We start from the raw sequence: 57,671 nt of genomic DNA, 5'->3' as shown, positions 1-57,671 counted from the left end.
GAGCAGCTGCGGGACGATCGTGTTCTCCACGTCGGAGGACACGCCCGAGCCGCGGGTGCGGAACAGCGAGTCCATCTCGTCGAAGAAGACGATGACCGGGGTGCCGAGGGACGCCTTCTCACGGGCGCGCTGGAAGACCAGGCGGATGTGGCGCTCGGTCTCGCCGACGTACTTGTTGAGCAGCTCGGGACCCTTGATGTTGAGGAAGTAGGACTTCCCCGAGGCGCCGGTCTTCTCCGCGACCTTCTTGGCCAGCGAGTTGGCGACCGCCTTGGCGATCAGGGTCTTGCCGCAGCCGGGAGGGCCGTAGAGGAGCACGCCCTTGGGCGGCTTGAGCTCGTGGTCGCGGAACAGCTCGGGGTGCAGGTAGGGCAGCTCGACGGCGTCACGGATGGCGTCGATCTGGGTGGTGAGCCCTCCGATCGAGCCGTACTCGATGTCCGGCACCTCCTCGAGGACGAGCTCCTCGACCTCGGACTTGGGCACCACCTCGTAGACGTAGCCCGCCCGGGTGTCGAGCAGCAGCGAGTCACCGGCCCGGATGGTGACGTCCTCGGCGCGCAGCGGCTCGGCGAGGCGCACGACGCGCTCCTCGTCGGCGTTGGCGATCACGAGGGCGCGCTCGCCGTCGGCGAGGATCTCCTTGAGCATCACGACCTCGCCGACCTGCTCGAAGTCGAGCGCGGCGACCACGTTGAGGGCCTCGTTGAGCATGACCTCCTGGCCGCGCACGAGGCCGTCGAGCTCGACGGCGGGGCTCACGCTGACGCGGAGCTTGCGCCCGCCGGTGAACACGTCTACCGAGTCGTCGTCGTTGCGCCCGAGGAAGGTGCCGAAGCCGGCGGGCGGCTGGGCCAGACGGTCGACCTCCTCCTTGAGCGTGGTGATCTGGTCGCGCGCGTCGCGCAGGGTCTGGGCCAGGCGCTCGTTCTGGCTCGACACGGCGGCCAGCGACCGCTGCGCGTCGGCCAGCCGGTTCTCCAGGCCGCGCGCGTGCCCGGGCACGTCGTCGAGACGGCGGCGCAGGTCCGTGACCTCGGCCTCCAGATAGCGCACCTGAGTGGCAAGTTGCTCGCGGGTCGGCTCAATCATCTCGCACCTCCTGCCCAGTGACACTACCCACCCACCCGAGGGACGGAAGTGGATATCTCGTCGTGTTGGTCACCGTTTCGCAACGGCGGCGGACGAGCGCGCTCAGGCGGGGTCGTTCAACCGTCGGATCGCGACGAGCTCGGCGGCGGTGAGCTCGCCCGACTCCTCGAGCACCTGCTGGAGCACCGCGGACTTGCCCGCGACGTAGGTGTCGATGTCCATGCCGGGGTCGGCTGCGAGGGCGCGCTTGACCCCGGCGTACGCCTCGCGCAGGTCGTCGCGGGCGCGCAGGACGTCGCGGACGGCGAGGTGGTTGCGCACGTTGGCGCTGCCTGCGGTGCAGATGTAGACGTGGCGCCGGGGCTCGTCGGGGGCGTGGAACGCCTCCCTGCCGCTCACGCCCAGGTCGCCGCGGTGGACGTAGCCGACGGACTCGAGCGCCGCGACCGCGGCCGCGACGGCGTGCTCCTCGACGATCACGTCGATGTCGAGGACGGGCTTGGCCGCCAGGCCGGGGACCGATGTCGAGCCCACGTGCTCGACCCGTGCCGAGGGCACCGAGCGCAGCGCGTCACGCAGGACGGCGGCCACCTCGTCGAACTGCTCGGCCCACCGCGGTGTCCAGTCGACGACCTCGATGCGGCTCACGCCTGGTCGTCGGCGGGGGCCGGCTCCGGCTGGGACACGTCGGCCGGTCGCGGGCCGGTGTAGTCGGGTCCGTACGCACCGGGCGCGGGCCGGCGCGTCTTGCGCGGCGGCTTCTCCCCCGGCGCCATCCGGCGCGCGGTGACCAGGAAGGCGGTGTGCCCGATCATCTTGTGGCCCGGTCGCACGGCCAGGCCCTCCACGTGCCAGTCACGCACCATCGACTCCCACGGCTGGGGCTCGGTGAAGCCGCCGTGGACCCGCAGGGTCTCCACGACGCGGGACAGCTGGGTGGTCGTCGCGACGTAGGCGCACACGATCCCGCCCGGCACGAGGGCGTCGGCGACGGCGTCGACGCAGCTCCAGGGGTCGAGCATGTCGAGGATGATCCGGTCCACCTGGCCGTCGAGCGTGGGCAGGCCCTCCTTGAGGTCGCCGAGGCGCAGGTCCCAGGCCGGGTGCGTGCGCCCGTCGGGCGCGGAGAAGAACTGCTCGACGTTGCGCCGGGCGACGTCGGCGAACTCCTCGCGGAGCTCGAAGGAGGTGACCCGGCCCCACGGCCCGACGGCGCGCAGCAGCGAGCAGGTCAGGGCGCCCGAGCCGGCGCCGGCCTCGACGACACGGGCGCCGGGGTAGATGTCGGCCAGGGCCACGATCTGCGCCGCGTCCTTGGGGTAGACCACGGCGGCGCCGCGGGGCATCGACACGACGAACTCGCTGAGCAGCGGGCGGAAGACGAGGTACTGCCCGCCGGCGGAGGAGGTGATCGTGAACCCCTCGTCGCGCCCGAGCATGTCGTCGTGGTCGAGGTGGCCCTTGTTGGAGAAGAAGCGCTTGCCGGCGACGAGCTCGAAGTTGTGCTTGCGGCCCTTCTGGTCGACCAGGCGCACCCACTCGCCCTCGCGCAGGGGGCCGCGGTGGACGCCGGACCAGGCCTCGGCGGGGACGTCGGGAGAGGGGTCGGACATGGCCGGAACCCTAGTTGCTGCGGGGCCGAATCCCTCAGCGGCGGGCGTTGTCGCGGAAGGCACGGTCGACGTCCGCGGTGGAGAGCACGCCGTAGATGCGACCGTCCTCCTCGACGAGGAGGTACTCCTCGGCGGGGCGACGGCTGATGGCGAGGATGAGGTCCTCGCCGGCGACGGTGGCGGGGAGGGTCAGGCCCGACTCCATCGTGCGGGCCACGGTCGACACCGCGACCCAAGGCCGACGCTCGGCGGGCATCGCCGTCACGGCGGCCTCGCTGACGATGCCGAGGGGCGTGCCGTCCGGCGCGACGGTGACGATGCTGCCCGCCTGGGCCTCCTGCGCACGACGCACCGCCTCGGCCAGCGGGAGGTCCTCGGGGACGGTGAGCGTACGCCGGGCGAGGGGGCGTGCGACCAGCGCGGGCAGGCGCTGGCGGACCCGGGCGTGCGCCATCGCGGCGGTCGCGCCGGTCCACAGGAAGAGCCCCAGGATGAAGACGAGGACCAGGTCGACGATCGTCGGCGGCTCGCCGATGAGGGGCTCCTGCACGACCGGCCAGGCGAGGAGCGCCAGGGCGGTCAGCCGGCCGCCCCACCCGGCGACGATGGTCGCGCGGTGCTGGTCGCCGGAGGCGCCCCACACGGCCGACTTGAGCACCCGGCCGCCGTCGAGGGGCAGCCCGGGGACGAGGTTGAGCACGCCGATGACGAGGTTGGCGCCGGCCAGACCGAACACGGCCTCCCGGAGGAGGCCGTCGGGCACGACCCACCACACCGCCGCCGCCGCCACGCCCACGGCGATCGACGTCAGCGGCCCCACCACGGCGATCCAGAACTCGTCGCGTGGCCGGCGCGACTGGCCGTCGATCTCGGTCATCCCGCCCAGGAAGTGGAGGGTGATCGAGTGGACGCCGTAGCCGCGGCGCTGGGCGACCACGGCGTGCGAGGCCTCGTGCAGCAGCACCGAGAGGTAGAGCACGACGGCGAAGACGAAGCCGGCGACGTACTTCCAGAAGCCGAGCCCGGGCTCGGACGCCTCGATCCGCGGGGCGAACGTCACCGAGATCAGCAGCGCCACGATGAACCACGAGCCGGTGATGAGCACGTCGATCCCCGCGATGGAGCCGATCCGCAGGGTCCCGGGCGCGCGCGGACCGGGGCGGGAGCCCCCCGTGCCGGGGGCTGCGTCGGTCGGCTCGGCCACCCCTCGACCCTAACGAACCCCACCCACGCCGACCCCGCCCGGGAGCGGCGCCCCGGCACTGTCGTACGCCTCACCTAGGGTGACCGCGTCATGTCGCTCCACGATCCGTCCCCGTCCCCCTCCCCGTCCCCCTCCCCCTCCCCGTCCCCGGCCCCGCCCGCGTCGCCGGCCGAGCGGGTCTCCACGCCGGTCGACGGTGTCGACGTGCTGGGCGCGCTCTCGCCGAGCCGCGCGGGCGACTTCATGGCCTGCCCCCTGATGTACCGCTACCGCACGATCGACCGGCTCCCCGAGGAGCCGTCGCCCGCCGCCGTCCGCGGCACCGTGGTGCACAAGGTGCTGGAGGACCTCTTCGACCTCGACGCCCCCGACCGCACCCCTGACCGGGCCGCCGACATGCTGCTGCCGGCGTGGGAGACCGTCCTGGAGGCGGAGCCGGGGCTCGAGGAGATGTTCGGCGGCGAGGGGCCCGACCTCGCCGCGTGGCTCGTGTCCTGTCGCACCGTGCTCGACCGCTACTTCGACCTCGAGGACCCGCGCCGCCTCGAGCCGGCGGAGCGCGAGCTCTACGTCGAGGCCCTGCTCGACTCGCGGCTGCTGCTGCGCGGCTTCGTGGACCGGGTCGACATCGCGCCCGACGGCCGCATCAGGGTGGTCGACTACAAGACGAGCCGGTCCCCCGCCGAGGGCTTCGAGGCCAAGGCGCTGTTCCAGATGAAGTTCTACGCCCTGGTCATGTGGCGCGTGCGGGGCATCGTGCCGTCGGTGCTCCAGCTGGTCTACCTCGGCAACGGCGAGATCGTCCGCTACGAGCCGGACGAGCAGGACCTGCTCGCGACCGAGCGCAAGGTCGAGGCCCTCTGGCGCGCGATCAGCCTCGCCACCGAGACCGGTGACTGGCGACCGAGCCCGTCGCGCCTGTGCGACTGGTGCTCGTTCCACGAGTTCTGCCCGACCAAGGGCGGGACCGTCCCGCCGCTGCCCGAGCGGACCCCGCGACCCGTGGACGCCACGGTCGACGAGTCGCAGGACTGAGCCCGGTCAGACCTCGCCGATCGCCAGGTTGTGCGGGGCGTCGTCGACGTCGGGACCACCGAAGCCCTCGGTGACCACCACCGGGTCCACCGCGTGCGGCTGCAGCTCGCCCGCGGCGATCTGCTCGGCGTAGTGGCACGCCACCCGGTGCCCGGAGGACACCCCCTCGGCCTCGACCACCCGCAGCTGCGGGCGCTCGGTGTCGCAGCGCGTCTCCTGCCGCCACGGGCACCGCGTGTGGAAGCGGCAGCCGGTGGGCGGGTTCGCGGGCGAGGGCAGGTCCCCGGTCAGCAGGATCTGCTCGCGCGAGTCCTCGACCCGGGGGTCGGGCACGGGCACCGCGGACATGAGGGCGCGCGTGTAGGGGTGCAGCGGCAGGTCGTAGAGCTCGGCCGCGTCGGACTCCTCGACGAGGCCCCCGAGGTACATCACGCCGATCCGGTCGCTGATGTGGCGCACGACCGCGAGGTCATGGGCGACGACGAGGTAGGTCAGCCCGAGGTCGTCCTGCAGGTCCTGCAGCAGGTTGATCACCTGCGCCTGGATCGAGACGTCGAGGGCGCTGACCGGCTCGTCGGCGACGATGAGGTCGGGGCCGACGGACAGGGCCCGCGCGATGCCGATGCGCTGGCGCTGGCCACCCGAGAACTCGTGGGGGTACTTGGACAGGCCCGCCGGCGGGAGCCCGACGGCGGACATGAGCTCGCGCAGCCGCGCCTGCGTGGCCGCCTTGTCGTCGGCCAGGCCGTGGGCGCGCATGCCCTCCACGAGGATCGACTCGACCGTCTGGCGGGGGTCGAGGCTCGACATCGGGTCCTGGAACACCATCTGGAACCGCTTGCGCTCGCGCCGCAGGTCCTCCCCGGTCAGGGAGGCGATGTCGGTGCCGTCGAACACGACGGACCCCGCGGTCGGAGGCTCGAGGTTGAGGATGGCCTTGCCGAGGGTCGACTTCCCACAGCCGGACTCCCCCACCAGGCCGTACGTCTCGCCGCGGCGGATGCTGAGGTCGACCCCGTCGACGGCACGGACGTGGCCGACTGTGCGGTCGAACACGATCCCGCTCTTGATCGGGAAGTGCACCTCAAGGCCGCGCACCTCGACGAGGACGTCGCTGCCCGCCTCCGCCGGCGTCGTGGACGCGGCGGGCGTGGCCGGCGTGGCGCTCATCGGGCCTCCCCCATCGGGTTGAAGCAGCGGAAGCCGACGACCTGGTCGCCCTCCCACTGCGGGGTCTCGCGGGTGCAGGTGTCCACGACGTGGGAGCAGCGGGGCGCGAAGGCGCACGCCGAGGTCCACGGCAGGTTGTCGGCGACCGAGCCCGGCACCGGCGAGAGCTTCTCGCCGCGGGGCGCGTCGAGCCGCGGGATCGAGTCGAGGAGGCCGACGGTGTAGGGGTGGCGCGGGCGCGCGAACAGCCCGTGCCGTCCGCCGCGCTCCACGACCTTGCCGGCGTAGAGCACGTTGACCTCGTCGCAGAGCCCGGCGACGACACCCAGGTCGTGGGTGATCATCACCAGGGCGGTGCCGGTGTCGACCACGAGCTCCTTGAGCAGGGCCAGGATCTGCGCCTGGATCGTGACGTCGAGGGCCGTCGTGGGCTCGTCGGCGATCAGCAGTCGCGGGTTGCAGGCCAGTGCCATCGCGATGAGCGCCCGCTGCCGCATGCCGCCGCTGAGCTGGTGGGGGTAGTTGACCAGCCGGGCCTTCGGGTCGGGGATCCCGACGCGCTCGAGGAGCTCGGCGGCCTTCGGCATGGCCTCCTTGCGGCTGAGCCCCTGGTGGCGCTCCATCACCTCGGTCACCTGGCGCCCGATCGTGATCACCGGGTTGAGGGAGGACAGCGGGTCCTGGAAGATCATCGCGATCTCGGCCCCACGCCGGTCGCGCATCTGCGACGGCGACAGCCCCAGCAGGTCCTCGCCGTCGAAGACGGCGGAGCCCTCGACCCTGTTGCCGCGCGCCGGGAGCAGCCCCATGATCGCGAGCGACGTCACGGACTTGCCGCAGCCGGACTCGCCGACGAGGCCTACGGTCTGGCCGGGGCGCACGTCGAAGCTGACACCGTCGACGGCGGTGAACGCCTCCTCGCCGTGGCGCTGGAAGGTGACGCGCAGGTCGCGCACCGAGAGCAGCGGCTCGCCGGTGCCCGGCGAGCGGCGGGTGTGGGTGGTCTGGGTCATCGAGGTCACCTCCGTGACTTCGGGTCGAGGGCCTCGCGCAGCGACTCGCCCATCAGCGTGAAGCCGAGGGCGACCACGATGATGCAGCCCGCCGGGTAGAACGCCAGGTGGGGCGCCTCGGTGATGAAGGGCTGGGCGCGCCCGAGCATCTGCCCCCACTCGGGCTGCCTCTGGTCGGGATTGCCCAGGCCGAGGAACGACAGGGCGGCGGCGTCGATGATCGCCACCGCCAGCGACAGGGTCGCCTGCACGATCACCGGGCCGAGCGAGTTGGGCAGCATGTGGCGGAAGACGATCGCGCCCGGCCTGACGCCGAGGGAGCGTGCCGCCAGCACGTGGTCGCTGCCCCGCTGCGCGAGCATCGACCCGCGCAGCAGCCGCGCGAAGATCGGCACCTGGATGATCGCGATGGCGATGACCAGCGTCCACTGGCTGGGGTTGCGCGCGAGCGAGGCGACCGTGAAGGCCAGCAGCAGCGACGGGATCGACAGCATGACGTCGACGATCCGCATCACCAGGGAGTCGACCCAGCCGCCGATCGCGCCGGCGACGGTGCCCAGGGTGAGTCCGCCGAGCAGGCCGAAGAGCGTCGCCACCACGCCGACGACCAGCGTCTGGCGGCTGCCCACGAGCAGGCGCGAGAACAGGTCCCGCCCACGGTCGTCGGCGCCGAGCAGGTGGCCGGCCTCGGGCCCGGGCACGGGGTTGGACTGCGGGCGGACCTTGTCGAGCAGCGGGGTGGCGGTGACGTCCCACGGGGCGACCCAGGGGGCGATGGCCGCCAGCACGACGAACAGGAGCGTGATGCCGGCGCCGATGAGGAAGACCGGGTTGCGGCGCAGGCGATGCCACGCGCTGCGGATCAGCGAGACGCCCGGCTCCTCGGTGACGGTGCCCGCGGTCGCGAGCTGGTCGATGCGGTCCTTGCGGAGGCTGCCGTACGACCGGCGCTGCGGCGAGGTGGGGTCGGTCATCGGGTCACCTCGTCCTGATCCGGGGGTCGATGATCGCGTAGGCGACGTCGACCAGCAGGTTGACGAGGACGTAGATCACGGCTGCCGCCATGATCAGCACCTGGAGCACGGGGTAGTCCTTCTCCCGGAAGGCGGTGGCCAGGGCGTCGCCGACGCCGCGGAACGAGAAGACGGTCTCGGTGAGCACGGCACCCGCGAGCAGGCCGCCGACCTGCAGGCCGATGGTGGTCACGACGGGCAGCATCGCGTTGCGCAGGACGTGGCGGGCGCGGATCACGCGGGCGGTGAGGCCCTTGGCCTCGGCCGTGCGGACGTAGTCCTCGTCGAGCACGTCGAGCACCGCGGCGCGGGTGATGCGGAAGATCACCGCGAACGGGATGGTCGCGAGCGCGAGCGACGGGAGGATGAGGTGCTTGAGGGCGTCCCAGGCGGCGTCCCACTCGCGCGTGAGGACGCCGTCGAGGACGAACATGCCGGTCACCCGCGTGGCGTCGAGGCCGGTGCTCTGGCGTCCCGAGACGGGCAGCAGGTTCCACTCGACGGCGAAGAAGTACTTGAGGAGGAACGCGGTGAAGAAGACCGGCACGGCCACGCCGACGAGCGAGAAGATCACCGCACCGGTGTCGGTGAGGGAGCCTCGGCGGCGCGCGGCGAGGTAGCCGAGCGGGATGCCGAGGACGATCGCGAGCAGCATCGCGAGGAACGACAGCTCGACGGTGGCCGGCAGCCGGTCGAGGAACACCTGGAAGGCGTCCTCACCCGGCAGGACCTTGGTGGAGACGCCGAAGTTGCCCTGGACGGCTCGCTCGAGGAACTTGAGGTACTGCACGGGGAGCGGCTGGTCGAGGCCGAGGGCGGCCTCGAGGGCGGCGCGGCGCTCCTCGGTCTGGCGCTCGCCGAGCATCGCCGACACCGGTCCGCCGGGCAGCGAGCGCAGCCAGGCGAAGACGAGCATCGACAGGACGAGGACGACCAGGCACATCTGGAGCAGTCGTCGTACGACGAAGCGGATCAAGGGTTCTCCTCACACGCTCGCGCGGGTCCGGGGGCCGTCGTCGGACGGCCCCCGGACGCCACGCACGTCGGTCGGTCAGCGGGTGGGGCTCACTGCCCACCCTCGACCGTGACCGAGTCGAACTCCTCCGCGGTCAGCGGGCTGGGAACCACGCCGTCGACCCCGGGACCGACCACCAGCGCGGGCGGCGAGTGGCTGATCGGCAGGCCGGGGAGGTACTCCTCCATGATCTGGCCGTTGATCTCCTCGAACGCGGCTGCCCGCTCGCCCTCGTCGACGATCGCGTCGGCGGCCTTGAGGTCGTCGGCGAGCTGCTTGCCCCAGGGCATGCCCTTGGTGCCGAAGTCGTTCTCCTTGAGGTTGCCGAAGAACGTGCCGATGAAGTTGAACGGGGAGTCGTAGTCGCCGGTCCAGCCCAGGATGTAGGCGTCGTAGCGACCGGCGGTGACGTTGTCGAGGTAGCCGCCGTTCCACGACGCCGTCTTGACGTTGACCTTCACGCCGACCGCCTCGAGGTCGGTGCGCAGCGCCTCGTAGATCTTCTCCGGGTCCGGCATGTAGGGCCGGCTCACCTCGGTCGGGTAGGCGAAGGTGAGCTCCATGCCCTCGGCGCCGGCCTCGGCGAGCAGGCGCTTGGCCTCCTCCGGGTCGTACTCGTAGGGCTGGAGGTCGGTGTTGTAGCCGCTCACCGTGTCGGGCATGAACTGGGTGGCGACGGTCGCGCCCTCGGGCAGCTGGGTCTGGACCAGCTGGTCGCGGTTCAGCGCGTGGTAGAGCGCCTGGCGGACCTTCGGGTCCTTGAGCTGCGGGTTGGCGCCGTCGAGGTTGAACCCGAGGTAGAGGATGTTGAACGCGTCGCGGATCTCGACGCTGTTGCCGTCGTCCTCGAGGCCCTGCCAGTCGACCGGGTTGGGCAGGTCGTAGCCGTTGATGCTGCCGGCCTCGAGCTCCTGGCGACGCGTGCTCTCGTCGGGGATCACCCGGAAGACGAGCTCGCTGACGCCGGCCTGCTCGCCGTAGTAGTCGTCGTTGCGCTCGAGGGTGATGGTGCCGTTGGCCTCGTCGTACTCGCCGAAGGTGAACGGGCCGGTGCCGACCGGGTTGTCGGCGTAGTCGGGGAAGCTGAAGCCCTCGCCCTCGGCGGCGATGCCGTTGGCGTCTCCCTCCTCCATCGCGGTGGGCGACTGCATCGACAGCGATGCGAGCGACAGCATCGTCGGGAAGCCCGACGTCGGGCCGCTGATGGTGACCACGGCCTCGTAGTCGCCGGTGGCCTCGCAGCCCTGGTAGAGCGAGTTGGCCGCGTCGTTCTTGAACGCGCCCATGACGTAGCCCCAGTACTCACCGGCGGTCTGGCCGGCCTCGTTCTGGTCGAACATCCGCTCGAAGTTGGCGCACACGGCCTCGGCGTTGAAGTCGGTGCCGTCGTGGAACTTCACGTCGTCGCGCAGCTCGAAGGTCCACTCGGTGCCGTCCTCGTTGGGCTCCCACGAGGTGGCCAGCTCGGGCACGACCTCGGCGGTGCCCGGCTCGATCCCGACGAGGCCCTCGAACATCTGGCGGGTGACGCGGAACGTCTCGCCGTCGGTGGCGTAGAAGGGGTCGAACATCTCGGGCGCGCCGGCGGCACCGAAGACGAACGTCCCGCTGTCCTCGCCACCCCCGCTGCTGCCGTCGTCGTCGCGTTGGCTCTCGGCACATCCTGCGAGAGTGGCTGCTGCCAGGACTGCTGTCGTCCATGCAGCTACGGAGCGTGTACGAGACATCCGTGGTGGTCCTTCCGTCCGGTATGCGGTTGGCACAGCACCCTAGACCGGACGCTGTGGGCCAGACCACACCACGGTGATCACGGTCGTGTCACGTGTCGCGCAGGAGTCCGCCCAGGTCGGCGGCGCCGAGGCCGGCGAGCGTGTCGGCGAAGACCCGGCGCTCGCCCTCGAGGATCGGCACGTGGTGCGGCACGCACAGGACGGTGCACCCCGCTGCCACCGCGGACTTGGCGCCCGTGTTGGAGTCCTCGATCGCCAGGCACCGGTCCGGCGGGAGGCCCAGCTCGGCGGCGGCCGTCAGGTAGGGCTCGGGGTGCGGCTTGCCCAGCTCGACCCGGTCGCCGGTCACGACGCTCGCGAAGGTCCCGGACGGGAGCTGGGCGAGGATCGGCGCCACGAAGCGCTGCCACGACATCGTCACGAGCGCGCACGGGACGTCGTGGTCGTGCAGGTCGGAGAGGAGCTCGCGGGCACCTGGACGCCACGGGACGTCGTCCTCGACCCGGGCCACCACGCCGTCGAGCAGCTCGTCGACGATCTGCTGGGGGGTGCGGTCGATGCCCATGTGGACGCGGATGTAGTCACCCGAGTCGAGGAGCGCGTTGCCGACCAGGTTCATCGCGTGCTCCTGCGACCACGTCCCGCCGTACTTCTCCGCCATCGCGTACTCGGTGTCGATCCAGTAGGGCTCGGTGTCGACGAGGGTGCCGTCCATGTCCCATAGGACGGCCGCGGGCCACCGGATGGGGTCCTCGAGGGGCTGACCTGCAGGTTTACTCCGAAATGCGGTGCTCAGAATGCCCTCCCAGACGCGTCATGCAACGTTCCATGCAACGAACGATCCTAAATCGAAGGCGTCCCACATCGGGCATCGTCGAGGCGGAGCACCGACATCCCGGCGCCGACAAGCGGATTGGGTGGCCCCCCGCGCGCACCTGAAAGGCATGAGCAACCACACCATCGCCACCCCGATCACCACCTGGGCGGCCGCCCGCACCACGGACCGGGAGGTTCTCAACCGTGCCGAGGTCGCCACCCTCCTCAGCCTCGACCCACGCACCGTCGACCACGCCATCGCCGACGGCACCATCCCGGCCGTCCACGTCGGGCGACGGGTGCTGATCCCCCGCCGTCCGTTCCTACACGCCTTCGGAGCCGACGCCCCGACGACCACGATCCTCCCGCCCGACGGGGTATCGGCATGACCGCGACCCGGCACCGATCCAGGCGCCGCTCGGTCCGCGGTCGCGGCACCGGGTCGATCACGGCTTACGACACGAAGGCCGGCACGAGGTGGCGCTTCCAGGTGACCGTCCCGGTGGATGTGGCCCGCCCGGAGATCGGTGAACGCAAGCACTCCCGGGCGGGGTTCACGAGCTACGAGGCGGCCGATGCCGCGCTGACCCTGCTGCGTGCCGATGTGATGCGCAACGTGCTGCAACCCCGCGGTCGCGACACCTTCGCCGCCTACGGGCAGCGCTGGCTCGACGGACATGCCGTCGGGAACGGGACCCGGATGTACATCCAGCGCGTCCTCGACGCCATGGACCCCTACATCGGCTCCGTCCCGATGGCCGACATCCGTGCCACCGATCTCGCGGCCACCTACCGCGGCCTGGAGCACGGCACGAGACAGACGCCCTCGCCGAAGCGACATCGGAAGGGGCTCGCCAGCTCGACCGTCGCCCGCTACGCCAACTGGGTCAACACCATCTTCCTGGCGGCACTGGACGAGGGGATCGTCGCCCGCAACCCGGCGAACTCGAAGCACGCCGGCCGGCCGCGAGGCGAGACGGCGAAGCGGGTCAAGCCGTTCGTCATCTGGAACGTGGAGCAGCTCACCTCGTTCTGCGACTGGGCCCTCGCCGACGACCAGCCCTGGGCGCACGGCTGGATCCTCCTGAGCCGCACGGGCCTGCGCTCCGGCGAGCTCCTGGCCCTGCGATGGGGTGACGTCGACGTCACCAGGAGCGAGATACGCATCGAACGCGCCCTCCACTACGACGAGACGCTTCCGGCCGGCGAGCGCTACGTCATCGGATCGGTCAAGGGCGGACGGCCCCGCACCGTGTCATTCGACAGGACCTGCGCTTCGATCCTCGACGACTGGCGAAAGGTCCTGCCCGTACTGCTCGCCGGCGGTGGGCACAACGTGACTCCGCTGTTCGGCCTTCGAGCCCATGACTCGCTGTTTCCCTCGCTGCCCGGACGCGCGGCCACCCAGTCCGGACTGCACGCGGCGTTTCAGCGGGCGCAGAAGCGCTACCGGGACGCCCACCCCGATCGCGACCTCCCCCGCCTCACCGTCCACGAACTGCGCCACACCCACGCCTCCCTGCTCTTCGAGGCGGGCCAGTCCGTCAAGGTCGTCCAGGAACGCCTGGGCCATGCCAGCGCCCAGGTCACGCTCAACACCTATGCGCACCTGCTCCACGACGCGCAGAGCCGTGCGGCAGCTGCGCTCGACGACCTGCTCGCAACTGGGAGGTCGCATCGAACTCGCGAGGTGGGTCCGAGCTGATCTACGACCTGCAGTGGGAGAACAGCTCGAACTGACTCGAATAGGTGACGGCGACGCTTCTGCAGCCCGTTCCGGTCCTCGATGTATGGCGCACTCAGAGATGTCGGCGTGGCTCCCGTCCACCTGGGTGCGCTCCGCGGCGCACCGGTCGCGAGACATCGGCGGTTCATTGACGCTGACAGGCCGGACGTCAGCGAGGAACAATCAGGTGATGAACGCGCGTGCCCAGTGGCCGCCCAACGGCGGCAGCCCTGATCGCCGGCTTCCTCGCCCGACGGGTGAGGCACCGAATGGGGACTCGCTTGCTGTGCGCCTTCGAGAGGCGCGCGTTGCCACGTTCCTCGGCGGGGACCTCATTGAGCCGCAGACCGAGCTCGATGCGTTGATCTCTCGGACGGCTCGTTTGTTCGCTGAGTCGATCACCGCCCAGACGCGCCAGGACTATGCGCGTCGCTGGCGCAAGTTCGAAGCTTGGTGTGTCGAGAAGCGCATCGAGCCGCTGAATTGTCCGCCCGAGGTCGTGATGATGTTCCTTGCCGACCACGTTGGGCAGCACGGGGCAGCACTGGGGACGCTGCGGTCGTACATGGCGGCCATCAACCGCATTCATGTGGAGGCCGGGCTGGCGCCGCCGGGCGACGATCCGGCCATGACGATGTACCTACGATCCCTTCGTAAGGCTGCCGTCCCCGCAGACTCGAACGGTCAGGTGTCGGCGCTCACGATCGGCCCCTTGCGTGAGGTCTGTCGTTACCTCGACTCGATCGGGCCGGACCCCGTCGAGATCCGGGACAGGGCGTTGTTCGCCATGCACCGAGCCGGCGCCGGGGACGGGGAGATCGCCCGTTTGCGCTGGGACGACGTGCGGCTCACCAGCCGGCGCGCAACGCTAGTACTCCGCAGTGTCCGCGCCGACCGGTCCGACCGGACCGTACAGATCAGGGCGCACAACGACCCGGATCTCTGCGGCGTACGGGCCATACGGGCGTGGCGGTACCTGAGCGACACCTCGGTTCCCTGGGTCGTTACCCAGACAAGTCACGCCGGAGGCTGCGAGAACCGCGAGTGGACTCCTCGCGACGTGTTCCGTATCCGCAAGGCGCGCCTGACGTCTCTCGGACACCCTGGGGTCGGGGCGACCCCCGAGCAGGCGATGCGACTGCTCGGCTCATCCCGCCCAGGAGTCTTGCGGGACAAGGCGATCATCCTGCTCGGATTCGCGGGCGCGTTCCGACGCCCAGATCTCGTCGGGTTCCGCTGGTCCGACGTGACCCTCGCTGACAGCGGGATGATCCTGCGACTACGCCACAGCAAGACCGACCGGCTCGGTCAAGGCATCGACGTCGGCATCCCGACCGGCGCCTCGCACACCACCGATCCAGTGGCGGCACTCCTGAGCTGGCGCGACCGGGTCGAGCGGCAACTCGGCGCGGACCGCCTCGAGAACAGGCCCTGCTTCACCACGATCGGACGAGCGGGCCGCATCGGCACCGAACCGCTCACCCCCAGCGCCGTCTCCGTCATGGTTCGCACACGGATGGCCGAGGCCGGCATCGAAGGACACTGGTCTGGTCGTTCGCTGCGCCGTGGATTTATCAGCACCGCAGCCGACCTGGGACTCCGGCTTGAGGACATCGCGAAGGGCTCACGCCACGCCACCCTGGACAGCCTGATCCGCTACATTGCCAACGACGACCCCTTCCGAAACAATCCGACCGCACAGTTGGGGCTCTGAGGATGGATCGGGACGAGGCTCTGAAAGGCTCGGTGGCACCGCGGCGCGCGGAACGGGCGAAACTCGAGGCATCGGCGTACGCAGCGTTCCGGTCGCGCTTCGACCTCGAGGACACCGCCGAGACACTGACGCTTTACCTGACGACACTTCTCGACGACCAGACCCCCACCTGGGCCATTCGGGGACGACTTCAGCTACTGGACCTTGACCGTCGACTCCGCGGGCTGGCCCCGTGGCATCAGCACCAAGACGTGCGGACCTTTCTCCGTGGCCTGTTCTCCCATCGCCCGGTCGGGGACCGGCACAGCCACTACGAACCGCTCTATCTCGAGCTCGTGCACGCCCTAGTCGACGCCTGTCGAGTACCGAGCGCGGATCAACGGCGCGCGCTCGCCGCCAGGATGCTCCGTGAACGGCTCGGGCTAGGGGCAGCGACCATGGCGCGACTTCGCTGGTCCGATGTCGACATCGGCAAGGACCAGGTTCAGCTCAGGCTGGTCACGAAGGTGGGGCGCGGCGAACCCGTCGTCGTATCCCGGTCGCTTGGCGCAGCCGTCGGTGACGCACGGTGCCCGGTCGCCGCCATTCGTGCTCTTCGGCCTCTCGGCGGCGGCGAGTTCGTGTTCGGGACGAGCGGACGACCCCTCGACATCAACCGCCTCGGCCGCCTGCTTCGCCCGGGCGGCGCGGGCGGGTCGACTCCGGCACAGGGCCGTGACCGGGCTTTGCTTCTCATCGGCTATGCCGCGGGACTGCGGACCGGCGAGGCGCTTTCCCTCCGTCAACGGGACGTGGTCTCGCATGATAGAGGCTTGGTGCTATCCATCCAGGGTCGGCGCCGGCTGACCTACCTAGTCTCTGCAACGGACCGCGCCCATGACCCAGCCACGGCTTGGAGCACCTGGCTGGACGAATTGGAGATGCACGGGCTTCGCGATCCGAATGGGCTCGCTTTCCGAGCCACGAACTTCTCCGTCATTTTCGAGAAGGGCATGGCGGAGGTCGGGCTCAACCGTCTGGTCCACCAGAGGGCCGAGGAAGCTGGACTCACCGGCCGTTTCGCCTGGACGTCGCTCCGAACTGGGATGATCAGGACCGCCGTGCGAGATGGCGTGCGCTCGCACATCATCGCTTCGCAAGCCGACCTCATCTCACTCGGATCCGTCCAGCGCCACGAACGGCGAGAGACCCTACTGAGCGACCGCAACGTCGCCGGGAGACTCGGTCTCTGATCCCCCGGCACGCTCACACGATGACCCAACTGGCCGAGAGTCACGCGCCGGATGAGTTCGTGATGGCGGACTGGCACCGGGCGAGTTGCTGACCACACTAAACCTGTCTTCCGACAGCGCGCTTCGTGCACAGGCCGAAGTCGGTGGTGGGCTGCAGCCCATGCCTCCTAGCGGCCTGGGATTGTAACGACCGAGCGCGCCGGAGGATCGACGCTCGGCCGATGGCAGTGGCTCACCTAACGATCTGCTGCGCGGGGTTGCGTGGGGAAGAAAGGATGAGCCCTCTGTATGCGCCGACTACTTCTTGGTGCGCCTCGGCTGGGGGAACGTGCTCCCACACCCTCATGACATGGAGGCCAGCAGCGCTCAAACGCTCATCAGTGTCGCGGTCACGAGACCGGTTTCCCTCGATCTTGTTAGCCCAGAAGTCACGCCTAGTCTTCGGCATCACGAAGTGGGCGGGACATCCGTGCCAAAAACATCCGTCAACGAAGACGTAGAGCCCCACGCGCGTGAATACAATGTCCGCGCGTCGGCGGCGATCGAACGGGAGAGGCAGATCCACTCGGAACCTCAACCCGGAACGGTGCAGCAGCGACCTGAGCACGAGCTCGGGCCCGGTGTCGCGCCCCCGGTTCGCCTGCATGGTTCTCCGGGTCGCGGCCGCCACGGGAGCAAGGTCTGTCGGCGCTGCAACGTAGCCTGCCGGAGACACGCCCCCAAGCTGACGCCCTGCTTGATCTTCGCTTGGCATGATTCGAACACTAGGAGGACTGATCCGGTGACGGGAACCAAGGCCTATGAGGTGGCGCCTTCCGCCGCGCGTTTGACCGGATCCCTGCGCGACATTGGATACGACTTTCCCACCGCCGTAGCGGACCTGGTGGACAACTCGATCACTGCCGGGGCCTCGCGGATCAACGTCTTCACACAGTTCGAGCCGAACGGCTCCTACGTCCTGATCAGTGACGACGGCTGCGGCATGTCGCAGACCGGCCTGATCGAGGCACTGCGGTTCGGCACCCGTCGGGACTACGAGACCAACGAGCTCGGCCGGTTCGGTTTGGGCCTGAAGACCGGATCGCTGTCACAGTGCCGTCGCCTCACGGTGGCGACACGAACGTCTCCGAAGCACTGTTCGATCCGCGTCATGACGCTGGATCTCAACCGAATCACCCGCACCGACCGCTGGGACATCACGGCCAACGAGACCTCCCCTGCGATCGAGCATGCGAAGAGGATCCTGAGTGAGTCGCCCGGAACCGTGGTCGTGTGGGAGGACCTGGACCGGGTCCTCCCCGAGCGATACGCGGAGAGCGGCTGGGGCAGGCGGCGGTTGCGTTCACTGGCAGGAAAGACGGCTGAGCACCTTGCGATGGTGTTCCACCGTTTCATCGCCGGCGACGTTCCGGAACGCGGCGAGGTCATCATCTGTGTGGACGACGAGAAGCTCCGTCCGTGGGATCCCTTCGCCCCGGAGGAGGCAGAACGACTCGTGCTGCAGGACCATGTCTTCGAGATCGAGACCGACGGGGGTTCATCGGAGGTCCGCTTCCGCGGGACCGTCCTACCCGCGCGTGATCGATTCTCGTCCCTGGATGAGTTCGAGCGGCTTTCAGGACCGTTGAAGTGGAATCGCCAGCAAGGCTTGTACATCTATCGGGCCAATCGTCTCGTTCAGCACGGCGGATGGTCCGGCCTGCGCGGGATTGACGAGCATATGAAGCTCGCGCGAGCAGCGATCGACTTCGACACAGACCTTGATGAATCGTTCCAGATCAATGTCGCGAAGATGAGCGTTGAGCTGCCCCCAGTCGTGCGGCAGATGTTGGAGCGTCCCGTGGCCGAGCTGTGCGTGTTGGCAGACGACGCCTACCGCCGGTCGGCGAACTCAGGGGAGCGTCCGGACGCGTCGCCGAAGGCGTCGAAAGCGTCCGAGACGGCTCTTCGCGACGTCGGGATCGCACTGAAGGCGGCACTCATCGAGGACAGGTCACTGGTCGAGTTCCGTTCCGCCTTGGACCTGCTGCGCTCGAAGCACCCGGAGCTGGCCAAGCAGCTCGATCTCTAGCGTCCGAAGCGGCTTCCGTACTCGCACCACTGGGCGAGCGGACATTCGGGACATCGCGGAGCTTTAGGGGTGCAAACCCGCGCGCCCAGTTCGATGAGCGCGACCTGAGCCTGACGGCTCTCCTCGTCGAAGCCGATCAGACGGCCGACGGCGATACGCCCGTCCGAGTTCCGGTTCTTCAACCAGCGCTCCGTGCCTTGAAAGAATCGGCCTGCGACACGAAGCGCGGCCGTGTTGGCGATGACCGGTTCCTCTCCCTCGGGGTCGGCGATCATCGCTAGCTCTGCGGCGGCACGCCTGAGAAGACCACGAGCGACCAGGTTCTCCAAGTGGTCGTCGTCGAGTGAGCCGCCCTCCGCGGCAACTGCTCCGGCCAGTTCCGTCAATGCCGAGCCGGCATCGGTCTTACCGAGCCATGACGTGACTTCGGCGACCCGGTCCTGGTCCTGGACGAAGCGCTCCGGCGTCGTCCAGTTCTCGACCAACGGCCAGATGGCCTTTGAGACGATCGGTGACTGATCCCCGAGAAGCGAGTCACCAAGGACGACGAGCCAGCGTGAGCGAGATCGCAACCAGGGACTGACCCCGTCTGCGCACCTTCCCCATTCGACGAGAGCTGATCGCGTCGTGTCCGTACGGAGTGCCAACGGAGCCGTTCGCTGCGTCAGGACCTGGGAGACTGCCGTCCCGATGGCACGAGCGAGCCGAGGCGGAACCGCGTTCCCAATCTGTTTGAAGGCAGCGGTCGGCGGCCCGGCGAACCTGAAGTGATCCGGGAACGTCTGGATCCGCGCGGCTTCTCTGATCGTGAGGGTCCGGTTCTGCTCAGGGTGGATGTACCAGTACCCGTCCTTGGCGATGTGTGCCGTGATTGTCCGAGACAGATCGTCGGCGTCCAGCCGCTTGTACTTGTCGTCGAAGATGTCGTCGCGATACCGCTTCAACTCGTCCGGCAACTCTGAGTACTTGGTCTTGGTGTCCAGGTGCTCGAACGCCGCTTCGTCGTCGTCGCGTACGCGCCTGGTGACGTGGTCGTACACGCGATTGGCGTGCGACTCAGGGACGCCAGCACGCATCTCACGTTGGAACGCCGTGCGCGGGCCGTTGTAGAGCCGCCAGACCTGACGTGTCTCGTCGAAGAGCCACCCTTCCTTTGGGCCGACAGGGGGCAGGTCGCGGATGGCGTTCCCGAGCGTGACCTTCTTGTTCGACTCCGCAGGCCATACGAACTCCAAGCCGCCCTTGAGCGCGACGAGGATCAGCCGTTGCCTGAACTGCGGAACGCCGTACCGATAGGTGTCGACGACACGTTCTTGGACGGAGTAGCCCCAGTCCTCCAAGCGCCGGACGATAGAGCGAAGGATGAACATCTCGCGGTCCAGCGCCATGTCGGGGACGTTCTCCATGATCACGGCGCGTGGCTGCGCAAGACGAACTATCTCCAGGTAGGACTGCCACAGGTCCCGACGCTTGTCGTGAGGTTCTCGCATTCCGTGCTGAACCAAGTAGCGCATGCGCGATCTGCCAGCCTTCGAGAAGGGCTGGCACGGGGGGCCGCCCGCGAGGACATCAATGTTGATGGCGCGGAGGATGTTCCCGACCTCGTCGACGCGATCTGGGTCGCCCAGATCCCAGCCGACCGACATGCCGGCGAAGTGATGCGCGTGGGTTCGGAGGGCGTCCTGATCGAAGTCAGCCCCGAAGACGACCTTCATCCCTGCCTGCTCGAGGCCGAGGCTCATGCCTCCGGCGCCGGAGAAGAGGTCCGCCGCGATCAACTGCCCCGGACGATCGCGGCGGATGCGACGAGAAAAAGCGACTACCTCGTCCGCGGTCTCACAGTGTTCCGGATGGCGAGCCAGTCGAAGTGCCTGACCGCGATCGATCCGCTGCTTCTCCGGCTGTCCCACTGCACTCACCACAGGGATTCTACGTAGCTGGCCGGCGTCTGTTGGCACTTGGCACGCGCGTCGCGCGCCATCAGAGGTCCACCTTGAACCCATGCTCTTGCAGACGTCGGGTGATCCTCGAGAGATGGCGCGATTCGAAGAGCCCGCGGTATGGCCTAGACGACATTTGGGCCTCGATAGAGAGATCCAAGCGCCCGAGTCGATGGAGGGCCACGAAGGCCGCGGTCGGCTCCGCTAGGTCAGCGATCAACTCACTAGCCCTGCGCGAGCCCACCGTGGCGACCAACTTCCGTAGCGCGGCCTCGTCGTAGCCGATCGAGCGCATCTGCATCATGGCGTTAGCCACGGCACGCTCGTACTCGCGCTCGAGTGTCGCTTGGTCGGGATCGCTTGCAAGAGCGGTTGACGTCGAGTCGGCCTCCCGCTCGAGGTCGGTAGCCCCTCGCCCGCCGCGATTGGGTGCAACCGAGTCGCGATTGGGAGTGTCCACGCGGGGCGGATGCCTATCCGCGGAAACCGCCGCTCCCCCACCGGCCGCCATGTTCGATGTCTGGTCCGCGTCATGGTCGTGGACCCCACCGGCTTGGAGAGGCAAGCGGGCGACCAACGAAGCCACTTCACCGTCCCCGCGCGCCTCCAGCGCCGGCACCAGATCCGCGGGCGCGATGCCGACAGCTGCGGCCAACCGAGTCCGATGTGCCACGAGCGACTTCGGGAGCGTCGTGAGCCGAGCCAATTCCTCCACGACATCGTCCTGAGTTGGGGGTCTGATGACTCGGACCTCCAGTCCGCAGTCCGCGAGGTTGAACCGGAGGGCCAGCTGATCCCCGACCGAAGCTCCGGAGTCTTCCAGCAACTCGCGGATGGACCCTATGTGTGGGCCCGAGTGCGTCGTCTCGCTCCAGGCCACGGGGATCAGACCCGCGGCGGTCGTCAGCTCCGTCCGGTCGCCCGGACGAAGACCCAGATCCGATGCGATCTCTTGCGGGATGCTCCGCCCGCTTCCCCGAAGCATGTCGTTGTCGACGGCAGTGCACCACACGGTCGTGCGGACATCGGATTGGCGATACAGACCGCGCACCTTCCACGGCTTGTGTCGCGGCACGTACGGTTCCCGTCGAGATCGAAGCGCGATGGTGTCACCTGTCACCTTGAAGGCCGGCGCCGCCGCGTACATACGCACCGAGGCTGAAGCGATCTCGTAGCGTTCAGCCAGTTCGTCCGCCAACTCGTCCAAGTCCATGGGGCCACTCGCCAGACGATCCAACATGAGCTCGGCCACTCCGCTGTATCTGACGCCTCCCCAGCGCCGCAGCCCGACCTTGTTCTTCGTGACTCTCATCAGCCGTGGGTCTTCGAAAATCCTATTTCGCGCGGACCTCGACCCACCCTCGCCATATGCGGCGCTGACCAACTGGTCGATGTTTTGAGGCTCATCGCGGATCTCGAGAACCGCAACGGCCTTGTCCACGACGGAACCGCTCCATCGGACCAGCTGCCCGTCAACCCGGGATACGCCGGTGACCGAACTGAGTGCGAACTCCACATGCTGCTCTAGGACGCCAAGAGCGTGCAGGCGCTCAACCACTTCGTACTCGTCCACGACGAAGTCGGTGTCAGCCATAGTGGGCAACTCGGCAACGTTCGGCAGCTTTAGGCCCTCACGGACCAGTGCTGGATCGGACCGTTCGTAGCCGGCCAGTCGGGCGACGAGGTGCCGTTCCGCCGGACTCCACCGCGGGAGCGCACGGGCAAGGACGTCGCTCGGCGCGTACGCCCCCGCCTGCGCTACGACTCGTTCCGCCGCCCACCTCACGACGCGCCATGTCGGCGAGGAGTCGAAGTTGGACCGCAAGCGTTCGAGGCTCTTCGACTCGATCTGCCGCATGCGCTCGCGCGTCACCCCAAACTCCGTCGCAAGTTCTTGCAGCGTCAGTGGTTCGCTGCTCGCAACGCGGTCAATCAGTACCCGGGAGCGACGGGGGTCATCGGCAAGGAACTCCGCCAACGGCGACCTCTCCACCAGCGCCGGGAGGTCCATCGCGAGCAGCTCCTGCCAGGCGCCTGCGACGTCCGCCGGCATGGCCTCTGCCGAGACCATGAGCGCCTCTCCCCACGTCGTGGCGCCAGCGACCGAACTCGCCCAGGCGACGACCATCTCTAGAATGGCGTGACGTCTGGAGTCGGCCGACGGCGTGTCAGGAGCGGGTGTTGCGGCGACGTCGTCCCACGCAACGATTGTGGGTGCCGCGCCTGCTAGGCGTCCTAGGTAGTCATACAGACGCCGTACCTTCGACGGCCCCAGTCCGCGCAGATGAAGTAGGTCCTGGCGAGTGAGCGCGAGAAGATCCCCGATGAGAGCGGCGCCCGTCCTAGCGAGCCAGCTGTGGGCAAGGCCATCGCCCGGCTCGACCCATGCCGCTTTGAGTAGAGGATCGCTCAACGACCTACCAGCGAGGAGCGTGAGGCCAGGGAACTCCGAGCCGAGGGTGTTGGGGGAAGCCGGGGCGTCGCCGACCTTTGCACGTCCGCCAAGGTCTTGCCATTTCGGCTTGGGACGCTCCTCGACAACGTCCCAGCCAGCCGGCGAGAGGGGTTGGGGCTCCCAATCGAAATCGACTACCGGGAGGTGTGAACTCGGAGCGGGATCATCCCACCGCAGTGCTGTGCGGATCCGATCGAGGAGCTCCGCGACCTCGTCGACGCTCTGCTCGCCGATGTTCGGTACGTCGCAGAGCTCGGATCTCGACAGGGACGCAACGCTACCCACGGTTGTGAAGCCGTCCGCCTTCAGCAACTCAAAGAGCGTCCATTCCCGGATCGACTGTCGGAACGGGGAGAGCTCCGGCGAGTCGAGGGAGAGCTCCGCCAGCCGGTCAACCCTCGACTCGGGCTGCATGTCGTCGGTTTCGCCGTTCAACGCGCACCCGCGAAGCCCAACCGTTTGGCCTCTTCGAGGATCAGCGCGCCTTGGTTTGCCTGCTTTCTCGAAGGTGTCGAACCGGCCTTCACGATCCGCCCGAGACTGAACGCGAGACTGCGCTGCCAGGACTGGAGGTTCCCAGTCTGCTTCGCCCACTGGCTAAGGACGAACCAGTCGTCACCGGAGATGGAGGTGACCGCCGCGAGTGCCGCGCGTTCGTCATCGTTCAACAATTCGCCGATGCTCGTGTCCGTCGTGGTCTTGGTACGTCGACGACCACTCGTGAGTGACTTCGCAAGATCATCCGGCACGGCCCACGGCATCGACAGAACTGCCTTCCAGCAGTCCTCCTTCTTGGCCCATTCGCTGATGTTCCTTGTGCCGGCACTCTCGAACAGCACATCGTGGATCCGAGGCGCGAGCTCGAGGATCGCTTGAGCGAGCGGCGCCGGCAGTTCTTGGGACCGCCAGAGTGCCCTGAGGTCTACGCGCTGTTCCGTCGCGTGTGCCAGCTTTGCGAGCGTGTAGGTCACGGTCTGTGCTCGGTAGCCGCCGAGATTGAGACTGCCTACGAGCTTCTCCGCCGATCGGAACAGCAGTGCCTTGGCGACCAGCAGCTCGAAGTAGCCCTGGTCCGGCTTGAAGGACGATCCGCGCCGCTCGATGCGAAGCATGAACTCGCGGAAGTTCTTCTCCGCACCATAGGAGACGATCCACGGCAGTTGGTCCCAGGTGTTTTCGAACTTCGCCAGATCGGTCTTGGTGAACTTCTGGTTGAGCGGGTGGACGGCCTTGAACTCACGCTGCTTCGCTGGCGTGCGTTCCCGCGCATGCGCGTCTGCGTACTGTCCACGGGCCCGTTCATAGAACCATCGGGTCATCCGAGCGGTGCCGCCCTTGCCGGGAGCCCAGACCGATCGGGACAGCTTCTCGACCTCTACATGGAACGGGTCATTTGCGCTGAAGTCAGCCATGTTGACCTTGTTCTGACTGTTGGCGAACTGGCTGATCCGCGGCACGAGATTCATCAGGTGCGTCGGCTCGACGACTGACAACTTGGCTTGGACGTAGATGTCCGCCAAGGCCTGCTTTCCCTTCACCTTGGCGTAGTGCAGGGATGCGCTGGTCTGACCTCCATTGACGATCTGCAGGTCATGGATCTCGCTGATTCCCACCCCACCCCCCGGTAGCGCCACCACACCGACCTCGGCGGCGGTCATCGAGACTCCGTTGTTGTAGGCGAGGAAGCTTCGGGGCTCGTCCCGGACCGTCTCTTGGATGCCGCGATTCACCTTGCCCCTCGATTGCAGGAACGAGCGCACGTTGAGTTCGAGTAGGCGCGGGCCGTGCTCCTCGTAGATCCTCGAGATGAACTCGCCCGGCAGCATCGTCAGATACGACTCGTACCGGCCCGGGTCGCCCTGAGGGCCAAGGCACGGTATGGCCTCACCCCACATCGCGACCACATCGATGTGAATGGGCTCCTGGGTTCGTCCACTCGTCACGAGCTGATGAAGTCTCGTAGCGTCCCACACGGACAAGTGGACCGGTCGCGCATCGATGGAACCCGGACGCGTGACGGTCGTCCGAAGATCCGAGTTCGTCAGGATGACCAATCGGACCTCGGCGACCTTCGGCCACGTCTCTGCTACACGCTGAGCCATGTCCCATGCGGGCGACGTCTCCTCCAGCTGCCGCCAGAGTCCGCCGACTGCTTGCTCCAGGAATCCCGTCATTCGCCGTACACCGGCGTCCAATGCCGCCTTGGTGTAGGACTCGACATCTAGGCCGCCGCGGTAGTCAGTCAGAAACAGCCAGAGCGTCGATTCGTCCTCGCTGAAGGTGAACCCTGACGCTCTAGCGGCCCGAGCCTCGTACATCGCTACGTCTGCGCCGTCGATCTCACCGGCTTCAGTGAGTACGTCGAACATGTACTCCGTAAATACCTCTGGGATGCTGCGTTCAGCACCTTCTTGGGACGCGGTGAGCGCCAACTCTTGGTGGAGATCGACGATGAACGTCGAGAGGTCACTATTGCTCATTGCTTCGTCCTCAGGTGCGCTACGACGGCGTCCCGCTCGATCAAGTAGGGATCCAGTGCACTTCGCTCTAGCAGATAGCTCACATTGCTGATGCCGGTCGGGATCTCGCTGGCGACTAAGCGCGGGAACGCGTCAGAGACGAGGAAGAACTCCACCGAGCGAACCTCGTAGCGCTCGTTGCGGAATTCCGCATATGAGTCGTGCCAGCCGCAGTTGAGCAGCTTGCCTTCGAAGAGGTGCGAAGCGGGGACGGAGCTGCTCAATTGTTGGCGAACGTCGTCGACCAGCTCAAGGAGCGTAACGCCAGTGCCGTCTTGGCGCTCGTCGAGGGATACATATGCCACGTACAGGTCGGTGACACCGATGTGGTCCAGCTGGCGCTCAGAACTGATCTTCATCCGTCCGGCCCCACCGCCGCGATACGTCTTGACCTCGACGGCCAAGTCGGCGAACTGGAAGTCTTGGAGCGCCGGATCCGGACCCGTCCATCCGTAAGTGGCGGCGGATGTGCCAAGTGCACCGATGAAGCAGCCTCCTAGAACGGTCAGTTCGCCGAACAGACCCGCTGCCATCTCCTCTGAGAACGGTTCGCTCCGTCGCGCGTAGAACTCCTGCCAAGCGAGGACGCGCTCGACCACCCGAGTCGCCGCATCGGCGCCGGGGAATGAAGCCAGCGTGCTGACCACATCGGATGCGAGCTCGGTGAAGAGCGGATCGCCCAGTTTCGTCATCGATCGAAGACGCACCTTGGTGCGGTTTGGATCTGTTGAGTCGACCGTGATCTCCAATCCTTTGGACTGGCGCCACTTCTTTGGCATGTTGGACGCCAAGCCGAGAACTGATAACTCGAGGACGCGATTCCTGTCTGGGCGAGTCTCCCCGATGAACACATCGTGCGGCAGTCCAGGCAGCACTCGGCGCAACACTGCGCCCGCGGGCAGTGGGTCCTCGGCGATCTTCGCCCACAGGGCCGGATTCAGCGCGTCACTCATCGTCGTCGCCGTCCCACCCGAAGACGTTCTTGAGGAAGATCGGGTTGACCTTGTATTCCAAGGGCTTCGCCCCTACCGAATGCGGGAAGGACACCGCGAACCCAACGAACGGTTCATTCGAGAGGTCCTCTCCCTCGTGAGTCTTCAACCACGGAGTGGCCGAAAGTGGGTACACGAGAAGCAGACCGTTGTTCACCGAACGACGGAACCGTTCTGATCGCCCACTGGGCGCGGTCGGCGGCTTTGCCCCCGCCTTCTTGTTCGGCCGCTTCTCCCAAGCCTCAACAGTGTCCGCAAGCGCTTGGTCCCAGCCCGGCGTGGCCGCAGTGAAGTCGACAAGCTCATGTGCAGGGCTCACTACTCGTCGCACCGTGTAGCGTCCCGACTCCTTGCCGGCCTGGTTGCTCCGCTCGATGAGGCTGAGCTGCTGCCCCGCCACGGTCCAATGTTCTGTGCCGTTCTGCCGACCGGCGACGACGACGGTCCAAGAGCCAAGCTCGCCCTCCGCTCGGCGTGCTTGGATGTACTTGATCAGGGGCTCCGGAAGGCTCTTCAGTGCGGCCTTGTCCGCCTTGTATCCGGACAAGAACCTGATGACCGTGTCCGCGCCAACGTTTCTCCACACACGCCCGTCGCCGACCGGGGAATGATCGCCTCCGAGGGAGCTGATGAGCTCGGTCAGCGCCCCGATGTTCGCCTCGCGCTGGTCAGGCAGGAATGTCACCGTTTCGGAGATCCCGCCGCTGAAGGAGATGGAGTACGTAGCGGCGTGCTTGAGCTTCTGAGGCGATGTGACCAGGAGCCCATCCGGAAGCTGACGGACACGGAGGCCGAACTGTTCGGGTGTAGACCCCACGGCCGACATAGCTTCGAACTCCGCTTGGAGCTCCGCGCTGGCGGCCGTGATCTTCTCGTACCAGCTGACAAGGGGTGAGGTGGTGTATAAGCGGCAGAGGTCCAGATAGCCCGGGCGGTAGCCGAACCATCGGCCCATCTGCATGAGGGTGTCGTACATGCGGCTCGCTCGGAGGTAGTACGAAACGCAGAGACCCTCCAAGGTGAGGCCACGCGAAAGCTTGTCGCCACCAATCGCGATGACGCTGATCCCATCAGGGTGGTCGACGTACTCCAAGGCGTCAGCAGACGTCCCGTTGACGACATGGAGCCGGGTCCGCCGAGCCGCCTCAACCATCTCCGCCTTCACGTCCTCCAAGTGCGGGATGTCACCCACCTGTGAGGCGAGGTCTTCACGGCTTGCGATGTCCAGACTCGTCGGGAGGAGATCCTCGCTCCAGAGCCGGTCGATCTGCGAGGCGAGCACGGTAGATCCACCCTCGCCGAACTCGAGCCTGTCCCTCACACTGTCGAGGTAGTCGCCGACTTGGTCCGCGACCCGACGTTGCATGTCGGTGAAGCGCGTTACGTGGATCAGCATCGAATGGTGCTTCTGCACTTGTCCGCGGAGCCTGCGGACAGCACCAGCCATTAGGAAGAAGACGATTGCGTCTTTGAGGCTGTCAGGCAGCTCATCGCCAAGTGGATCGAGTGCCTTGTGCTTGTCTGGAAGCCACTCGTCGTAGTCCCACGGCTTCCTGACGATGTCGAGGGCTTCGACACCTTCGATGGCGTTGGCATTGTCGGCATCAAGCCCGAAGACACGTTCAGGTCCGATGTACGTGCTCGGAGCCGGAAGGTTCACGATGAAGCTGCGAGGAAACAGATCCTCACCGACCGTGGAGTGGTCAGCATCCGGGTCGATGAAGATGTTCGCGAACGGAGTTGCCGTATACGCGACGTACGAGGTTTGTTCGAATGTGTCGAGAAATTTCCGGATTAGGCGATTGATCACGGACGGGTCGATCTCCGTGTCATCCTTTGCGAACTTCGTGTTCACCGATGCATGGTCTGCTTCGTCGTCGATCACTAGGACCGGCACGTTTCGAACTCTGAACTTTCCCGTCTCCGGATCGGTGGAGCCCTTCAGATGCGTCGACCACTTGTAGAGGTTTTCGAGGATCGACTTGTTCTTCTTGACCACCAGGATGATCGGATCTGAGCCTCCGGGCACCACCCCCATCCCTTGGGCGACGGCCAGCTTGAAGTCCCCCGACTCGGACGACGACGTGAACGAGCTGACGTGCAGCCATTCGCCCGCGAGCTTCCCCACACCGATGCGGTTGGCGCCGTCCGCCTGCTGGGCCTTGCGGATCGCCCGAGTGTCGAACCCAAGGATCCCTTCGTCGATCCGGGCTTGCGTCTGGCTGCGAAGACTGTTGTGGACGCCGGCTAGGACGACGATCAGCTTGTAACCGTTGTCGATCGCCTTCGCGATCAGGCCCGTGTAGTTCCCGGTCTTACCGGACTGAACTTGACCAGCCACAAGACCCCGGCGGTCCCAAGTGCCCTCGCGCTTCGGGTCCTCCAACCGGCCGAGGATGTCGTCGGTCACCTCGTCCAAACGGTCGACCGACTTCGGCGGCAGTTTGAGCTCGTTCCGCATCAGTCGCTCATAACGACTCCAGAACTTCCACTCAGCCTTGTCATCGAGGCGCTCTTGCAGCCAAGGGATGTGGTCTGAGTCATCCGACATCGAGTTCCAGTTGCCGATGTGGACATTGACATCGGACTCGATCTCCTTGGCGATCTGCTCACGATCGACGATGTCGTCGGGCTCCATGCCTTCGGCCATGTCAGCCATGGCGTCCACCCAAGCCCTGACCTGCTCTGGGGTCACCGGCTTGTTCTGGCTCACGAACTGGTCGATCTTCGTGATGACGAAGCCACGGACCGCTGTCGTGTTACTCATCGCTGACTCTCTCGGAAGGCTTGGACAATCTGGGGAAACTGCGAGAACGGTTCGATGACTCCGATCCGATCCAAGGCCTCATCGGCCGAATAGCCATCCTTCACAAGGTCCGTGAAGACGAAGTCGATGAGCGGCTTCAGATCCTTCGGCGCGTCTCCGAAGGGGGTCGGCTGCTGATCCAGCGAGTCGGCGATGCTGACGCCGATGAGCGTGGTGGGGACGGTCTCCTCGATGAACCGGAGCGCCTTCTCAACCTCCCGTTTTCGCCCACCGGTGGAATCCAGGAGCGCGACGATCACGGGGTGCGACCTGTTGACCTTGTAGCGGATCTCGCCCGCTCTATCGGTGTACTGCTGCCACGCTACGACGAATGGTTGGCTCGTCTTGGACGCCGTGATCTTGCCGCGGAACCGGTAGACCTCCTCCGCCCGCGAGCGCGCAGCCTTCGCAATACGCCGGAGCTCAGCGACAAGCGGCCCCGGAGTCCGTGCGGATGACTTCTTCACGTCAACCTGCCACGCGTGATCGAGGCTGGCAGGGAAGTCGACCGCGATGCGCGCGAGTTTGGTGTGCTCGTCTTTCGCGAACCCGAGCCCGAGCCAGTCACCTTGGACCAAGAGGCGGTTGGAGCGATAGAGGTAGAACCCCTGCTGCTGGTTCCATCCTGATGCCCCATGGCCATGGTCGGCCTGGGTCGGCGTCAGTTTGCTGCGGTGCGGGAGCACGTACGCCGTCACCTTGATCAGCTCCCCCTGGAATGGCAGCTCCTCCGAGAACAGCTGCTGAGTGGCCGGGTGATCGGTCAGGAACGGGTCCCACGGGATGACCGGCTGACCGTTGACGGTCATCGTGACCCTTCCTCGCCCGACCAAGAACCGGTGGAACGTCGCTTCGAGATGTTGCTTCACCCGGCGGGTCAGTTGGAGGAACCGGTCGTGCGCCTTCGAATCGCTCGCGTCGACGTCGCCGACCAACCGGTCGCACTTCGACCAAACCACCAAGGTTCCGGCATCGTCGTCCGGGGTGAGATCCAGGTCGGACGGTCCCGACCGCAGCAGGCGCCACTCCCCGGTCACCGCGACGGTGTCCAGGTCCCACCGCCGTACAGCGTGTCCGTTGGACTTCGTCCGGGTGAGCACCGTCAATTCACGCGCCTGGGAGAACGACGCGGTCTTCAGCCCCAGTCCGAAGCGACCGAGGTCGTCCGTCGAACGATCTTCGAGGGGGCTCCGACTGCCCGGCCGCATCGCGTCGTACAGCGTCGCTTCGGACATGCCGTGACCGTCGTCAGCGACGGTGACGACGGAGTCCCTACCGTCCCAGACGAGATCGATCCGGATCGTCCTAGCACCCGCCGAGATGCTGTTGTCGACGAGATCGGCGATCGCTGCCTCCGGCGTGTAGCCGAACGCTCGCAGAGACTCGATGAGTGCGTCAGCCCGCGGCTCCGCGATGTCCCAGTCCGACAAGCTTCCCTCTCTCGGTGAGGCACTTCCTCTTTACCCGGAGGTTAGTGCTTGCTCCCGACAAAAACGGCTGAAACGCCCATCTCGTGCAATCGCTGGGCCGTGGAACGAGCTCCGACGACGGCGATCCCGGCGTTCTCCAGCTGACTCGGATTGAAGCTCCTAAGCTCGCGCCGTGATGGCTACCGACGCTGCGCGCACACGGCGCGCTTGGCTCCTGATGGCGCTTGCTCCCGCTGACCGATCCTATGGCGGCAACGACGGCTACGAGGACGACATCAGCACGTTCTACTCATGGAACAGTCGGGTCCCGAACTCCCGAGCCATCGCGGTGGGCGATCGTGTCGTCCTGTGGGACAAGCTCGGCTTGTTGGGCTTCTCCACGGTCGAGAAGATCACCACGGGGACGGGGACAGTCGACCGCCGACTTTGCCCTACCTGTGGATCCGCCGACATCAAGTACAGGAAGACCAAGTCTCCGGACTGGCGGTGCTTCGACTGCTACACCGAGTTCGACGACGCTGACACCGAGGTCGTCGAGGTGACGACGTTTCGGGCGGACTACGGGAGTGAGTGGGTTGATGCCCCGGGTGTCATGACCGCAGCGGAGGTACGGCGGTTGGCCCTGTCGCCGAGGTCCCAACATGCGATGCGCGAGGCCGACTGGCAGGTCGTGCAGGACGCTCTCGTATCGAAGGGTCGTCAAGCCTGACCGAGTCGTGGGCCAACACGACAAGTGCAGACTCCCCCCGAGCCCTCCGACGTGGAGTTGGATTTCGTGCGCAGGGGGCGGGCAGACCGGGCAGTTGTCGGCTTCGTGAACGGGGTGCGCGTCGCATGGAGTGTCGCTCGCGACCTGATTTCGACCTCTGCGCCGAGATGCTGCCCGGTCAGGGCACGTATCGTCGCAGCGTGGTCGCCACGCGGCGCCGGGCAGATCCCAGCACCTGTGCGTCGCCGGATCTGACGACAAGGCGTGAGTGCAGCATCAGGCGGCCTGACCTATTCAATGGCGGCAGGTCTGAGCGTTGCCGAAGTGGCCGCGCGACATGGACAGTGCACCGTGCGACGATGGAAACGACGAGCAGGCTGACCTTGATCGTGTCCTAGGCAAGGATCAGGACCACCAAGTTCTACCCGCCGGACGCCCGGCCTGCGCCACCGCATGCATGCCGATCAGAAGGACGCAAGCGACCGCGACGGCGGAAAGGGTGGTCCGCAACCGCAGCGGCAGAGATCGCGCCCGTCGGACACGAACGTTAGAGGATGCGTAGGTCTGGAGGTAGGGGTGCATCGCAGCGGCGGCGGCGGCGGCGAACGGCAGCGCGAGCAAGACCAGCATGGCCTCCGGATGGGTCGGGCCTCCCTCGATACGCCGAGCGTCGGGCGACCGCGGATGACATCGCTCCCCCTGTGGAGGACCAACCCATCGGCTCACCTATGAAGCCGGAATGGCCCAAGGTCACTTACCGGAGTCGTTGGGGGGCGCTGGGTAGCGCTGGCCGAGAGCGCCGCACGCAAGACGGCGAGCGCACGCTGGCGATCCGCGCGCTGAGCATCGTTCTTCGCTGCACCGCCGAGCGGCAGGTCAGAGGTCAGTTTGTAGCGGTCGCGGTACGCCGCGACCGTCGTCGCCGCACCCAGCCAGGCTTCGTCGCCTCCGGTCGCCGTGGCGGGGCGCGGTCCGAGGCCTCGGGCCCACGCCTCGGAGTGGGCGACCGCTTCCTCGGCGAGGGCGCGAGCCCGCGACTCGATGAGCTCCTTGCGTTCGTCGATCGCCTGCCGATCCTCTGCAGTCATTCGGCCCAGCGGCTCGGGGACGAGCCCGCCGATCAGCCGCGGGCGGAGTTTGCAGTGCCGCGGCGAGGACGAAGCGACCCGGTCGAGTCGATACGACAGGACGGCAGCGATGTCGTCCGCGTCATCGAGCCCGTGCTGACCGACGATCCGGGGCACGAGGGTCTCCAGATCGTGGTGGTACGCCTCGGCCCGTCGGAGCGTCGCAGTGAGCGGACCGAACGCCGTGGAGCCGACGACCGCGGCGTGCTGCCCGGCAGTCATGCCGGAGCGCCGCAGGAGGTCGGAGAACCTGGCGCGCTGCGCGTCCGCGGCGATGGACTCGAGTTCGGCGGCAAGGCGGTCGATCCCGCCGTGAAGCTCGTACTCGGCCTCGATCGTTTGGGTGGCAGACAGATCGGCGCCGCTGTGCTGGAGGACGCCGTAAAGAACCGTTCTGGTCGTCACGTCATCCGCCTCCGGCGTGGAGTGGCTGTCGTCTGGCTGGTCGAGGGCGACGTACGCGATGTTCGAATCGCGGCCACGTGTCATCGAGACGTACAAGTTCTCTCGGGTCGTCGACGCGGTCACGACGACGTGCGCGGTGTCGACGGTGACGCCCTGAGCTCTATGCGCGGTGACGGCGTAGCCGAGGTCGAGGTGCTCGGCAACGTACTGCGGCGGCAGGACAGTTCGCCTGCCGTCGCCTCCGTGGCGCTTGACGACAACAGAACCGTCCCGCCGGATGTCGGTGACCAGCCAGCGATCGCCGTTCTTAACCCACCCACCGCGCATGGTCCGGATGGTGCGGTCGTTCTGGCGGGTGATGACGACGTCTCCGACCGAGGCTCGGCAGCCGTCGATCAGGTGGGCCTCGCGGTGATCGACGGCGCCATCCAGAAGCAGCCGCTCGGCCCGGGCGCGTTCATTGAGCGCCCGGACATCCCGAGCCGACTCGGTCACGAGGATGCTTGCGCGCCCGGCGGCACAGTCCGCGCGCCAGGCAACGTACGCCGCGTCGACCATCTCCTCCGTGAGGCCCTCGCGGATCCGCTCGTGGCGGGCGTAGACCGAGATGACCTGCACGTCGCCGCGACTCAGCGCGAGTGAGGACTCCTTCTCCCACTCGTTGGTGAACCGGTGGATCTCACTCAGCTCCGGGGCGTCCGGACGACGGTCGACGAGAAGTGCGAAGGCTCCGCCGGCATCGACGGACTGAAGCTGGTGCGGGTCACCGACCAACAGCACCTTGGCGCCCGCGGCTGCGGCGATCCCCGTGAGCCGGTCCAGCGTCACCGTGTCGGCGAGAGTCGCCTCGTCGACAATCACCAGTTGACCTCGGCGGAGTTCGGTCCGGCCGTGGTCGTACTCGTGGAGCCACTTCGACGTGTTCTCGCACGCCACGCCGAGGTCGTCGGCCAGCGCCTGGGCTGCGGCGGCGGACGGCGCCAGACCGACGACACTCCCCCGCCCGTGCTCGCTGATCCAGGCCGCGCGGAGTGCTCTCATCGTGGTGGTCTTGCCAGCCCCTGCGGGCCCGACGAGCAGGTCGACCTGGCGGCCAGAGCGACAGACGCTCTCCACAGCACGCCGCTGCTGAACCGTCAGCGAGACCGCGCCACGACCAGCAACCCCGGCCGACACGGTTGGCCCAGTCATCTTCTCGGCGCGAGCCAACAGTCTCGCTTCGGCGTTGAGCACTGCGATCGAGGAGTACTTCTCTCCGTGCCGCGGGCGGAACCGGCTCGTGCCGTCCTCGCGCTGGAACCGAGCCGGGCTGAGGGCGAGTTCCGGCGGCGTGAGGACGACGGAGCGTGCCTGCGCCGCATCCACGATGAGGCCGACGACGGCCTCGCGGTCCTCGGTCGTCGCGAACCTCAGGTCCATCGTCTGCTTGGCCGCCTCGGCCATTAGGTTCCAATGCGTCCACACCGCCCGCTTCACAGAGACCGCCGCGACCACCCCGGCGCTGATCGTCTCGATCGCAGCCGGTGGCACATCGTCTACAGTCGGGAGGGCTCCCTCCCGGCCGATCAGCGACTGCGACCATGCCGTGGGTTCCGTCCCCAACCGCTCGGCGGCACGCTGCCGCCACTCAGCTGTCAGGTCGACCAGTGCCCGGACTTCCTTCGGCGGGCGGGTGGCGAGCGTCGCTTGGGCACGGAGTTCGACGATGGTCTTCGCTGACGGCATCCGCCCGCGCCGAGCGACGTACTCGGCGATGAGCTCGTCCTTCTTGAGCTCGATCTCGCGGGTGCGGCTAGAGAACTCGGTGATCAGGTCGTCGGTTACGCCCGCGATCTCCCATCGAAGATTCCGGTCGGGTCCGCGCTGCCTCAGCTCCCAGTCGATGCCGAGGTCGCGCGACAGCCGGTCCGCCAGGAGTGCGTCGTAGTGCGCGGATAGGCCTGTACGCGAGGCGAAGATCGGGCGTCCGTCGAGGCTGCGCCAGCGGCCGTCCATGACGGTGAGGACCTTATTGGCGACGACGACGTGCGTGTGGAGCTGCGGGTCCCCGGCGCGCGAGTCGAAGTGGTCGTAGGCGACGGCCGCGACACCCGCCACGTCGACCTGGGCGACGGCGCCGTCAGCGTCGGAGATGCCCGCCCGAGTGGAGGCAATCTCTCGTTCGAAAAGCGCAATGACGTCTGCGACCGCCGCGTGATGGGCCGCGACGATCCGCTTCTGGGTGACGGCGTCGGCGACACCCCAAAGCACGGAGACCGACTTCGGGACGCTGAAGGTGAGGTCGAACCCTGCCACCGCTCGCCGTATCCCGGCCGCGGTCTCCTCAGCCTCCATCCGCGTCCTCTCGGCGGCGCACTCCTCTTGGGTCATCTCCGGATCGAGAGCGGCGACCCGCTCGTCGATGCGGTCCGACAGATTCTTGTACGACGGATACGCGCGGCCGAGTTGCTCTCCCGTGATCGGGTCTCGGCCCATGCCGATAAGCAGTGCGAGCTGCTCCTCGCTCACCTGCATGCCCGACCGAAGCCGGCCGGTGCCGAAGGCGCCGACACCAGAGCCCAGCCAGCGGCCGGACGGCGTACCGACCTCGAAGTAGTACCGGGTCAGGGGCGTCGACAGGACGCGGTTGCCGTCGCCCGCAGCGACGCTGCGCAGCAGGTACTGGTACCCGCTGCCCGCGGACATCCGCCGCATCGACATCGTCACGGCCAGCCAAGCCTCATAAGCCACAGGTGTGCAGGTTCATCCAGAACCCCTCGATCTGCACACCGTGTGAAGTCGGTGAAGGTGGACGAAAGCCTGGACAAGAACAGGGAGGCGCGAGCGGATGACAGGTCGGGCGCACCTGCAGGGCGAAGAATTGAATGAACGTCTGGTCGGCTCTGAGGGGCATTGCGTTGCCGACGGTGCCGTGTCGTAATAGGAGAGGTTCGTAAACGAAGTGCCAGTAGACGGCTCGAGGAGCGCGAACGTCACGGGAGTCCACGGTGCCGTGGGCCCCACGGCACCGTGATCACCCAAGAGCCCACGGTGCAGTGGGCCCCACTGCACCGGAGCGCGTCAGTCACCGCCGTCCGCGCGGCCTTGCAGCGGGCGCCACCCAACCGGGCCTCACCCGCCACAGCGTCGCTCCGAATGCCTGCCTGCCTATCCCCGCCCCGGATCAGCAGGGGTGAGCTGAGGCTGATGATGAGCCAGACCGCCCAATCGGGCTTGGCTCAGAGGCGATGCGAACCGCAGCCACAGCCGGGTATGCGACCGCCACGACCGCCCGGAGGTGTGCCTGAGCGTCGCTTCACGCGAGATGGCCCAGTGGCCCTGCCGCGCGACCCATTCGCAAGGTGCTGGGGTAGCAGGCACACTCCTCGTTATGCCTCCTAAAACCGTACGAACCCGCTTCGAGAAGATGCGAGCCCTTCGTATCGTCAGTTCGGAACTCCGCCAGATGGCTCACGCAACGCGCCTGCAACGCGACAGTGAAACTTCCAGCGGGGACCCAATGGCCGAAAACGCATACATTGATTCTGCCGCCTTGCACGCTCGGGCACTTATCGACTTCTTCATCAAGCCCAAGGGTTTCCCCAGCGACATCCGACGCACTGACTTCGCGCCTGACTGGACTCCCGCTCCGGACAAGGCCGTGGCGCGGATCAAAAAAGACGGATGGATGCTCAATAAGTACCTCGCCCACATGACGTGGGAGCGAGCCACACCGAGCGCCCCTTCCTGGAATTATCCCGACCTGACCGAGGACGTCTTTGACATCGCCGAAGCTTGGTGTGCTCACCTAGCAGCGAGTGACGGGGACCTTTCGGAGTACTTCGCAGGACAAATCAAGCCCGCTCGCGCCGCGCTTGCCTAATTTCCATGGCGCATCGCTTCGTTTCGCAAAGGTATCCAACCGAGTGTCTCGATGGCTCAGGCTGTGGCCGGTGGCGCGTTCCGCCGCGAGCGCCGCAGCCACGCGCGAGAGGTCGAACTCGCGGTTCGGACCTATTCATGGCGCCGCACACCGGTGAACCCCGAACTCGCTGACACGAGCCTAGTCCCGCCGTCTACCCAAGGCGCCTGCTTCAATGAGTGTGAGTTGCCGGCGATCGGACAGGTCCTGTTGCCCGTCCCCGTCTCGGTCAGCGTTACTTGGAGGCTCGAGACCTCCGATCGGGTCGTCAATGATGCGGAACACGTCCGGACCGTCCGACAGATTGCTGGCGAATGGAGCAAGTGTGGCCATCTCTGTGTCGCGCCACTCACGGCGATCGGTCCCTTTAACTCGCCGGAGCATCTCTACGATCTCCGCCCGGTCGTAATCGCGAGTCGTGACTGAGTCCATCGGGAGTCGAATCAATTGACTCCACCCATCGCGACCGCACATCTGAAGGTCGCTCCAGAACTGCCGCCACGGAATGCATGTGGGTTCGGGGGCTCCCGAGCCCCACAAGCGAGTCGGTGCGGTCGCGCTTGCCGTCAGGTCGAACCGAACTAGGCGACACGACGCGTTCTTTCGGGATGGGGATCCATGAGCCGCCAGTTCGGGTGCGAGGACGCTGGCAACTTGGTCGGTGGTGAGCACCACGAGCCAGTCCGCGAACCACCAACCTTGACCACTTCGAGAGAAGGCGAGCTCGCTGGGAGGAATATTCGCTGCGATTGCGACCGCCTCAAGGTCGCCGGTCCAATCTGGCCACGGGAAGACATAGAACGGCTTCTGCCCCGGCGGCAACTGGTCGTAGTCCCACAGCTGACCCAGGTTGACCTTCACGTCTTGAAGGTTGGCGCCTGCCACAATGGACGTCTTCAGTTCGAGTTGCACGGCCTTCCCTGGACAGTTTGGAAGCCATCGAATGTCGATGTCGACACCAGTCGCCGGCCACCACATAGCCGCCCTCGACCGGTACCTGTACGCAAGATAGAGGCTTGACCAATGCTCGAGTGTTTTCTCCGGAACGGATACCTTCGCCACGGTCACGACACTAGGTCAGCTTGACCTGCACTGCGCGTATTCGCCGTGCGGTCTTCCCGCCGCTTCGGCCGTGACGATGCGATGAACTGTCCGGCTCGCAAATGGGTCTGTCGCGGTGCACTGAGTCGCGGCTGACCCCATGGGATTCGGCTCCGACGACGGGCATCGCCAACACATGGGACGTCGTGGCAGGCTCGCTCAATGACCTGGCGCGACGATCTGGCATTCGATCCGTTTGAGGAGCCGTTCCCGCAAGCTTGGGAGGAACTCCTCCAAGAGATGGTTAGGGCTGGCGGAGCCGTAAACTTGCGAGAGGCGGCCGCGGCTCGACTGGACGCGTACGTTCGCCTTGCGGAGTTGCAGCATCGATTGCTGATCGCCGATCGCCATCAGCGGTTGATGAGCGACGCCGAGGCGGCGTCTAAGGCCAATACCCGGGCGCTGCTCGATCAAGCCGCCGCGCAGGATCGCCAAGCGACAGCGGCGAACTCTCACGCCGCGTCCCTCAAGTGGGCAACTTGGGCATTGGTCGCCGCGACTGTCGTTCTCATCATCGTCACTGCGCTCGGTGGGTGACGCTGCTCGCGCCGAGCAGCGGCTTGCTGGCGTGCGTCTCTCCGCCGCGATGCACCGCACGTGTTGAGTCCTGCGGAACTGCACCATCAGGTGTCCCGGGATTGAACTCCCACTCAGTTACTGGGAGACCCCGTGCATGTCCTGCCTTTCGCACCAGTCCCGTATGCGGCCGTTCCTTAGTGCGACAAACTGCGCGACGTTGTCCAAGTAGCGACGATAGGCATCGAGGTTCTGCGGAAGCGGTGGTCGATCGAAGGACCACTCTCGGTCGACGTGCCCATCCAGCCATCGCACTGAATCGGGCGACGCGAGGTCCTGCAGGTGGAAGAATTCCACGAAGGCAGCAAAGCCGCTTTGCCCCCCACCGAAGAGCTGGAAGTAGCCGGCGTCCAGACAGAGCACGTCGCCCAAAGGGTTGTCGACCTGACCGAAGTAGTGCTGTCGGATGCACTCGAGCGTGAGGTCGAACCTGTCCGCGATTGCCCGATCCCTGCCCCGTCTTTGGTTGAGGGACTGAGGATGCGTCGGAAAGATGATGAATCCGCCGATCGTGTAGAACCCGCGGTCGTATCGCGTGCGCTCGGCTTCTGTAAGGCTTTTCCACATCTGCGCAGCGCCGAGGCGCCGATAGTTCGAGTGTGTTGTGGCGATGGTGTCGCTGGACACGCGAACGTCGCCGTGGACCAAGCACGACGTGCCTGGCTCAAGGTCCCAGGTAAGGAGCTCGCCGGTGGGTAGCGGCTTGCTCCAGAGTTGCCGGTGCCATCTCGAAAGGATGTGGCTGTCGCGATCGGCGTCCGTGAGAAAATCGGGGTCATCGTAGAAGCAGAAGTCCACGTCGATTCGGTCCACGGCCTCAAGGTAGACGCCACCGCGGACGTTGGAGTAGAAGATGGGTCAGACCTGCATCTTTCGCCGCGTTCCGTGTGGGGTGGTGGTCAGCTGGGCCCGGTTCGGGCGAGCTGACGGTTGCAGGCACGTCGGGGTCGCGACCGCCCTATCTAGCGGTCCGGACGAGTGCGGCGAGCTCTGAGGCGTCGAGGCGTTGGGCAAAACTCGCGCGACCTCCAGTCATGTCGACGCCCTCCTCAATCAGCAACTGAGCTGGGTCACGGAGGTCATCCGGATCGGACCACGTGAATCCGGCCGAAACGACGCCCTTCTCCGACAGCACGCGATGGGCGTGCGGGCACTCCACACATCTAGTGATGTGTTGGCCGAGGGGTTGCGCCGCCGTGCCGACGAGTTGGGCCAGCACGCCGTATGTTGTCCACCGGCCCTCCGGTATCGCTGCCATATAAGCGTGAAGCCGGGACCAGTCGAATGCCGCTGCTGAGCTCGGCGGGGCTGCATCAGCCGTGGCACCGATCTCTTGGAACATGCGGGCCATGGCTGCCGATATCCGATCGACGGCACCAGGGTGAGAGAACAGAGGCTCGGCAGCGACGGACGGCCGCTTTCGCCATCCGACCACTCGACCGGCGGCAAAGGCTTCTGCGAGCCCCGGGAGGTCGCCAAGCTCAGAGGCAAGCGATTCCATGTAGTCCGCGGAGAGAACACGTCCTTGCTTGTGGATCCAGTCCAGATTGAGGGTCCACACCACGCCGAGGTGCGTGAACACGCTCCACGGTTGGGCACGAACGGCTCCAGCAGACATGGTGGCCGTGACCGACGGTGAACGCGCTGTGCCGTAGTAGAACCCCGCGCCCGGCCCCAGGGCCTCGTGCGCAGCCAGCAACGCGCCGATCGCGTCGGCAACCTGAGGCGTTGTTTCCGCTCGCACCGCCGGCATGAGGTCGGAAGACGACCACGTCGCACCAGACTGCTGGATTGCTTTCGTCCGGACTTGCTTGCCCCAATCGTTGGGCTGTACGGCAAGGGAAAGCAGGGGCGCATAGGGCGAGTCCCCGATGCGCACAGCCTTCACCTCGACAGCGAAGAATCGAGTTGTCTCGTCGGTCCGCTCGTTGAGCCACTCCAAAGCACGGCGGTGCTCCGGTCGGAAGGACGGTGCGACCCACACGATATGAGCCGCGTCCGTGCCACCCGCGTACGTCATGATCTGGCCAAGATGGGTGTGATCGCTCTGCTCGAGTTGGTTCTCCACGATCACGAGATCGCCCGAGATGCGGTCGCGCCCGATGAGGTCGAGACTGAAATCGCCCACCGCGTGCTCGGCAGTGTCGAGCTCGAGGTCCAGTCCGATCACCTCTGACAAGACATCGGCGTTGTCCAACAGCCACGGAGTGAAATCGAGAGCCTCATGACGCCACACTTCCCGAGCTGGCACGGACCTGAGGCGCCCGATGACAATCTCCTCGTCCATGCATGAAGGCTACTTGGCAGCTTGCTCGAGCGTGTGCGATCGGGCGGGACAGTAAGGGGCGAGCGGCGCTTCGAACACCGTCATACCGCGAGGCAGGTACGCCAGGGCCGGAGGCCGCGGGTCCGCCCTAGGCCTCTCCATCAACGAACCGTCGAATTGCGTCGGCGGCAGCCAGAGCTCCGCCTGTGTCGGCGCCGTAACTGAATACGACCTCGTTCTTGGGTAGTCGAAGCTCGCCGCCAGGCAAGTCGCGAACAGCGTCGACGAGCCGGTTCGACGCGACGACCAATTGACCGCTGTTCTGGAATAGACTCGCCTGCTGCCGCTTGCCGGGGTACGTCCAGCGGATGTAGGTGCTCTTGGGAGGCGTAGAGGGCGTCCACCCCGTTGCGAGCAACTCATCGTGAACGGAACGCGCAGATTCGGATCCTGAGTAGCGCACGAAGCGACTCAACATCGCCGCGACTGCGTCGTCGGGAGTTCTTCTGATCCCGTCGCGCGCAAGATTCGCCTCAAGACTGTCTATGACCTTCTCTTGCGTGGGGAGATCAGCCTCGCTCACGATTTGTTCGAGAGTGTGAAGCGCTGCCCTTCCTACGCTGACCTCGTTGTTTCCTACCTTGAAACGGGTTGGGACGACGCCAAAGGTGGCGCAGATCAGGAATGCTCCGGCCACGATGAAGAGCGCGGCGGTGCCGAGCTCGTTCGTGGTCTCGAAGACGGCAAAGGCTCCGCCGACGGCGGCGGCTAGTCCTATCGCGCCCGCGACCACACGTTGTCCGAGCGGAGCCACATCGCCCACCGGTTGGCGTCCAGCATTCTCAGGTGCATTCACCCTTAAGAGGATGCCTTATGGGCATGGGTCTGACACCTCTGACCTGCGGTGTTCGGCTCGTTGTAGATCGAGACGGATGCGCTTTTCGGACGTCTACTGAGGCGGTCTCCGGAGACCATGTGCGCAAAGCGCAGGCAGCCAGCGCGCGCAAGCCCGTAGGTGGCCGAAGTGGTGGTTCACTACCCGTATGAATTCTGCGTGGTTGGCGATAGTGGGCACCCTGGCGGGCGCGAGCCTGACGTTCCTGTTCCAACGGATCAACGCATCGAGGGCGGAGGAGGCCGCTCGTGCCGAGCGTCTGCGCGAACGCCGAATCGCGGCCTATGCAAGCTTCGCAGAGAAACTTATGGAGTGGCGTAGAACGCAAGTCATTCGCTCCTCTATCCCGCTTCAGTCGGTGCAACCATCGATCCCAGAAGTCGACGCCGTCAAGGACGAGAACCGCCGTGCGCGAGCCGCCGCCTGGACCGCCTTCTATCAGGTGAAGTTGGTCGTCGACGACTCGGATTTGGATGATCTTGCGCGGGCCGCCCTCGAGGCAACCCGGAACATGAAGAGAGCCAAGACCAAACGCGACATCAACGCCGCCGGAGACGAAGTGCGTGCCCGTCTGGAAGGGTTTCTAATCCCGGCAGCGGCTCAGATCATCGCGTGAGCGGCCGCCTTGGCTCTGTCGCTCCGAACCCACATCCCGGCGCGGAGTTTCGAGGACGCTTGCCCCACCCGCGTCACTTCGCCGCGGACGTGTGTGAAGGTCCGCAGCGTTGGGTAGATTGGCTTGCGATGTAGGGGCCTTGGCGCAACTGGTAGCGCACTGCGGTTGCAACGCAGGGTTGCGGTTTCGAATCCCGCAGGCCCCACGTGGTGTCGCCACGACTGCCCCGATACATCAGCCTCTCGGACGCTGCGCAGGTGTTAGCGGTGTCCGAGAAGACCATCCGTCGCTTCATCGCGAGCGGGGAACTACCGGGCTACACGCTCGGCAAGCGTGGCCCCGGGAGCGGTCGCCCGATCAGGGTGCGTCTGGAGGATGTCGAGGCACTCCTGCGACGCATCCCGACCGCAGGCGACGACCGTCCGTCGTGACGGATGCCCGTGCTATGACGGAGTTTTGCGAGGGGCGGCGCAGCGTCCGACGCGTCATGCAACGTTCCGTGCAACGAAGTGCCCGGAATCTCGTTGCATTCACATGCTCTTCGATGCCGTCACGATCGGTCGAACCGAGCGCTGACCTGCGATAACGTGTACCTCAACGCTTCTCGATGCACCCGGATCCGGGGTTCATAGCGTCCATGTCCCAGAGCACGGCGGCCGGGAGGGGCAAGGGAGTGCCGGCGACCTCGTCGCCACGGCCACGGTGTGATGCCACGCTGACCGAGTCTAGGAGCATCCCGGGGCGTCGACGTCGGCGCCCACGCAGCGGGCGGTGCTGGCCAAGCGGCCTCCACCACCGGTAGACAGAGGGCGGCTCGGGAGCGTCCCGAGGCTCCGACATCTCGGGAGTGTCCCTTGGTCGCCCTCCACACCGCCATCGCTATCGTCCTGGTCGTCGCCCTCATCATCAAGGTGCGCATCGATCCGGTGATCTCGCTGATCCTCGGCTCGCTCTACCTCGGGCTGGCCAGCGGCGTGGGCTTCGCCGGCACCGTGGAGGCGATCACGACCGGGTTCGGCGGCATCATGGCCGAGGTCGGCCTGCTCATCGGGTTCGGCGTCCTCATCGGGGCCCTGCTGCACTCCACGGGCGCCTTCCGCCGTCTCGTCGGGCTGCTCGTGCAGCGGGTCGGGGCGGGTCGGCTGCCGTACGCGCTCACGTCGATGCTCGCCGTCGTGATGCCGTCGATCTACGTCGACGTGCAGGTCGTCCTGGCCGCCCCGGTCGCGCGGTCCGCGTCGCCGTTCATCGGCCGGATCGGGCTGCCGGTGCTCGCGTCGGCGCTGGGCTGCGGCATCTTCGCGGGCTACGTCTTCGTCATCCCGGGCCTGGCCGCGATCTCGATCGCGGGGCTCCTCGACATCAGGCTGGGCGACTGGCTCGTCTGGGGCGTGGTCATCGGGCTGGTGACCGCTCTGGTCTCGACGCTGCTGATGCGCCTGCTCTTCAGCGCCGGTGGCTTCTGGAACCCCGAGACCGACGAGGAGGTCGACGAGGCCATGGTCGAGCAGGAGGCCGCCGACCGCGCCTACCTGACCGGCGAGGTCGACTCGTCGGAGGAGGCGCTCGCGCGGACCGAGGCGTCCGCGAGCGCGTCCGAGGCCGAGGAGGGCGTACGCCGCCTCCCGCTGCTGGTGCTGATGCTGCCGATCCTCGTGCCGCTACTGCTCATCGCGTTCGGCGCGTTCGCCGAGCTGGGCGGCTGGTCGACCGCGTTCATCGCGTTCCTCGGCGACGCCAACGTCGCGCTGTTCATCGGCCTGCTGGGCGCGTACGCCCTCTCGCGCGCGTCAGCCGGTCAGGACCGCACCAGTGAGGCGATGGAGGATGGCTTCCACACCACCGGCGAGATCCTGCTGATCACCGGGGTCGGCGGCTCGCTGGGCGCGGTCATCGAGGCGACCGGGCTGGACCAGGTGCTCGGCGACCTCTTCCAGGCCGACGAGGGTGCGCCGGTCGTGCTGAGCATCCTGCTGGCGTGGTTCATCGCCGCGGTGCTGCACCTCGCGATCGGGTCGGTGTCGGTCGCCGCGATCACCGCTGCCGGCATCATCGCGCCGATCCTCGACTCCCTGACGATCTCCCCCATCGCCATCGGCCTCGCGATCGCCTCGGGCGCCATGTTCGCGCTGCAGGTCAACAGCAACTTCTTCTGGATGTTCAAGTCGCTGCTCGGCCTGTCGACCAAGGGCACGCTCAAGACCCTCACGCTCGTCACGTCCGTGGCGTCGGTCGTCTCGCTGCCGCTGGTGATGGCCGCCGCCGTGGTGCTCTAGGCGTGCCCCGGGCGGACACCGCGCCGCTCAGTCCTCGGGGTCGTAGCCCAGGTTGGGCGAGAGCCACCGCTCGGCCTCGGCGAGGCTCCAGCCCTTGCGGTCGGCGTAGTCGGCGACCTGGTCGCGCGCGAGCCGGCCAACCACGAAGTACTGCGACTGGGGGTGCGAGTAGTAGAACCCGCTGACCGATGCCCCCGGCCACATCGCCATCGACTCGGTGAGCTGGATGCCGGTGTGCGCCTCGACGTCGAGGAGCTCCCACAGGGTGCGCTTCTCGGTGTGCTCGGGGCACGCGGGGTAGCCGGGCGCGGGCCGGATGCCGTCGTACTGCTCCTTGATGAGCCCGACGTTGTCGAGGTCCTCGTCGGGCGCGTAGCCCCACAGCTCGGTGCGCACCCGCTCGTGCAGCCACTCGGCGAAGGCCTCCGCGAGGCGGTCGGCGAGGGACTCCAGCAGGATGGCGTTGTAGTCGTCGAGGTCCTCGCGGAACGCGGCCACGCGCTCTTGGACGCCGTCCCCGGCCGTGACCGCGAAGGCGCCGACGTGGTCGCGCAGCCCGGTCTCCTTGGGCGCGACGTAGTCGGCGAGCGAGCGGTTGGGCACGCCCTCGCGGTGCTCGCCCTGCTGGCGCAGGTGGTGGAGCCGCGCGCGCACCTCGCTGCGCTCGCTGTCGCGGTAGAGCTCGACGTCGTCACCGACGGCGTTCGCCGGGAAGAAGCCGACGACACCGTGGGCCCGGATCCACTTCTCCTCGATGGCCTGGTCGAGCATGGCCTGGGCGTCGTCGTAGAGCTTGCGCGCGGCCGGGCCGGAGCTCGGGTTGTTGAGAATGTCGGGGAACGAGCCCTTCATCTCCCACGCGTTGAAGAACGGCTGCCAGTCGATGTAGCGACGCAGGACCGTGAGGTCCTGGTCGCGCAGCACGCGGACGGGCTCACCGCCGCCCTCCAGCATCCGCGGCGCCGGCGACTCGTAGCCGGTCCAGTCGACCGGGGTCGCGTTGGCCCGTGCCCTCTCCAGCGTCGTCATCGGACGGTCGTGCTTGGCGGCGTGGCGCTTGCGCAGCGCGTCGAAGTCGGTCTTCACGTCGGCGAGGAGCTTCTCGCGACCCGTCGGGTGGAGCAGCGCTGCGGCGGTCGGCACCGACCGGGAGGCGTCCTTCACCCACACGACGGGGCCGTCGTACTTCTGGTCGATCTTGACCGCGGTGTGGGCGCGCGAGGTGGTGGCGCCACCGATCAGCAGCGGCAGGTCGAGGCCCAGGCGCTGCATCTCCGAGGCGAAGTTGACCATCTCGTCCAGCGACGGCGTGATCAGCCCGGAGAGCCCGATGATGTCGGCGCCGACCTCGGTCGCGGTGTCGAGGATCTTCTGGGCGGGGACCATCACGCCGAGGTCGATGACCTCGTAGTTGTTGCACTGGAGGACCACGCCGACGATGTTCTTCCCGATGTCGTGGACGTCGCCCTTCACGGTCGCCATCACGATCGTGCCGTTGGTGTCCTTCTGGGCCGCCAGCGCCGGGTCCTTGGCCTTCTCCTCCTCGATGAAGGGGATGAGGTAGGCGACGGCCTTCTTCATGACCCGCGCGCTCTTGACCACCTGGGGCAGGAACATCTTGCCGGCGCCGAACAGGTCGCCGACGACGTTCATCCCGTCCATCAGCGGGCCCTCGATGACCTCGATGGGCCGACCGCCGCTCGCGGCGATCTCGGCGCGCAGTGCCTCGGTGTCGTCCTCGACGTGCTGGTCGATGCCCTTCACCAGCGCGTGCGTGATCCGCTCGCGCAGTGGCAGGGCGCGCCACTCGTCCTGGGCCTGCTCCGCCTCGTCGGCGGCGACGTTGAAGCGCTCGGCGATCTCGAGCAGCCGCTCGGCTGCATCGGGACGGCGGTTGAGCACGACGTCCTCGATGCGCTCGCGCAGCTCCGGGTCGACCTCGTCGTAGACCACGAGGGCGCCGGCGTTGACGATGCCCATGTCGAGGCCGGCGCGGATCGCGTGGAAGAGGAATACGGCGTGGATCGCCTCGCGCACCGGGTTGTTGCCGCGGAACGAGAAGGAGACGTTGGAGATCCCGCCGCTGACCTTCGCGCCGGGCAGGTTCTGCTTGATCCAGCGGGTCGCCTCGATGAAGTCCTCGCCGTAGGAGGCGTGCTCCTCGATGCCCGTCGCCACGGCGAACACGTTGGGGTCGAAGATGATGTCCTCGGGCGGGAAGCCGACCTCGTCGACCAGGATGCGGTACGCCCGCTCGCAGATCGCCTTGCGCCGCTCGAGGCTGTCGGCCTGGCCGTCCTCGTCGAACGCCATCACGACCACCGCGGCGCCGTACTTGCGGCACAGGCGGGCGTGCCGGCGGAACGCCTCCTCGCCCTCCTTCATCGAGATGGAGTTGACGATCGCCTTGCCCTGGACGCACTTGAGGCCGGCCTCGATGACCTCCCACTTCGAGGAGTCGACCATCACCGGCACCCGGCTGATGTCGGGCTCGGAGGCGATGAGCTTGAGGAAGCGGTCCATCGCGGCGACGCCGTCGATCATGCCCTCGTCCATGTTGACGTCGATGACCTGGGCACCGGCCTCGACCTGCTGGGCGGCGACGCCGAGCGCGGTGTCGTAGTCCCCGTCCTTGATCAGCGTGCGGAAGCGGGCCGAGCCGGTGATGTTGGTGCGCTCGCCGACGTTGACGAAGAGGCTCTCCTCGGTGATGGTCAGCGGCTCGAGGCCCGAGAGCCGCATCACCGGCTGGTGCTCGACGGGCTCCCGGCGGGCCTTGCCGCCGACCGCGCGGGCGATCGCCTCGATGTGGTCCGGCGTGGTGCCGCAGCAGCCGCCGACGAGGTTGAGGAAGCCGGCCTCGGCGAACTCCTCGAGCACCGCCGCCGTCTGCTCGGGCGTCTCGTCGTACTCGCCGAACGCGTTGGGCAGGCCGGCGTTGGGGTAGACGCTGACGAACGAGTCGGCGAGCCGCGAGAGCTCCGCGACGTAGGGGCGCATGTCGCGCGCGCCCAGCGCGCAGTTGAGCCCGACCGCCAGCGGACGCGCGTGGCGTACGGAGTCCCAGAAGGCCTCGGTCACCTGCCCGGACAGAGTGCGGCCCGAGGCGTCGGTGATCGTGCCGGAGATGATCACCGGCCAGCGACGGTCCTGCTCCTCGAAGAGCGTCTCGACGGCGAAGATCGCGGCCTTGGCGTTGAGCGTGTCGAAGATGGTCTCGATCACCAGCAGGTCCGCCCCGCCGTCCACCAGCCCGCGGGCCGCAACCAGGTACGCCTCGGCCAGCTCGTCGAAGGACACGTTGCGGGCACCGGGGTCGTTGACGTCGGGCGAGATCGAGGCCGTACGCGTGGTCGGCCCGAGCGCGCCGGCGACCCAGCGCGGCCAGTCGTCGGTGGCGACGGCGTCGGCGGCCCGCCGGGCCAGCCGGGCGGAGGCGTGGTTGAGCTCGTACGCCAGGTGCTCGAGGCCGTAGTCGGCGAGCGAGACGGCGTTGGCGTTGAAGGTGTTGGTCTCGATGACGTCCGCGCCGGCGGCGAGGTACTCCTCGTGGATCGTGCGGATGATCTCCGGCTGCGTGAGCGTGAGCAGGTCGTTGTTGCCGACGAGGTCGCTCGGGTGGTCGGCGAAGCGCTCGCCGCGGTAGCCGGCCTCGTCCGGGCGGTCCCGCTGGATCGCCGTCCCCATCGCGCCGTCGAGCACCATGATCCGTTCGGCGAGGATCGCCGACAGGGCGTCGGTGGCGTCGGGACGGTGCTGGGGCTCCACGGGTGGGTGGCTCCTCTCGGGCGGCGGTGAGTGCCAGCCTAGGAACGTCGTCCGGCATGCGGACTGGGTTCCCACATGGTGGCACCCGGCGCGTCGGCCGACGAAATCACGGCAGGTCGCTGGGGGATGCGTCCTAGGCTGGGCAGGTGATCGAGTTCGACGACGTGCAGGACCTGGTCTCCCCCGTGGTGATCGCGGCGTTCGAGGGATGGAACGACGCCGCCGACGCGGCCTCCGGGCTGGTCGACCACCTGATGGAGCAGTGGAAGGCCGAGGTCATCGGCGCGGTGGATCCCGAGGAGTTCTACGACTTCCAGGTCAACCGACCGGTCATCGGCACCGACGTCAACGGCCACCGGCGCCTCACCTGGCCCACCACGCGCATCGCCGTCGCCCGTCCGCCGGAGCTGGACCGTGACGTGATCCTGGTCCGCGGCATCGAGCCCAACATGAAGTGGCGCCAGTTCTGCGCCGAGCTCCTCGCCGCCTGCGACGACCTCGGGGCCGAGCTCGTCGTGACCCTGGGCGCGCTGCTGGCCGACACCCCGCACACCCGACCGATCCCGGTGACCGGCACCGCCAGCGAGCCCGAGCTGGTCGACCGGCTCGAGGTCGAGGAGTCGACCTACGAGGGACCCACGGGCATCGTCGGCGTCTTCAACGACGCGTGCACCCAGCTCGACATCCCCGCCGTGTCCTACTGGGCCGCGGTCCCCCACTACGTCGCCCAGCCGCCCTGCCCCAAGGCCACCCTCGCGCTGCTCGGCCAGCTCGAGGAGCTGCTGCAGGCCCCGATGCCGATCGGCGACCTCGCCGAGGACGCCCGCGCCTGGGAGCGCGGGGTCGACGAGCTGGCCGCCGAGGACGAGGACGTCGCCGACTACGTCCGCGCGCTCGAGGAGACCCGGGACACCGCCGACCTGCCCGAGGCCTCCGGCGAGGCCATCGCGCGGGAGTTCGAGCGGTACCTCAAGCGGCGCGACACCGACTGAGCGGGCTGGAGGCCATTCCCTTGGCATCATGAGCGGCCATATGTCCGCTCATGATGCGGAATTCCGTGCGACGAGCGGCCACATCGGATCATGAGTCGGATGGGCCGGCCACATCGGGTCATGAGCGTCCATATGTGCGCTCATGTGGGGATGTTCCGACCGCCCACCGGGCAAGCGGTGCGTGACGCACGTTTCCGACTCGCAGAACGTGTCTCACGCACCGCCCGGCGGCGCGTCGTACGCCGACACGCGGGCCAGCGGTGAGTGAGCCACACAAGCGGCCCGCAGGATGTGGCTCACGCACCGCCCAACCCGGCGAGCGGTGTGTGACGCACGTTTTCAGCCCGCAGGACGTGCCTCACGCACCGCCCCCGGGAGGGCGTACGTCAGAGCGACAGGCCGAGGGCCGCGTCGAGGAGGCGGTGCACGGCCGCCGCGGCGTCGGCGTCCGAGGTGTCGGCGAGGCCGGTCGTGCCGAGGGTCGCGTCGACCCACTCCTGCACCGCGGCGACGGCCGTGGGGGCGTCGAGGTCGTCGGCGAGGGCGTCGAGCACGGCGGTGACGACCGGGGTGGCGGGCGCACCCGCGCCGAGCGCGAGGGCGCGGCGCCAGGAGGCGAGGGTGTCGACGGCGTCCCAGAGCTGGTCGTCGGTCCACTCCCAGTCGCTGCGGTAGTGGTGGCGCAGCAGCACGAGCCGGATCGCCATCGGGTCGACCTCGCTCATCCGCAGCGCGGAGACGAAGACCAGGTTGCCCTTGGACTTCGACATCTTCTCGCCGTCGTAGGCGACCATGCCGGCATGGGCGTACCCCCGGGCGAACCGCTCGCCGGGGTGCGCGACCTGCGCCTCCCCCGCGGACATCTCGTGGTGGGGGAAGACCAGGTCGCTGCCGCCACCCTGGACGTCGAAGGCGGTGCCGAGGTGGTCGAGCGCGATCGCGGAGCACTCGATGTGCCAGCCGGGGCGACCGGGGCCCCACGGGCTGTCCCACGCGGGCTCGCCGGGACGCTCGGCCCGCCACAGCAGGCAGTCGAGCGCGTCCTTCTTGCCCTCGCGATCGGGGTCGCCGCCGCGCTGCGGGAAGATCTCGAGCATCTCCTCGCGGGACAGGCCGCTGACGGAGCCGAAGGCGTCGTCGGCGGTCACGGAGAAGTAGAGGTCGTCGTCGACCGTGTAGACCGCGCCCGCCTCGTCGAGGCGCTCGATCAGGGTGATCACCTGCGGGATCGACTCGACGGCACCGATGTAGTGCGCGGGCGGGAGCACGCGCAGCGCCTCCATGTCGTCGCGGAAGAGCTGGGTCTCCCGCTCGGCCAGCTCCGCCCAGTCGACCTTGACCTTCTCGGCGCGCTCGAGCAGGGGGTCGTCGACGTCGGTGACGTTCTGGACGTAGGTGACCTCGTGGCCGGCGTTGCGCCACGCCCGGTGCAGCAGGTCGAAGGCGACGTAGGTGGCCGCGTGGCCCATGTGGGTCGCGTCGTAGGGCGTGATGCCGCAGACGTACATCCGCGCGGGCCCCTCGGGCCGCGTCTGGACGACCGCCCCGCTCGCGGTGTCGTGCAGCCGCACGGCCGGGCCCGTCACGGGCAGGGGGGGAACGTCGGGGGACGACCAGGCACGCATGTGGCGCAGCCTATCGGCCGGGTCCCACGGAGCCGCGGATCGCCCTCGGTCCACGTCGTCGGCCCGTTCCTCGCCCGACGACTGCCGGTCTCAGAAGGGCGGCCAGGGGATGACGGGGTACGCCGAGGTGGCGGGAGGCGGGAACGTCCCGTCGGACAGCAGGCGCGCGAGACGCCGCTGGGTGACCGCCACCTCGTCCTCGGTCAGCATCCCGGCGAGGAGGGCGCCGAGGTCCCCGTGCAGCACCGTGCCGAGCCGCCGCAGGCCCGCGGCCTCGTCGTCGGTGATCGGCTCCCCGACGAAGCCCCACAGCACCGTGCGCAGCTTGTGCTCGACGTGGAACGCGAGCCCGTGGTCGACGCCGTGGCGGTGCCCGCCGGGCATCGGCAGCACGTGCCCGCCCTTGCGGTCGGCGTTGTTGACCACGACGTCGAAGAGCGCCATCCGCCGCAGCTCCGGCGAGTCCTCGTGGACCAGGGACACCGGCTGGTCGTGGGCGTCGAGGCCGTCGAAGACGTGGCGGTAGCCCGGGGGCACCTGCCCCTCCCCCACGATGTCGACGGGCGCCTGGTCCTCGTCCTCCTCGCGCCAGAGCTGGACCATCCCCGGCCCGTGGGGACCGTCGCCCAGGATCGTCGGCGGCACGACGTCCCAGCCCAGCGCCTCCGAGACGGCGTACGACCCCACCTCGCGCGCGGCGAGGGTGCCGTCGGGGAAGTCCCAGAGCGGCCGCTCCCCCGCGATCGGCTTGTAGACGACCTTGACCCCGTCGATCTCGCCGACGAAGGTCGCGTTGGAGGCGGGCAGGACGCGCCCGTGCAGCGTGAGGTCCCCGACCGGGAACCCCGCAGGACGGTCAGGGATCACGGCGCCGGAAGCCGTTGGCCCGCACGCAGAGGTGGCCGTCGGGGTCGATCGGCTCCCCGCAGAACGGGCAGTCGGGGCGGCCGGCGCCGATGACGTTGAGGGACCGCTCGACGAACGAGCGGGCTGCGGCGGCGGTGATCCGGACCAGGAAGATCTCCTCGGGCTCCGGCTCGAGGAGGTCCTCGAGGTCCTCCTGCAGCTGCTCGGGCGACACGACGGCCGCCTCGGTGAAGGGGAAGACCTCGATCACGACCCGCTCGTCGGCGCCGTCCCACGACAGGGTCATCGTGCCCGCGCGGAACTCCTCCTCGATCGGCTGCTCGAGCGGCTGGCTGTCGGCGAGGTCGCGGGGGGCGATGGCCGGGATCAGGACGTCGCCGCCGGCGGCGCGCATGAGCTCGTCGAGCAGCTCGTCGATGCGCTCGGCGAGGGCCTGCACCTGCTGCTTCTCCAGCGACACGCTCACCAGCCGCGCACCCTCGCGGGCCTGCAGGAAGAAGGTGCGCTGGCCGGGCTCGCCCACGGTGCCGGCGACGAAGCGCTCGGGTGGGTCGAAGCGGTGCACGACGGGCATGTCACTCACCCTAGGACCCCGTTGTCTGGGGGCTCGTCCCAGGCCCCGCGCCGCCACCGACCGCCGCGTCCGAGGACGCCCGCCGCGACCGGGCCGTCTTCTTCGCGGGCGGGGTGAGCCACGCGAGGTCGCCGGCATGGGTGTTGGTGCCCAGGACGAACGGCCGGGACTCGGTGTAGCGGACCACCGAGACCGAGGCCGGGTCGACGTGGATGCGCTGGAAGAGGTCGAGGTGCGTGCCGAGCGCGTCGGCGAGGATCGACTTGATGACGTCGCCGTGGCTCACCGCCAGCCAGACGGCGTCCTCGCCGTGCTCGGCGGCGACGCGCGCGTCGTGGCGACGGATGGCTGCCACCGCCCGGTCCTGCATGGCCCGCATCGACTCGCCGCCGGGGAAGGTCGCCGCCGACGGCTGGGCCTGGACGGTCCTCCAGAGCTTCTCCTTGGCGAGCTCCTTGAGCGGGCGACCCTGCCAGTCGCCGTAGTCGCACTCGGAGAGCTGCTTGTCGGTGCTCGCCCGCATCGGCGTCGGCTGGCGCGACGTGATCTCACGGCACGTCTCCCGGCACCGCTCGAGAGGGCTCGTCACCGCGGCGGACAGGCGTACGCCCGCCAACCGGTCGCCGACGGCCGCGGCCTGCTGCACGCCTGCGTCGTCGAGGTGGACGCCGGGCAGCCGGCCGGCCAGGACTCCGGTCGCGTTGGCCGTCGAGCGGCCGTGTCGCACGAGGATCACGGTGGGCACGACAGCGACACTACCGAGCACGCGGGCACTAGCCTGAGCGCGTGATCGTCGACAACGCCCTCTACCACCGGGGCAAGCGGGTCCCGCTCGGCGACGGAGACGACCAGAGCCTCGGCAGCGCGCGCGTGCCCTGCGACCCGGGCGACTTCCAGTGGATCGGCATCCACGACCCGAGCCCCGAGGAGCTCGAGCTCATCGCAGGCACCTTCGACCTGCACCCCCTCGCCGTCGAGGACGCGGGCGACTCCCACCAGCGACCCAAGGTCGACCGCTACGGCGACACGCTCTTCGTCGTGCTCAAGACGCTCTGGTACGTCGACGAGCAGGACGCCGTGGAGACCGGTGAGATCAACATGTTCGTCGGCCACGACTTCGTCGTCACGGTGCGCCACGGCCAGGGCATCGACCTGTCGGGCGCCAGGCGTGACCTCGAGCAGCGCGCGCAGGTCCTCGAGCACGGGCCGATGGGGGTGCTCTACGCGATCTGCGACCGCGTGGTCGACGAGTACGAGAAGGTCGGCGCCGCCCTCGAGGTCGACGTCGACGAGGTGGAGGAGTCGGTCTTCTCCCCCGCCCGCACCGACGACTCCTCGCGGATCTACGTCCTCAAGCGCGAGATCGCCGAGGTGCGCCGGGCGGTGCTGCCGCTGCGCGAGCCGATGCGGAAGTTCGCCATGGGGGTGCACCCCGACATCTCGGCGGAGAACGCGACCTACTTCCGCGACGTGGCCGACCACCTGCAGCGGGTCTCCGAGGTCATCGACAACCTCGACGGCCTGCTGTCCACCGCCTTCGACGCCCACCTCGCGCGCATCTCGGTCCAGCAGAACGAGGACATGCGCAAGATCTCGGCCGGCGCCGCGATCGTCGTCGTCCCCACCCTCATCGCGGGCGTCTACGGGATGAACTTCGACACGATGCCCGAGCTGCACTGGACCTACGGCTACCCCTACGCCCTCGCGCTCATGGCCGGTGTGGGCTATGCCCTCTACCTGTTCTTCAAGAGGTCCGGGTGGCTCTGACCCCACCGGCGCCGGCCTCCCCGAGCGCGTGGCGGGTCGTGTGGTGGTTCGGCCTCGTCAGCCTGGCTGCCGACATGGTCTACGAGGGTGCCCGCTCGGTGTACGGCCCGCTGCTGGCCGCGCTGGGCGCCTCGGCGCTCGTCGTCGGCCTCGTCACCGGCGCGGGCGAGGCGGTCGCCCTGGTGCTGCGGCTGGCCTTCGGCCCGATCGCGGACCGGTCCGGTCGCTACTGGACGCTGACCATCGTCGGCTACGGGCTGACCGCCGTGTGCGTCCCCCTGCTCTGGCTGGCCCCCCGGCTCGGCGCGGCGGGACTGGCCTTCGCCGCGACGATGATCCTGCTCGAACGCCTCGGCAAGGCCGTGCGGTCGCCGTCGAAGTCGGCGCTGCTCGCGCACGTGGCCTCCGCGGTCGGCCGCGGGCGCGGCTTCGGCGTCCACAAGGCGCTCGACCAGGTCGGCGCGTTCGCCGGCCCCCTCGTCGTCGCTGCCGTGGTGGCCTCGGCCTCGATCTGGGCGGGGATGGCGGTCCTGGCGGTGCCCGGGGCGGTGGCGATGGTGCTGCTCCTCGCCCTGCGCCGTCGGGTCCCGGACCCCGCCGCGTACGACGCCGCCCCCACCCCGGAGCGCGCGGCCGACGCCCGTGGCTGGTGGGCGGAGTCCGTCGGCGCCGGGCTGTCCGGCGACTTCTTCCGCTACGCCGTCGCCGCCTCCCTCACCACCGGGGCGCTCGTGACGTTCGGGATCATCGGCTACCACGTGACGGTCGACGGGATCCTCCCGGTCGCGGCGGTGCCGGTGCTGTACGCCGCCGCGATGGGCGTCGAGGCCGTCGCGGCGCTGGTGGTGGGCTCGGTCTACGACCGCACCGGCGCCCGCGTCCTGCTCGTCGTGCCCGTCCTGGTGGCGCTCGTGCCCGCCCTGGCCCTCGGGTCGGCCCTCGTCGCGGTGCTCGCCGGTGTCGTGGCGTGGGGCGTCGCGCAGGGCGTTCAGGACTCCACGGTCAAGGCGGTCGTGGCGGACCTCGTCGAGGCGCCACGTCGCGCGACGGCGTACGGCGTGTTCGCCGGCATCCAGGGCCTGCTGGCGATCGTCGGCGGCGTGACGGCCGGGTGGCTCTACGAGCGGTCGCTGGTCGCGCTGGTGGTCGTCGTCGCGCTCACCCAGGCGGTGGCGCTGGCGTTGCTGGCCGACACGCTGGGCGGCGGCACCGTCAGGCGGTCAGCACGCCGGCGCCGAGCAGGATGAGCGTGCCCGCGCCGAGCAGGATGCGGTAGACGACGAACGGGGTGTAGGAGCGCGTGCTGACGTAGCGCAGCAGCCACGCGATCGCGGCGTAGCCGACGACGAAGGACACCACCGTCGCGGTGATCGTGGGCCCCCACCCGAAGTCGTTGTGGCCGTGCGGGATCTCCTTGAGCTCGAACAGCCCCGCGCCGACGACGGCCGGGATGGCGAGCAGGAAGGCGAACCTGGTCGCGGCCTCCCGCTCGAAGCCGAGGAACCGGCCCATCGAGATCGTCGCGCCCGAGCGGGAGACCCCCGGGATCAGCGCGAGCGCCTGGGCGGCGCCCATCAGCACGGCGTCCTTCAGCGTGAGCTTGCCCAGCGGCCGGTCCGTGCGTCCGACCCGGTCGGCGATGCCCAGCACGATGCCCATCACGATCAGCGTGCACCCGATGATCCAGAGGTTGCGGAAGTCGCGCTCGATGACGTCCTTGAGCAGCACGCCCAGGACGACGATCGGGAGTGAGCCGACGATGATGAACCAGCCCATCCGCGCGTCGAACGTGCCGCGGTACTCGGCCTGGATGAGCGAGCGCACCCACGCGCTGCCGATGCGCCAGATGTCCTTGCGGAAGTAGATGAGCACCGCGAGCTCCGTGCCGATCTGGATGACGGCCGTGAACGCAGCGCCCGGGTCACCCCAGCCGAACAGCTCGGGGAAGATCCGCAGGTGGGCGCTGCTCGAGATCGGCAGGAACTCGGTGAGTCCCTGGATGACGCCGAGGACCACGGCCTTCAGGAGATCGATCACGAGGCGTCAGCCTACGGGCGCGTCCCTCCGGCGAACGTGCAGGGCGCGTGGCTACGCTCACCTGCATGCAGCAGCGTTCCCTCGGCGCGACCGGTCTCAAGGTCTCGCGGCTCGGCCTCGGCACCATGACGTGGGGGCGTGACACCGACGAGCACGAGGCGCGCGACCAGCTGGTCGCGTTCGCCGAGGCGGGCGGCACCCTCGTCGACACGGCGGCTGGCTACGGCGACGGGGCGAGCGAGGAGCTCATCGGCACCCTGATCGGCGACGTGGTCGCCCGGGACGAGGTCGTCCTGGCCACCAAGGCCGGCATCTCCCGCCGCACGGGCGAACGCGTCACCGACACCTCGCGGGGCACCCTGCTCACCACGCTCGACGCGTCGCTCGAGCGGCTCGGCGTCGACCACGTCGACCTGTGGCAGGTCCACGTCTGGACCGACGAGACGCCGCTGGAGGAGACGCTGCACGCACTCGACCTCGCCGTCTCGTCCGGGCGCGCCTCCTACGTCGGGATCTCCAACTACACCGGGTGGCAGACCGCGCAGGCGGCGACGTGGCAGCGCGCGGTCCCGATGCGTACGCCCCTCGCGTCGACCCAGGTCGAGTACTCCCTGCTCAACCGCCAGGTCGAGCACGAGGTGCTGCCGGCCGCCCAGGCCCTCGGCCTCGGGGTGCTGCCGTGGTCGCCCCTCGGCCGCGGCGTCCTCACCGGGAAGTACCGCTCGGGGACCCCATCGGACTCCCGCGCGGCCAGCGAGCACTTCGCCCGCTTCGTCGGCACCTACCTCGACGAGCGCGGCCGCGGGATCGTCGAGGCGGTGGCCCGCGCCGCCGACGGCCTCGGCTGGTCCCCGCTCGAGGTCTCCCTCGTGTGGGTGCGCGACCGGCCGGGGATCACGGCCCCCATCGTCGGGGCACGCACCGCCGCCCAGCTCGGTGGTGCCCTCGGCATCGAGGAGCTCACCCTGCCCCCCGAGATCGTCGACGCCCTCGACGACGTCTCCGCCGACTGACCCGACGGTCCCACCCGACCAGCAGCCCATGAGAGGAGTCACATGGCCCGGATCCAGCGCCGCCCGCCCGGCCGCGGTGTCGAGTGGGAGTTCGAGACGCTCGTGCTGCCCAAGGACTTCTCCCGCAACGTGGTGACCCGGGTGCTCGTCGAGCGCGCCGAGCACGGCGGGTGGGAGCTCGACCGGCTCCGCATCGGCAACGACGGCAAGCGGCGGGTGGTCCTGCGCCGCAAGATCATCCGCCAGCGGCTCACGCTCTTCGCCGGCTGACCCGTCCGCTCACGCCGCACGAGGTCGACGGCCCCGCCAGCGCCGAGCCGGAGCTGCGCAGCCAGCAGGTCGGCGACCGCGGTCTGCACTGAGCCCGGGGGCTACCAGCCCTGGGTGCCGGGGGCTCCCTTGAACGGCCCGACGACCCGCGACGTGATCCACCCGCCGTAGAAGCTGCCGGGCTGCGGCTCGACGACCTCGCCGTCGACCGTGCAGCGGTCGACCCTGCCGGGGTAGAGCGCGACGTGGTCGAGGAGCGCCTCGAAGCCCTTGCTCGGCGTGGGGTAGGTCCATGCCACC

46 protein-coding genes and 1 tRNA gene (2 of these 47 running past the window's edge) are annotated in these 57,671 nt (G+C 68.0%); 18 read left to right on the top strand and 29 right to left on the bottom strand.

What is annotated here, in order from left to right:
• The 4 genes from arc to F4692_RS15755 all read right to left on the bottom strand — a co-directional run.
• Positions 1 to 1,092 carry the 5' portion of a proteasome ATPase gene (arc, locus tag F4692_RS15770; protein ID WP_179620664.1) on the bottom strand. Its footprint begins 654 nt before the window's first position, so 1,092 of the gene's 1,746 nt are visible here — the first part of the coding sequence; the start codon lies at positions 1,090 to 1,092; the stop codon falls past the left edge of the window.
• A gap of 102 nt (positions 1,093 to 1,194) precedes the next feature.
• A complete protein-coding gene (locus F4692_RS15765; protein ID WP_179620663.1) occupies positions 1,195 to 1,740 on the bottom strand; it encodes a GrpB family protein in 546 nt (181 codons plus the stop codon).
• On the bottom strand, positions 1,737 to 2,705 hold the full coding sequence (locus F4692_RS15760) for a tRNA (adenine-N1)-methyltransferase (protein WP_179620662.1): 969 nt from the start codon (positions 2,703 to 2,705) through the stop codon (positions 1,737 to 1,739). Before F4692_RS15760 ends, F4692_RS15765 begins: the two co-directional genes overlap by 4 nt.
• A gap of 34 nt (positions 2,706 to 2,739) precedes the next feature.
• Positions 2,740 to 3,909 (bottom strand): site-2 protease family protein, encoded by a 1,170-nt coding sequence (locus F4692_RS15755; protein WP_308645343.1) that lies wholly within the window; start codon positions 3,907 to 3,909, stop codon positions 2,740 to 2,742.
• Positions 3,910 to 3,999: 90 nt separating this feature from the next.
• On the opposite strand from F4692_RS15755, the gene F4692_RS15750 reads away from it, so the two are divergent.
• A complete protein-coding gene (locus F4692_RS15750) occupies positions 4,000 to 4,944 on the top strand; it encodes a RecB family exonuclease (RefSeq protein WP_179620661.1) in 945 nt (314 codons plus the stop codon).
• A 6-nt stretch (positions 4,945 to 4,950) separates the two neighbouring features.
• Here F4692_RS15750 and F4692_RS15745 read toward each other — a convergent pair whose 3' ends face one another.
• From F4692_RS15745 to F4692_RS15720, 6 genes are all read right to left on the bottom strand, one after another.
• Positions 4,951 to 6,114 (bottom strand): ABC transporter ATP-binding protein, encoded by a 1,164-nt coding sequence (locus F4692_RS15745; RefSeq protein WP_179620660.1) that lies wholly within the window; start codon positions 6,112 to 6,114, stop codon positions 4,951 to 4,953.
• On the bottom strand, positions 6,111 to 7,127 hold the full coding sequence (locus F4692_RS15740) for an ABC transporter ATP-binding protein (protein WP_179620659.1): 1,017 nt from the start codon (positions 7,125 to 7,127) through the stop codon (positions 6,111 to 6,113). The genes F4692_RS15745 and F4692_RS15740 overlap by 4 nt, the downstream gene beginning before the upstream one ends.
• A 5-nt stretch (positions 7,128 to 7,132) precedes the next feature.
• Positions 7,133 to 8,101 carry an ABC transporter permease gene (locus F4692_RS15735; protein ID WP_179620658.1) on the bottom strand — a complete coding sequence of 323 codons (969 nt, stop codon included), beginning with the start codon at positions 8,099 to 8,101 and terminating at the stop codon, positions 7,133 to 7,135.
• A 4-nt stretch (positions 8,102 to 8,105) separates the two neighbouring features.
• Positions 8,106 to 9,116: an ABC transporter permease gene (locus tag F4692_RS15730; RefSeq protein ID WP_179620657.1), complete on the bottom strand. Its 1,011-nt coding sequence runs from the start codon at positions 9,114 to 9,116 to the stop codon at positions 8,106 to 8,108.
• Positions 9,117 to 9,205: 89 nt separating this feature from the next.
• Positions 9,206 to 10,726 carry an ABC transporter substrate-binding protein gene (locus F4692_RS15725; protein ID WP_218858646.1) on the bottom strand — a complete coding sequence of 507 codons (1,521 nt, stop codon included), beginning with the start codon at positions 10,724 to 10,726 and terminating at the stop codon, positions 9,206 to 9,208.
• A gap of 247 nt (positions 10,727 to 10,973) precedes the next feature.
• Positions 10,974 to 11,630, bottom strand: coding sequence for an HAD family hydrolase (locus F4692_RS15720; RefSeq protein WP_308645348.1), 657 nt, complete (start codon positions 11,628 to 11,630; stop codon positions 10,974 to 10,976).
• 199 nt (positions 11,631 to 11,829) lie between these two features.
• Between F4692_RS15720 and F4692_RS15715 the strand changes: the two genes are divergently transcribed.
• The 4 genes from F4692_RS15715 to F4692_RS15700 all read left to right on the top strand — a co-directional run bounded on the left by F4692_RS15715 (position 11,830) and on the right by F4692_RS15700 (position 16,373).
• The gene (locus F4692_RS15715) at positions 11,830 to 12,090 is read left to right on the top strand and encodes a helix-turn-helix domain-containing protein (protein ID WP_218858645.1); all 261 of its coding nucleotides are present in this window, start codon (positions 11,830 to 11,832) and stop codon (positions 12,088 to 12,090) included.
• Positions 12,087 to 13,406 (top strand): tyrosine-type recombinase/integrase, encoded by a 1,320-nt coding sequence (locus F4692_RS15710; protein WP_179620654.1) that lies wholly within the window; start codon positions 12,087 to 12,089, stop codon positions 13,404 to 13,406. Before F4692_RS15715 ends, F4692_RS15710 begins: the two co-directional genes overlap by 4 nt.
• Positions 13,407 to 13,617: 211 nt before the next feature.
• Positions 13,618 to 15,141 carry a tyrosine-type recombinase/integrase gene (locus F4692_RS15705; RefSeq protein ID WP_179620653.1) on the top strand — a complete coding sequence of 508 codons (1,524 nt, stop codon included), beginning with the start codon at positions 13,618 to 13,620 and terminating at the stop codon, positions 15,139 to 15,141.
• A 2-nt stretch (positions 15,142 to 15,143) separates the two neighbouring features.
• On the top strand, positions 15,144 to 16,373 hold the full coding sequence (locus tag F4692_RS15700) for a site-specific integrase (protein ID WP_179620652.1): 1,230 nt from the start codon (positions 15,144 to 15,146) through the stop codon (positions 16,371 to 16,373).
• Between the two features lie 232 nt (positions 16,374 to 16,605).
• Here the strand turns inward: F4692_RS15700 and F4692_RS15695 are convergent, their stop codons facing one another.
• Entirely contained in the window at positions 16,606 to 17,127 is a 522-nt protein-coding gene (locus tag F4692_RS15695) for a very short patch repair endonuclease (protein ID WP_218858644.1), read from the bottom strand.
• A gap of 27 nt (positions 17,128 to 17,154) precedes the next feature.
• On the opposite strand from F4692_RS15695, the gene F4692_RS15690 reads away from it, so the two are divergent.
• Positions 17,155 to 18,444 (top strand): ATP-binding protein, encoded by a 1,290-nt coding sequence (locus tag F4692_RS15690; protein ID WP_179620651.1) that lies wholly within the window; start codon positions 17,155 to 17,157, stop codon positions 18,442 to 18,444.
• Here F4692_RS15690 and F4692_RS15685 read toward each other — a convergent pair.
• From F4692_RS15685 to F4692_RS15660, 6 genes are all read right to left on the bottom strand, one after another.
• Complete coding sequence (locus F4692_RS15685; protein ID WP_218858643.1) at positions 18,441 to 20,363, bottom strand: DNA cytosine methyltransferase; 1,923 nt, start codon at positions 20,361 to 20,363, stop codon at positions 18,441 to 18,443. The two genes, F4692_RS15690 and F4692_RS15685, sit on opposite strands and share 4 nt — an antisense overlap.
• A gap of 61 nt (positions 20,364 to 20,424) precedes the next feature.
• The gene (locus F4692_RS15680; RefSeq protein WP_179620649.1) at positions 20,425 to 23,274 is read right to left on the bottom strand and encodes a sigma factor-like helix-turn-helix DNA-binding protein; all 2,850 of its coding nucleotides are present in this window, start codon (positions 23,272 to 23,274) and stop codon (positions 20,425 to 20,427) included.
• On the bottom strand, positions 23,271 to 25,319 hold the full coding sequence (locus F4692_RS15675; protein WP_179620648.1) for an AIPR family protein: 2,049 nt from the start codon (positions 25,317 to 25,319) through the stop codon (positions 23,271 to 23,273). Before F4692_RS15675 ends, F4692_RS15680 begins: the two co-directional genes overlap by 4 nt.
• Positions 25,316 to 26,311, bottom strand: a complete 996-nt coding sequence (locus F4692_RS15670) for a PD-(D/E)XK motif protein (RefSeq protein WP_179620647.1) — start codon at positions 26,309 to 26,311, stop codon at positions 25,316 to 25,318. Before F4692_RS15670 ends, F4692_RS15675 begins: the two co-directional genes overlap by 4 nt.
• Positions 26,304 to 29,117 carry a Z1 domain-containing protein gene (locus tag F4692_RS15665; RefSeq protein ID WP_179620646.1) on the bottom strand — a complete coding sequence of 938 codons (2,814 nt, stop codon included), beginning with the start codon at positions 29,115 to 29,117 and terminating at the stop codon, positions 26,304 to 26,306. Before F4692_RS15665 ends, F4692_RS15670 begins: the two co-directional genes overlap by 8 nt.
• Positions 29,114 to 30,586: an ATP-binding protein gene (locus F4692_RS15660; RefSeq protein ID WP_179620645.1), complete on the bottom strand. Its 1,473-nt coding sequence runs from the start codon at positions 30,584 to 30,586 to the stop codon at positions 29,114 to 29,116. Before F4692_RS15660 ends, F4692_RS15665 begins: the two co-directional genes overlap by 4 nt.
• A 172-nt stretch (positions 30,587 to 30,758) precedes the next feature.
• Here F4692_RS15660 and F4692_RS15655 point away from each other — a divergent pair, with 172 nt between their 5' ends.
• On the top strand, positions 30,759 to 31,295 hold the full coding sequence (locus F4692_RS15655) for a hypothetical protein (RefSeq protein ID WP_179620644.1): 537 nt from the start codon (positions 30,759 to 30,761) through the stop codon (positions 31,293 to 31,295).
• A gap of 722 nt (positions 31,296 to 32,017) precedes the next feature.
• Here F4692_RS15655 and mobF read toward each other — a convergent pair.
• Positions 32,018 to 35,527 carry a MobF family relaxase gene (mobF, locus tag F4692_RS15650; RefSeq protein ID WP_257029978.1) on the bottom strand — a complete coding sequence of 1,170 codons (3,510 nt, stop codon included), beginning with the start codon at positions 35,525 to 35,527 and terminating at the stop codon, positions 32,018 to 32,020.
• Between the two features lie 799 nt (positions 35,528 to 36,326).
• Here mobF and F4692_RS15645 point away from each other — a divergent pair.
• On the top strand, positions 36,327 to 36,689 hold the full coding sequence (locus F4692_RS15645) for a hypothetical protein (protein WP_179620642.1): 363 nt from the start codon (positions 36,327 to 36,329) through the stop codon (positions 36,687 to 36,689).
• A 180-nt stretch (positions 36,690 to 36,869) separates the two neighbouring features.
• On the opposite strand, the gene F4692_RS15640 is transcribed toward F4692_RS15645, so the two are convergent.
• Positions 36,870 to 37,790, bottom strand: a complete 921-nt coding sequence (locus tag F4692_RS15640; RefSeq protein WP_179620641.1) for a hypothetical protein — start codon at positions 37,788 to 37,790, stop codon at positions 36,870 to 36,872.
• 201 nt (positions 37,791 to 37,991) lie between these two features.
• Between F4692_RS15640 and F4692_RS15635 the strand changes: the two genes are divergently transcribed.
• Positions 37,992 to 38,366 carry a hypothetical protein gene (locus F4692_RS15635; protein WP_179620640.1) on the top strand — a complete coding sequence of 125 codons (375 nt, stop codon included), beginning with the start codon at positions 37,992 to 37,994 and terminating at the stop codon, positions 38,364 to 38,366.
• Positions 38,367 to 38,483: 117 nt separating this feature from the next.
• On the opposite strand, the gene F4692_RS15630 is transcribed toward F4692_RS15635, so the two are convergent.
• From F4692_RS15630 to F4692_RS15620, 3 genes are all read right to left on the bottom strand, one after another.
• Positions 38,484 to 39,218: a DUF6994 family protein gene (locus F4692_RS15630; RefSeq protein WP_179620639.1), complete on the bottom strand. Its 735-nt coding sequence runs from the start codon at positions 39,216 to 39,218 to the stop codon at positions 38,484 to 38,486.
• Between the two features lie 145 nt (positions 39,219 to 39,363).
• Positions 39,364 to 40,692 (bottom strand): MGMT family protein, encoded by a 1,329-nt coding sequence (locus F4692_RS15625; RefSeq protein ID WP_179620638.1) that lies wholly within the window; start codon positions 40,690 to 40,692, stop codon positions 39,364 to 39,366.
• Between the two features lie 127 nt (positions 40,693 to 40,819).
• Positions 40,820 to 41,527 (bottom strand): hypothetical protein, encoded by a 708-nt coding sequence (locus tag F4692_RS15620; protein WP_179620637.1) that lies wholly within the window; start codon positions 41,525 to 41,527, stop codon positions 40,820 to 40,822.
• Positions 41,528 to 41,738: 211 nt separating this feature from the next.
• Between F4692_RS15620 and F4692_RS15615 the strand changes: the two genes are divergently transcribed.
• From F4692_RS15615 to F4692_RS15600, 4 genes are all read left to right on the top strand, one after another.
• Complete coding sequence (locus F4692_RS15615; RefSeq protein ID WP_179620636.1) at positions 41,739 to 42,182, top strand: hypothetical protein; 444 nt, start codon at positions 41,739 to 41,741, stop codon at positions 42,180 to 42,182.
• 133 nt (positions 42,183 to 42,315) lie between these two features.
• Positions 42,316 to 42,387, top strand: a tRNA-Ala gene (locus tag F4692_RS15610).
• Position 42,388: 1 nt separating this feature from the next.
• Positions 42,389 to 42,613, top strand: coding sequence for a helix-turn-helix domain-containing protein (locus F4692_RS21960; protein WP_374757303.1), 225 nt, complete (start codon positions 42,389 to 42,391; stop codon positions 42,611 to 42,613).
• A 423-nt stretch (positions 42,614 to 43,036) separates the two neighbouring features.
• Positions 43,037 to 44,458 carry a GntP family permease gene (locus F4692_RS15600; RefSeq protein WP_179620635.1) on the top strand — a complete coding sequence of 474 codons (1,422 nt, stop codon included), beginning with the start codon at positions 43,037 to 43,039 and terminating at the stop codon, positions 44,456 to 44,458.
• Between the two features lie 27 nt (positions 44,459 to 44,485).
• Here the strand turns inward: F4692_RS15600 and metH are convergent, their stop codons facing one another.
• The gene (gene metH / locus F4692_RS15595) at positions 44,486 to 48,163 is read right to left on the bottom strand and encodes a methionine synthase (protein WP_218858679.1); all 3,678 of its coding nucleotides are present in this window, start codon (positions 48,161 to 48,163) and stop codon (positions 44,486 to 44,488) included.
• 209 nt (positions 48,164 to 48,372) lie between these two features.
• Here metH and F4692_RS15590 point away from each other — a divergent pair, with 209 nt between their 5' ends.
• Positions 48,373 to 49,218 carry a PAC2 family protein gene (locus tag F4692_RS15590; protein ID WP_179620633.1) on the top strand — a complete coding sequence of 282 codons (846 nt, stop codon included), beginning with the start codon at positions 48,373 to 48,375 and terminating at the stop codon, positions 49,216 to 49,218.
• A gap of 386 nt (positions 49,219 to 49,604) precedes the next feature.
• Here the strand turns inward: F4692_RS15590 and mshC are convergent, their stop codons facing one another.
• The 4 genes from mshC to F4692_RS15570 all read right to left on the bottom strand — a co-directional run bounded on the left by mshC (position 49,605) and on the right by F4692_RS15570 (position 53,029).
• Positions 49,605 to 50,843 (bottom strand): cysteine--1-D-myo-inosityl 2-amino-2-deoxy-alpha-D-glucopyranoside ligase, encoded by a 1,239-nt coding sequence (mshC, locus tag F4692_RS15585; protein WP_179620632.1) that lies wholly within the window; start codon positions 50,841 to 50,843, stop codon positions 49,605 to 49,607.
• Positions 50,844 to 50,933: 90 nt separating this feature from the next.
• Positions 50,934 to 51,710, bottom strand: coding sequence for an SCO1664 family protein (locus F4692_RS15580; protein ID WP_308645341.1), 777 nt, complete (start codon positions 51,708 to 51,710; stop codon positions 50,934 to 50,936).
• Positions 51,700 to 52,284 (bottom strand): DUF3090 domain-containing protein, encoded by a 585-nt coding sequence (locus tag F4692_RS15575; protein WP_179620631.1) that lies wholly within the window; start codon positions 52,282 to 52,284, stop codon positions 51,700 to 51,702. Before F4692_RS15575 ends, F4692_RS15580 begins: the two co-directional genes overlap by 11 nt.
• Before the next feature lie 10 nt (positions 52,285 to 52,294).
• A complete protein-coding gene (locus F4692_RS15570) occupies positions 52,295 to 53,029 on the bottom strand; it encodes a histidine phosphatase family protein (protein ID WP_179620630.1) in 735 nt (244 codons plus the stop codon).
• Between the two features lie 41 nt (positions 53,030 to 53,070).
• Between F4692_RS15570 and corA the strand changes: the two genes are divergently transcribed.
• Complete coding sequence (corA, locus tag F4692_RS15565) at positions 53,071 to 54,051, top strand: magnesium/cobalt transporter CorA (protein ID WP_179620629.1); 981 nt, start codon at positions 53,071 to 53,073, stop codon at positions 54,049 to 54,051.
• Positions 54,042 to 55,298 carry an MFS transporter gene (locus F4692_RS15560; RefSeq protein WP_308645340.1) on the top strand — a complete coding sequence of 419 codons (1,257 nt, stop codon included), beginning with the start codon at positions 54,042 to 54,044 and terminating at the stop codon, positions 55,296 to 55,298. The genes corA and F4692_RS15560 overlap by 10 nt, the downstream gene beginning before the upstream one ends.
• On the opposite strand, the gene F4692_RS15555 is transcribed toward F4692_RS15560, so the two are convergent.
• Positions 55,264 to 56,085, bottom strand: coding sequence for an undecaprenyl-diphosphate phosphatase (locus tag F4692_RS15555; RefSeq protein WP_179620819.1), 822 nt, complete (start codon positions 56,083 to 56,085; stop codon positions 55,264 to 55,266). The two genes, F4692_RS15560 and F4692_RS15555, sit on opposite strands and share 35 nt — an antisense overlap.
• 68 nt (positions 56,086 to 56,153) lie before the next feature.
• Between F4692_RS15555 and F4692_RS15550 the strand changes: the two genes are divergently transcribed.
• On the top strand, positions 56,154 to 57,101 hold the full coding sequence (locus F4692_RS15550; RefSeq protein WP_179620628.1) for an aldo/keto reductase: 948 nt from the start codon (positions 56,154 to 56,156) through the stop codon (positions 57,099 to 57,101).
• A 42-nt stretch (positions 57,102 to 57,143) separates the two neighbouring features.
• Positions 57,144 to 57,371, top strand: a complete 228-nt coding sequence (locus F4692_RS15545) for a DUF5703 family protein (RefSeq protein WP_179620627.1) — start codon at positions 57,144 to 57,146, stop codon at positions 57,369 to 57,371.
• A 101-nt stretch (positions 57,372 to 57,472) separates the two neighbouring features.
• Here F4692_RS15545 and F4692_RS15540 read toward each other — a convergent pair whose 3' ends face one another.
• Positions 57,473 to 57,671, bottom strand: the end of a protein-coding gene (locus F4692_RS15540) for a DUF427 domain-containing protein (RefSeq protein ID WP_179620626.1). 266 nt of this gene lie beyond the right edge of the window; only the last 199 of its 465 coding nucleotides appear in the window; its start codon lies off the right edge, out of view; it ends in the stop codon at positions 57,473 to 57,475.

It is taken from the genome of Nocardioides cavernae (assembly GCF_013410035.1).
GTDB lineage: Bacteria > Actinomycetota > Actinomycetes > Propionibacteriales > Nocardioidaceae > Nocardioides > Nocardioides cavernae_A.
Note: the sequence above shows the minus strand (reverse complement) of the source record. Positions and strands in the feature narration are given on the sequence as shown.

Excerpts from the sequence above, each read along its gene's own strand:
- F4692_RS15760 (WP_179620662.1), bottom strand. The coding sequence starts at position 2,705 with ATGTCCGACCCCTCTCCCGACGTCCCCGCCGAGGCCTGGTCCGGCGTC.
- F4692_RS15750 (WP_179620661.1), top strand. The coding sequence starts at position 4,000 with ATGTCGCTCCACGATCCGTCCCCGTCCCCCTCCCCGTCCCCCTCCCCC.
- F4692_RS15745 (WP_179620660.1), bottom strand. The coding sequence starts at position 6,114 with ATGAGCGCCACGCCGGCCACGCCCGCCGCGTCCACGACGCCGGCGGAG.
- F4692_RS15740 (WP_179620659.1), bottom strand. The coding sequence starts at position 7,127 with ATGACCCAGACCACCCACACCCGCCGCTCGCCGGGCACCGGCGAGCCG.
- F4692_RS15735 (WP_179620658.1), bottom strand. The coding sequence starts at position 8,101 with ATGACCGACCCCACCTCGCCGCAGCGCCGGTCGTACGGCAGCCTCCGC.
- F4692_RS15725 (WP_218858646.1), bottom strand. The coding sequence starts at position 10,726 with ATGTTCGACCCCTTCTACGCCACCGACGGCGAGACGTTCCGCGTCACC.
- F4692_RS15715 (WP_218858645.1), top strand. The coding sequence starts at position 11,830 with ATGAGCAACCACACCATCGCCACCCCGATCACCACCTGGGCGGCCGCC.
- F4692_RS15710 (WP_179620654.1), top strand. The coding sequence starts at position 12,087 with ATGACCGCGACCCGGCACCGATCCAGGCGCCGCTCGGTCCGCGGTCGC.
- F4692_RS15705 (WP_179620653.1), top strand. The coding sequence starts at position 13,618 with ATGAACGCGCGTGCCCAGTGGCCGCCCAACGGCGGCAGCCCTGATCGC.
- F4692_RS15700 (WP_179620652.1), top strand. The coding sequence starts at position 15,144 with ATGGATCGGGACGAGGCTCTGAAAGGCTCGGTGGCACCGCGGCGCGCG.
- F4692_RS15695 (WP_218858644.1), bottom strand. The coding sequence starts at position 17,127 with ATGCCAAGCGAAGATCAAGCAGGGCGTCAGCTTGGGGGCGTGTCTCCG.
- F4692_RS15675 (WP_179620648.1), bottom strand. The coding sequence starts at position 25,319 with ATGAGCAATAGTGACCTCTCGACGTTCATCGTCGATCTCCACCAAGAG.
- F4692_RS15670 (WP_179620647.1), bottom strand. The coding sequence starts at position 26,311 with ATGAGTGACGCGCTGAATCCGGCCCTGTGGGCGAAGATCGCCGAGGAC.
- F4692_RS15665 (WP_179620646.1), bottom strand. The coding sequence starts at position 29,117 with ATGAGTAACACGACAGCGGTCCGTGGCTTCGTCATCACGAAGATCGAC.
- mobF (WP_257029978.1), bottom strand. The coding sequence starts at position 35,527 with ATGTCGATGCGGCGGATGTCCGCGGGCAGCGGGTACCAGTACCTGCTG.
- F4692_RS15645 (WP_179620642.1), top strand. The coding sequence starts at position 36,327 with ATGGCCGAAAACGCATACATTGATTCTGCCGCCTTGCACGCTCGGGCA.
- F4692_RS15635 (WP_179620640.1), top strand. The coding sequence starts at position 37,992 with ATGACCTGGCGCGACGATCTGGCATTCGATCCGTTTGAGGAGCCGTTC.
- F4692_RS15625 (WP_179620638.1), bottom strand. The coding sequence starts at position 40,692 with ATGGACGAGGAGATTGTCATCGGGCGCCTCAGGTCCGTGCCAGCTCGG.
- metH (WP_218858679.1), bottom strand. The coding sequence starts at position 48,163 with ATGGTGCTCGACGGCGCGATGGGGACGGCGATCCAGCGGGACCGCCCG.
- mshC (WP_179620632.1), bottom strand. The coding sequence starts at position 50,843 with ATGCGTGCCTGGTCGTCCCCCGACGTTCCCCCCCTGCCCGTGACGGGC.
- F4692_RS15575 (WP_179620631.1), bottom strand. The coding sequence starts at position 52,284 with ATGCCCGTCGTGCACCGCTTCGACCCACCCGAGCGCTTCGTCGCCGGC.
- F4692_RS15550 (WP_179620628.1), top strand. The coding sequence starts at position 56,154 with ATGCAGCAGCGTTCCCTCGGCGCGACCGGTCTCAAGGTCTCGCGGCTC.
- F4692_RS15545 (WP_179620627.1), top strand. The coding sequence starts at position 57,144 with ATGGCCCGGATCCAGCGCCGCCCGCCCGGCCGCGGTGTCGAGTGGGAG.